This is a genomic window from Streptomyces sp. NPDC041200, assembly GCF_055591805.1.
This window is the reverse complement of sequence record NZ_JBVIZF010000002.1, coordinates 503,396-560,220: the sequence shown is the minus strand read 5'-3', so window position 1 is coordinate 560,220 and position 56,825 is coordinate 503,396. Positions and strand designations below refer to the sequence as shown.

Genomic DNA, 56,825 nt, shown 5'->3' with positions numbered 1-56,825 from the left:
GCTGTGTATGTCGATGGTGACAGAAGCGAGCTGTTCCCCGAGCATCGCACGCCTACCCGTCGCTAACGGTCCCTCGGACGAGTGATTAACGGGAGCATTCGTCCGTTCCCGAGTGAGCCGGTTCTACGACTCCGCCTTACGGTGCACCCGCGCGACCCACTCGGCGGGTTTGCTGATCTCCGATTTGGTCGGGAGCGTGTTCGGGGACGTCCAGACCCGGTTGAAGCCGTCCATGCCGACCTGCTCCACCACGGCCCGTACGAACCGCTCACCGTCACGGTACTGCCGCAGCTTGGCGTCGAGCCCCAGCAGCTTGCGCAGCGCCTGGTCGAGGCGGCCCGCGCCGCTCGCCCGCCGCTTCTGGAACTTCTCGCGGATCTCGGCCACGGAGGGCACGACGTCCGGCCCGACCCCGTCCATCACGTAGTCCGCGTGCCCCTCCAGCAGCGACATCACGGCGGTCAGCCGGGCCAGGATCTCGCGCTGGGCCGGGGTCTGGACCAGCTCGATGATGCTGGACGCGCCACCGCGCTCCGCGGCCTCCTCGCCGTCCGGCCGCCCGCCGCCCAGCGACTGGACGGCCTCCCGGATCCGCTCCAGCAAGGTGGCCGGATCCACGTCGGTCTCGCCCAGGAACGCCTGGATCTCGGACTCGATGTGGTCGCGCAGCCAGGGCACCGCCGTGAACTGCGTACGGTGCGTCTCCTCGTGCAGCGAGACCCACAGCCGGAAGTCGTGCGGGGCCACGTCCAGCTCGCGCTCCACGTGGACGATGTTGGGCGCCACCAGCAGCAGCCGCCCGCCGCCCGCGGCTCCGGCCGGCAGCTCGCGGGTGGCCGGGGCGAACGTCTCGTACTGGCCGAGCACCCGGGAGGCCAGGAACGACAGCAGCATCCCCAGCTCGACGCCGGTGACCTTGCCGCCGACCGCGCCCAGCACCGCCCCGCCGGGCAGTCCGCCGCGGCGGTCCTGCATCTTGCCCAGCAGCGGCGACAGGATCTGGCGGAAGCCCGCGACGTTGGCCCGGATCCATCCCGCGCGGTCCACGACGAGGACGGGGGTGTCGGCGGCCGGGCCGCCGGGAACGGCCATCCGGGTGAAGGCGCGGACGTGCTCCTCCGAGGATTTCGCGTGCCGACGCAGCTCCGCGACGACGGCGCGCGCCTCGTCCCGGCTGACCTCCGGTCCCGGGCGCACCAGCCGGGTCGCGGTCGCGACGGCCAGGTTCCAGTCGACCATCTCCACACCACCGATGCTCGTCATGGCTTCACGGTACGTGGCCCGCGCCGCATCCGGGAGGAGACGAGTGCCCCGCACACCCGGCCGCCCCCGGCCCGGCCGGGCGACGCGTCACCCACGTCGCCCCCGTCTCACCGGCATCCGCAGTTGGCGAGCGCCGAGGCCATCGTGTCCAGGGCGCGCTGGGCGCCGGTGGGGTCCGTGGTGCCGTTGGTCATGAAGGCGAAGACCAGAAGCCGCCCGTCGGCGTCGACGACGCTGCCCGCCAGGGTGTTGACCCCGGTCAGGGTGCCGGTCTTGGCGCGCACCACGCCGCGGCCGACGGCGTCCGCGCCGTAGCGGGTGCGCAGCGTGCCGCTGAATCCGGCCACCGGCAGCCCGGTGAGCAGCGGCCGCAGCTCGGGGTGGCCGATGTCCGCCGCCCGTACCAGGACCCGGGCGAGCAGCGCGGCGGAGACGCGGTCGTCGCGGTCGAGTCCGCTGCCGTCCGCGATCCGGGCGCCGGAGACCGGCAGCCGGAGCTTCTTCAGCCGGGCGGTGACGGCCTTCGCCGCGCCGCTGAAGCTCGCGGTCTGGCCGGAGGCGACGGCGGTCTGCCGGGCCAGCGCCTCGGCGATGTCGTTGTCGCTGTTGGTCAGCATCCGCTCGACGAGCGCGGACAGCGGCTGGGAGCGGACGGTGGCCAGCGGCCGGGGGCGCTTTCCGGCCGTCTGGCTCTCCGGGTCGCCGGTCACCTCGACGCCGCGGTCGCGCAGCATCGAGGCGAACGTTCCGGCCGCGTCGGCGGCGGGGTCCTCGGAGCGCGCGGCCGGGCCGTGGTCGCTGTCGTCGAGCCTGCCCTCGTCGGCCATCAGCGCGGTGACGGGCGAGATGTTCTCGTTGGGGCCGATGGGGTGCAGATCCGGCCCGGAGTACAGCGAGGTGTCGTACCCGAGCCGGACGGACGCCGTGCCGCGCTTCTTGAGGGCGCGGGCGGTGTCGTCGGCCAGGCGGCGCAGCGAGGCGGGGCTCTCGTCGCCCTTGGCCTCGCGGGCGGTGAGGGTCGGGTCGCCGCCGCCCACGAGCACGACGCGGCCGCTGTCGCCGCCGTCCTGGACCACGGTGGTCTTGATCCGGTAGTCGGGGCCGAGGGCGGAGAGCGCGGCGGCGCCGGTCGCCAGCTTGATGGTCGACGCGGGCACCACGGCGCCCTGCGCGCCGGTCCCGAACACCTGCTGTCCCGTCGTCACGTCCACGACGGACGCGGAGCGCTCACCGCCCAGCGCGGGGTCGTCCAGCAGCGGTTCGAGGGCGTCGGCGAGCCCGCCGCCGGTGGGCGGCGGCACCGCGTCCTCGCCGCTGTCCGGCGACGGCACGGCGCCGGGCGCCCCGAGGGCGGCCAGCACGGGCGCGGCGCTGGGGGCGGGGCTGCCGGGGTGACGCTCGCCACCCGTGTCCGGCCCCCGGGCCGCGCGGGCGCGTTCGGCCGTACGCTGACCGGTGTCCCAGGGCCCGGCGACGAGCACGGACCCGGCGGCGACGGCGAGTCCGACCGTGCCGGAGACGGCCACCAGCCGCCAGGTGCGGCGCTGTTGGGGCGGAGTGCGCCGCCAGCGGTCGCTGAGCCCGGCGCGGTGCCACAGGTCGCGGATCCGGCCGTGCCACGGCCGTTCACGGACCGGGCGGTTCCACCAGAGGTCCCGGAGCCGGACCCCGGCGGCGGCGACGTGGCGCCACTGGTCCCGCACGAGGGTCCGACCGCGCGCGAGCAACTCCCTGAACTGCCGTGATCTGGCTTCAGGCACGACGGACCAGCCCCTTTCGCCACCACACACCTGCGTGGGGGACACTTAATCACCAGACGTATGTGTTGATCATGGAGGAGCCACCCGTGGAGTTCGACGTCACCATCGAGATCCCGAAGGGTTCGCGGAACAAGTACGAGGTGGACCACGAGACGGGGCGCATCCGTCTCGACCGTCGGCTCTTCACTTCGACCAGCTACCCGGCGGACTACGGCTTTGTCGAGAACACCCTCGGCGAGGACGGCGACCCGCTGGACGCCCTGGTCATTCTCGACGAGCCGACATTCCCCGGCTGCCTGATCAAGTGCCGTGCGATCGGCATGTTCAGGATGACCGACGAGGCGGGCGGCGACGACAAGCTGCTGTGCGTGCCCGCGTCGGACCCGCGGGTCGAGCATCTGCGTGACATTCACCACGTGTCCGAGTTCGACCGCCTGGAGATCCAGCACTTCTTCGAGGTCTACAAGGACCTGGAGCCCGGCAAGTCGGTCGAGGGGGCCAACTGGGTGGGCCGCGCCGAGGCCGAGGCCGAGGTCGAGGCGTCCATCAAGCGCCTGGAGGCGTCGGGCGGCCACTGAGCCACCCCATCCGAACGGGCCGGTCACCTGACCGGCCCGTTCGGCGTTTACGCAGGTCGGAACCGGGTCAGAAGCCGCGGGTGCGCTTGGCCGCGCGACGGCCGGAGGGGTCGTCCCCGCCGCCCGGGACCTTGAGGAACAGCCGGGCCGCCTCGCCACCCAGGTTCACTCCGATGGCGATCGCGAGGGCCAGTGCCGCCGCCTGGGTGAGATGGGGGATGCCGCGGTCCAGATTCCCCTGGGCGAGCGCGAGCAGTCCGAAGTACGTCGCGCTACCGGGCAGCAGCGGTCCGATCGCCGCCGTGACGTACGGCAGCGCGGACGCGTAGCGGTAGCGGGAGAGCAGCTGCCCGAAGAGGCCGACCAGCCCGGCGGCCACGGTCGTGGCGGCGACGGGCGGTACGCCGGCGGTGTCGGTGAGCGCGCCGTAGACCACCCAGGCCACCCCGCCGTTGAGGGTGGCGAACAGCACGGTGTGACGTTCCTGCTGGAGCAGGATGCAGAACGTCAGCGCCAGCAGCATCGCCGCCAGTATCTGGACGATCGGCTCCGGCTGTCCCACCAGCGCCGCCTCCGGGTTCAGCTTGGCGTTCAGCTGGAGCCCGCCGTACAGCACGGTGAGCACGCCGCAGACGATGCCGACGATCAGGTAGCCGACCTCCAGCAGCCGGGCGGCGGCGGTGATGTAATACCCGGTCAACCCGTCCTGGACGCTCGCCACCAGGGCCCGCCCGGGGATCAGCGCGAACAGTCCACCGGTGATCACCGCGGACGACTGGATGCCCGCGCCCGCGAGGCTGAGCGCGATGCCCATCGCGGCGGGCGGCATCGCCGCGACCACGAACTGGTAGAACTCCGGCAGTCCGCGCCCGGACGCCAGCCAGGCCAGCCGGTCGCCGAGCATCGCGCCGATCGCCGCCGCGAAGAAGACCGGCCACGCGCCGCCGACCAGCATGCTCGCCGCTCCGGCCAGCCCGCCCGCGGCCACGGTGAGCGCCCAGCCGGGATACGGGTGACGGTTACGGCGGATCTCGGCGAGCCGCCGGTACGCCTCCTCCAGCGTGAAGTCGTCCTGCGAGGTGATGTCGTCGACGAGCCGGAACACGGCCGACAGCCGGGTGTAGTCGGTGCCCCGGCGGCGCACCGTGCGGCTGGCGGTGACAGGGTCGTCGACCAGCGAGGGCTGGTAGCTGACCGACAGCAGGGTGAAGGTCACCGTGGGCTCGCAGCGGTCGAGCCCGTACGCGTGCGCCACGCCGAGCATCGCCGCCTCGACGTCCTCCGCACCCTCGCCGCCCGCGAGCAGCAGCTCGGCGATACGGAGGACGAGGTCGAGCACGCGCGGGACGGCCGGGCCCGTGTCGTCCTCCTGCTCGGAGCGCTGCTCCGGGGCCGGGCGCTCGCTGATCGGCATCCGCAGCATCGTGCGCATCCGGTCCTGCCAGGGCGCGTCCTTGGTCAGCCGGACCATGGGTATGCCGTTCGGCGGCGTGAAGGCCGGGAAGCCGCCGGTGGTCTGGTTGGACGAGGTGGTGACCCCGGCGGGCGGCACGAAGGCCGAGCTTTCCGGCTCGGGAACGGCGCACTCGGTGGTCAGCCCCTCGGGGATGGCGAACTCCGAGGTCGGGTGCTCGCCATCCGGCGAGGGCGGCCTCGGTACGCCCTGGGGCGGCGTGAAGGCGCTGCGCGCCTCATCGGACTGCGGCTTGCGGTCCGCCGCCGTGTCCGCCTCCTGCGTGCCCGCGCCACGCTGCCCGTACTGTCGCTCCGACCCCACTGCCTCGCTCCTCGACCGCCTCCCCGTGCACTTCTGTCAGCAGCCACGATGCAACATCGGCGACCACCGAAGCCCATTGTGCGGGCAGGTGGCCGCCGAGTGGGAGTGGGGGCCGCGTGCGCGACGGGTGTGTAGGGCAGTGACCCCTGTGAAGTGGCGGTGAAGATCGGCGGGGGAACGGAACCCCGGGCGGGCCGACGCGCTCGGCGTGGCGCCCCGGTCAGCGCTCGGCGTGGCGCCCGGTCAGCGCTTGGCGTGGCGGCCGCGCGGCCCCTGCTGGTCGGCCGCGGGCCCGGCCGGTGCCTCGGCGGCCTCCTTCTTGGACTTGCCACGGGCCCGCAAATATTCGATCACAATCGGGATGACGGACAGCAGGACGATGCCGACCAGGATCAGCTCGACGTGCTTGTGGACGAAGTCGACCTTGCCGAGCGCCGCGCCCAGCAGGGTCACGCCCGTACCCCACAGCACACCGCCGACGATGTTGAAGATGATGAACGAGCGGTAGTTCATCCGGCTCACGCCCGCGATGATCGGCGTGAACGTGCGCACGATGGGCACGAAACGGGCCAGGATCAGCGACTTCGGGCCGTGCTTCTCGAAGAACTCATGCGCCTTCTCCACGTTCTCCTGCTTGAAGAGCTTGGAGTCCGGGCGGTTGAACAGCGCGGGCCCGACCTTCCGGCCGAAGAGATATCCGACCTGGTCACCGACGATCGCCGCGACGGCGACGGCCGTGCACACCAGCCACAGCTCCTGCTTGATCACATCGGTGGTGACCAGCAGACCGGTGGTGAACAGCAGCGAGTCGCCCGGCAGGAAGAAGCCGATGAGCAGGCCGGACTCCGCGAAGACGATGGCCAGCACGCCGAGCAGCCCGAAGGTTTCGATCAGATAGTCCGGGTCCAGCCACTGAGGGCCGAGCGCGAGGGTGGTCACGGGTCACAGGCTCCTGGGTCGAGGGGTGCAGGCTCGTGCTCGTGCGAGGCCCGGCCGCAGGGTCGGGGTACGGACTGCTGCGGGGTACATCGCTTCGCAGTGTGCCGCCCAAAGCTATCAACGCCCTGTGGGTGCCCGTGGTTCCCGCTGGCCGCCCGCCCCCTCGCCCATGAGGCCCGCTACCCGTGGCGCTCCGCGTTGGCCCGGATCGCGTCCCGGAGGTAGGCGGCGAGGCCCGGCTTGGCCTTGTCGATGTTCTCGGTGAAGCGGGGGTCCGTCACATAGTTCTCGGCGATGCAGGCGTGGAGCTGATGGGGACAGTCGTAGTGGTTCCGGATGATCCCCTGCCGGTGCTCCTCGGCGAGGTCCATCGCGGCCTCGGACTCGGGCGCCGCGCCCGACTCCATCAGCGCGACGAAGCGCTCGTTGAGCGCGTCGGCCTCGGCCTGGATCCGCTGCCAGTCCTCCTTGGTGTACGTGGCCGCCCTGCGCTGCGACTCCCGGTACGCCTCGGTGTTCCCCCAGCGCTCCTCGACCTCGTCCGCGTACTGGTCCGGATCGAAGTCCCCGAAGACCTCGAACTTCTCCTCCGGGGTCAGGTTGATGCCCATCTTCCGTGCCTCCATGGCGTGTTCGACGGCGGCGGCCATCTTCTGGAGCTGCTCGATCCGGTCGCTCAGCAGCGCGTGCTGACGCCGCAGGTGGGCCTGCGGATCCGCGTCCGGGTCGTCGAGGAGGACCGCCACCTCGTCGAGCGGGAAGCCGAGTTCCCGGTAGAACAGGATGCTCTGCAGCCGGTCGAGGTCGGCGTCGTCGTACCGCCGGTGCCCGGCCGTGCTGCGGGCGCTCGGGCGCAGCAGCCCGATCTCGTCGTAGTGGTGCAGCGTGCGCACCGTGACGCCCGCGAGACCCGCGACCCGTCCCACCGAGTAGCTCATGACCTGGTCCGCTCTCCCTGGTGTTGGTGTACGGGGTGTGCCGTACGCGCTCCACGGTGGCGCCTCACGTCGCGTGAGGTGCAAGTCCGTATGCCGAAATCGTCCGGGCGGAATCCGCGCTCCCTGGCATCCTGCCGAGTGTGCTGGGGATAACCGATCTTTCGACGTATCTGGCGGGCCTCGCCCTGATCATCCTGCTGCCGGGCCCGAACTCGCTCTATGTGGTGTCCGTCGCCGCGCGCCGCGGTCCGCGTACCGCCTACCGGGCGGCCGCCGGGGTGCTGTGCGGGGACGCGGTGCTGATGGCGCTGTCCGCGGGCGGCGTGGCGTCGCTGCTGCAGGCGAGCCCGGCGCTCTTCGCCGTGGTGAAGTTCGCCGGTGCGGGCTATCTGACCTGGCTCGCGGTGGGAATGCTGCGCGGGGCGCGGAAGCTGTGGCGCCAGGGGCCGGGCAGCGCGCGGGCCGCCGCCGAAGCCCCTGCCGAGAACGACGCGGGCCCGGCGGTCGAGCGGCCCTACCGCCGCGCCCTGGTCGTGAGCCTGCTGAACCCGAAGGCAATCCTGTTCTTCATCTCCTTCTTCGTGCAGTTCGTGGATCCGGAGTACGCCCATCCGGCGCTGTCCTTCGTGGCGCTGGGCGCGTGGGCGGAGCTGTTCAGCATCACGTATCTGTCGCTGCTGATCTTCGGTGGTACGTATCTCGCGGCCCTCTTCCGGCGGCGCAAGCGGCTGACGGCCGGGCTGTCGGCGGGCGCGGGGGCGGCGTTCCTGGGGTTCGCGGCGAAGCTGTCGGTCAGCAGCGCGGGCTGACGGCACGGGCTGCCGGCGCGGGCAGACGGCACGGACAGACGGCGCGGGAATCGGGCATTTGCGCCGTATGTCCGTAATTTAACGGGCATGGCACTTCACGGCGGCAGGCGCGACGCGGGCAAGCGGCCCGACATCTCGGTCAACCCCTTCTACGGCGTGGCCGATCCGGTCAGCGGCATGACGACGAACCCGCCGCGCCGCTGCCTCCCGGACGGGCCCATGGCGCCCTCCGCCGCGTACCAGCTGGTGCACGACGAGCTGATGCTCGACGGCAACGCCCGTCAGAATCTCGCCACCTTCGTCACCACCTGGATGGAGGCGCAGGCGGGGCGGCTGATGTCCGACTGCCGCGACAAGAACATGATCGACAAGGACGAGTACCCGCGCACCGCGGAGCTGGAGCGGCGCTGTGTGACCATCCTCGCCGACCTGTGGCACGCCCCCGACCCCGAGGCCGTGATGGGCTGCTCCACGACCGGGTCGAGCGAGGCGTGCATGCTCGCCGGGCTGGCCTTCAAGCGGCGCTGGGCCAAGCGGAACCCCGTCCGCTATCCGGCCACCGCCCGGCCGAACCTGGTCATGGGGATCAACACCCAGGTGTGCTGGGACAAGTTCTGCGCCTACTGGGAGGTGGAGCCGCGGCAGGTCCCCATGGAGGGCGACCGGTTCCACCTCGACCCGCGGGCCGCCGCCGAGCTGTGCGACGAGAACACCATCGGGGTCGTCACCGTGCTCGGCTCGACCTTCGACGGATCGTACGAGCCGGTCGCCGAGGTGTGCGCGGCCCTGGACGACCTCCAGGAGCGCACCGGGCTCGACGTGCCGGTCCATGTGGACGGCGCCTCGGGCGCGATGGTGGCGCCGTTCCTCGACCCGGACCTGCTGTGGGACTTCCGGCTGCCCCGGGTCTCCTCCATCAACACCTCGGGGCACAAGTACGGACTGGTCTACCCGGGCGTGGGCTGGGCGCTGTGGCGCACACCGGAGTGCCTGCCCGAGGAACTGGTCTTCCGGGTCAACTACCTGGGCGGCGAGATGCCGACCTTCGCGCTCAACTTCTCCCGGCCCGGCGCCCAGGTGGCCGCCCAGTACTACACCTTCCTGCGGCTCGGCCGGGACGGCTTCCGCGCCGTCCAGCAGACCACCCGCGAGGTGGCCTGCTCGCTCTCGGCACGCATCGCGGAGCTGGGCGACTTCAGGATGCTCACGCGCGGCGACCAGCTGCCCGTCTTCGCCTTCACGACGGCGGCGGAGATCACCAACTTCGACGTGTACGACGTGTCACGGCGGCTGCGCGAACACGGCTGGCTGGTGCCCGCGTACTCGTTCCCGGCGCACCGCGAGGACCTGTCGGTGCTACGGGTGGTGTGCCGCAACGGCTTCTCGGCGGACCTGTCCGACCTCTTCCTGGGCGATCTGCGGACGCTCCTGCCCGAACTGCGCAAGCAGCCGGGTCCGATGGGGCGGTCCGAGACCGTCGCCACGGCCTTCCATCACTAAGTCGGTTCAGCGCGCCCGCGCGGTGGCGCGGAGCAGCTCGACCCTGCGCCGCACCGCCTCCAGGGCGCCCGGTCTGCGGCCCGGGACCCGGCCCCGCAGATCGATCAGCATCGGCGCGAGGGCATGCGCCCGGGCCGGTTCCTGGACGAACTGCCACTGGTGGTGGGCCCGGTCCACGGCCCCCTCCACCTCGGGGTGCCCGGTCGGCTCGCCGTTGCCCAGCCGGGCGTCGGCCACCGACAGCCACAGCTCGCACGCGCGGGCCGGATCCCCGGCGAGCCGGGCGAGGTCGGCGCGGACCTCCAGCCAGTGGATCGCTTCGGAGGAGCGCGGACCGGCCGACCGGAGGGCCTCCTGCTCCCAGGCCGCGGCCATCGAGGCGGCCTCGCTGTGCCGCCCGGCGTGCGCGGCCTCGAATATCGCGCCGTGCGGATCGGGAGCGGGCTGGGGCGCCGGGGCGCTCCCGGGCGCGGTGGCCCTGGGCGGCGAGGCGGGCGGGGGCGGTGAGGCGGGGGGCGCGGCGTCGCCCGGTACGGCGGGTGCCTGGAACTGCTGGGGGTGCTGGGGCTTTTGGGGCTCGCGGGTCCCGTGCGCGCCCTGTGGTTCGTACCCGCCGGGCACGCCGGGCGCTCCCGACGCCTCGTACACGCCCGGCGCCTCGTACGCCCTCGCCACGTCGTACGCCCGCGACGCCTCGTACGCCGCGTAGCCCTCCACCGGTGCGCCCAGCAGCAGCCCCGGCCCGGCGCCCAGCCCGGCCTCGGCGGCGGCCTGCTGGTGCAGCAGGGCGAACTCCGGGCTGTCCGCGGCGCCGCGCAGCAGCCCGGCGAGGGCGCGGCTGTAGACCGGCGCCGCGATCCGCCGCTTGGGCGGGGCCGGGGCGATCGTCCCGTACAGCGTCAGCCCGGAGGCGAGCGTGTCAACCGGCAACCGCCCGTCGGACAGCCGCGGCCAGGCCGTCTCGTCGGCCACCAGATCGGCGAGCACCGTGGTGCTGCCCTGCGGCCGCCCGGCCAGTTCGGCGGCCAGCCAGTGCCACGGCAGCGCGCTGTAGCGGGCGGTCCTCGGCGTCGTACGGGCCAGCGCGAGGTGCGGCAGCCGCTGCTTGTGGTCGAGGGTGAGCTGACCCGCGAGATAGATGAGCACCGGGCCCGGATGGGCGGCCGCCGTCCGCAGATGCGTCAGCACGGTCTGCGGATCGGCGGGGTCCACGAGTTGGACGACGCTGGCGCCGCCGGGCGTGCCCAGCAGCGCGGCCGGAGGCACGGCCGCGAGCTGGGGCAGCGCGGCGGCCGCGTCCATCAGCCGCTGCTTGCCCATCGGCCCGGCGGCGAGGAGCAGGGCGTAACCGGGCCTGCTCGTCCGTGCCGCCCCCGTGCCCGCCGTGTCGTTCCCCATACGTGCACCGTATCCGCATCCGGCGACGGCGGGAGCGGGTGTGACATACGTGGCATCGGGGACGGCCCGGCGGCCGCTCAGCGGCTGAGCCCCCGGTAACGGCCCACCGCGAGCGGGAAGAAGACCAGCAGGAGCGCCAACGGCCAGCAGACGGCGAGGAGTCCGGCGTGGTCCGCGGCCCACGAGTCGCCGCCGCCCCCTGGGCTCGCGAACAGGTCACGGACCGCGGTGGCCGTCGCCGACATCGGGTTCCACTCCGCGATCGCGCCGAGCCAGCCGGGCATCGACTCGGGCGCGGCGAAGACGTTGGACAGGAAGCCCACCGGCCACACCAGGATCTGCACGGCCTGGACGAGTTCGGCGCGCCCGGCGAGCAGGCCCAGGTAGATGCCGATCCACAGCATCGCGAAGCGCAGCCACAGCAGCAGCCCGACCGCGTACAGCGCGTCGCCGGTGCCGCCCTGCCAGCGCCAGCCCATCGCGAGCCCGACGCCGATGAGGAGCAGCAGGCTGAGCGCGGACTGCAGCATGTCCAGCACGCTGCGCCCGACGAGCACCGCGGAGGAGGCCATCGGCAGGGAGCGGAAGCGGTCGATGACGCCCTTGTTGAGGTCCTGGGTGATCGCGAGCATGGTGGCTTCGAGACCGAACGCCATGGTGAGGGCCAGCATGCCCGGCACCAGGTAGTCCTTGTAGCCGCCACCGCCCGGGACGGTCATCCCGCCGCCGAGGAAGTACGCGAACATCAGCAGCATCATCACCGGGAAGACCAGGCCCACGACCACCTGGACGGGTTGCCGGGCCCAGTGGGCGAGGCCGCGGCGGGTCATGGTCCACGAGTCGACGAGGGTCATGGCGGTCATACGGGCGTCTCCTCTTCGGTCCTGGCGCGGTTCTCGTCGCCGGTCTGCTCGCCGGTGAGGTGCAGGAACACCTCGTCCAGGGTCGGGCGGCGCAGGGCGATGTCCTCCGCCTCGATCCCGGCCGCGTCCAGCGCCCGTACGGTCTCGGTGAGGGCCGCGACCCGGTCGGTGACCCGGGCGCCGATCCGCCGCCGGTCGGGGTCGGTCTCGACCGAGGCGGCGCGGGAGGCCATGCCGATCACCGAGGCGGCGGCGGCCAGTTGACCGGCGTCGCGCACCACGACGTCGATGCGGTCCCCGCCGATACGGGCCTTGAGCTGGTCGGTCGTGCCGTCCGCGACGGCCCGGCCGTGGTCGACCACGCAGACGCGGTCGGCGAGTTGGTCGGCCTCCTCCAGGTACTGGGTGGTGAGCAGGACCGTCGTACCGTCGCCGACGAGCGAGCGGACCGACTCCCACACCTCGGTGCGGCCGCGCGGGTCGAGCCCGGTGGTGGGCTCGTCCAGGAAGAGCACCCGCGGCCGCACGATGAGGCTCGCGGCCAGGTCCAGGCGGCGCCGCATGCCGCCGCTGTACCGGCTGACCGCCTTGGTGCCGGTGCCCGCCAGGCCGAAGCGCTCCAGCAGCTCGTCCGCGCGGGCCGCCGCGCGCCGCCCGCCGAGGTGGTGGAGGCGGCCGAACATCTCCAGGTTCTGCCACCCGCTCAGCTCCTCGTCGACCGCGGCGTGCTGGCCCAGCAGCCCGATGCGGTGGCGGACCTCGTCCGGCTGGCGCAGCACGTCGTACCCGGCGACCTCGGCGCGGCCGCCGTCGTGGCGCAGCAGGGTGGCCAGGATCCGTACGCAGGTGGTCTTGCCCGCGCCGTTCGGGCCGAGCACGGCGTGCACGGTGCCGGACGGCACGGTCAGGTCGAGTCCGGCCAGGGCCGGTTTTCCTCCATAGGTCTTGCGCAGTCCTTCGACGACGATCGCGGGATCGCGGTCGGCCACGGCCTTCCCCTCTCGATGTGCCAGGTTGCAGCATTAGTCAAATTTGACTACGAGCCTCCGGAAGGTACTCCCCGATCCGGGTCTAGTCAAACTTGATTACTGGTCGGATTCCTCGACGTACGGGTTCGGCGCCCCCTCCGGCAGGACGTCCACCGAGCGCTCCCCCTCGCCCGCCATGACGTACGCCCCGCCCTCGAGCCGCTCGATCAGCCCGCGGGTCCACTCGGCCCCGCTCTCGGCCGAGTGGACCCAGAACTTCATGATCTCGCCGATGTGGCCCCACTCGTCGGGGCTGTCCCTCGGCGGCGCCCAGTGCCGGGTGACCTCGGCCCGCCACTCCTCCAGCGCGGCCACCCGCTCCTTGAGCAGCGTGATCGCCTCGGCGCGCGGCAGGTCGACGATGAACCCGACCCCGGCCGTCAGCTCGTCGATCTTCTGGTCGTGGCGCAGCAGGGCGTCCCGCAGCAGCGTGAAGTACTCCTTCTCGCCCGCCGCGGTCAGCTCGTACTCGGTGCGCGGCGGGCCGCCGACGGTGCTGGGGGCCACGTCGTGGGCGCGCATCAGGCCTTGCTTCGCCATCTGCTTGAGCGCGTGGTAGATCGATCCGGGTTTGGCGTTGGACCATTCGTGCGCGCCCCAGAACTCCAGGTCGTTACGGACCTGATAGCCGTGTGCCCGCCCGTGCTGGCGGACCGCCCCCAGCACCAGCAGCCGGATCGCTGACATGTGCCCGTCTCCCCATCCTGCCCCCGCTTGACCTGCGCTGGGGTCCAGGTTAGGGGTGTCAGCCCTCCATGAGCGACCAATCGGGCTCGGGCATCGCACCGGTCTCGAAGACCAGATCGAACGCGCCCTTCCCGTCGATCGTCTCGCGGATGACGTCCGCGTGCCCCGCGTGCCGGGCGACCTCCTCGATCAGGTGGAGCATCAGCCAGCGCCAGGTGCGGGTGCCGCCCTCGTCCCAGGGGTAGCGGGGCGACTCGAACGTGTCGTCCATCGAGGACAGGGCGAGCACCGCCTCCTCGGTCTCGCGCGCCACCGCCTCGTACCGCTCCAGCAGCACCGGCACCGTCTCGTCGGCCGTGGGGACGAAGCTGGCCTCGAACTCCGCCAGCGCCTCCTGCGACGGCCGGTCGTCCACCTGGCCCAGACCCTTGCGGATCCAGCCCTGCTCGGTCTGGGCCACATGCTTGATCAGCCCGGCCAGGGACAGCGCGCTGGCGCTCGGCGCGCTGCGGGCCTGCTCCTCGGTCAGACCGTGCGCGGCGCGCCGGACGCCGCCGCGCTGCGCGTCCAGATAGGCCAGCAGCGCGGAGCGCTCGTCCTTGCAGGCTTCGGAGTTCACGACGGTGGGCATGGCTGCCGCCTTTCACCAGGAGGGCTCCCGGCCGGGCGCCCTTCGATGAACCCCACAGTAGGAAGGCATGCGGTCAGCTTCTGTCCGCAAGCGCGGAAATCCGCACGCCTTCCGGGCGGTGCGTCAGAACGGGAACTGGCTGCGGCCGTGCTGGATCGAGATCCACTTGGTGGTGGTGAAGTCGTCGACCATCGATTCCCCGTTGAGCCGCCCGAGCCCCGAGTGCTTCTCGCCGCCGAAGGGCACGATCGGCTCGTCGTGCACGGTGCTGTCGTTCACATGGATCATGCCGGTGTGGACGCGCTTGGCGAGGCGGACCCCGCGCTCGATGTCGCCGGTGTGCACGGCGCCGCTGAGGCCGTAGTCGGTGTCGTTGGCGATCCGGACGGCCTCCTCGTCACCGTCGAACGGGATCAGCACCACGACCGGGCCGAAGACCTCCTGCCGGAGGATCGCCGAGCCCTCGGGGACGTCGCTGAGCACGCTCGGCTCCACCAGGGTGCCCTCGGCGCGCCCCCGCACCAGCGCGGTCGCGCCGTCGGCGATCGTCTGGTCGACGAGCGCGGTGATGGCCTCGGCCTGGCCCTCGTTGATCAGCGGGCCGATGTGGGTGGCCGGATCGCCCGGGTCGCCCACCGTCAGCGTCTTCACCTTGGCGACGAACTTCTCGGTGAACGCCCGCTCCACCGACCGGTCCACCAGCACCCGGTTGGCCGCCATGCAGACCTGCCCCTGGTGGACGAAGCGGCTGAACACCGCGGCGTCCACCGCGTAGTCGAGGTCGGCGTCGTCCAGCACGATGAGGGCGCTGTTGCCGCCCAGCTCCAGGATGGACCGCTTGAAGTGCGAGGCCGCGACGGTGGCGACATGGCGGCCGACCTTGTCGGATCCGGTGAACGAGATGACCTTGGGGACCGGGTGCTCGACCAGGGCGTCGCCGATCTCCGCGATGTCGGTGACGACCACGTTGAGCAGCCCGGCCGGGAGTCCGGCCTCCTCGAAGATCTTCGCGACCAGACCGCCGCCGCATATCGGGGTGTTCTGGTGCGGTTTGAGGACCACGGAGTTGCCGAGCGCCAGCGCCGGGGCGACCGACTTCAGCGACAGCAGGAAGGGGAAGTTGAACGGGCTGATCACGCCGACGACACCGACCGGCACCCGGTAGAGGCGGTTCTCCTTGCCGTCGTCGGGCGACGGCAGGATGCGGCCCTCGGGGCGCAGCGCCAGCTGGACCGCCTCGCGCAGGAACTCCTTGGCGAGGTGCAGTTCGAAACCCGCCTTGACGTGGGTGCCGCCGCACTCCGCGATGATCGCCTCGGTCAGCTCCTTCTCGCGCTCATCGATGACGCGCAGCGCCCGCTCGAAGACCGCCCGCCGCGCGTACGGGTTGCGGGCCGCCCACTCCGGCTGGGCCCGCTCGGCGGTGCGGTAGGCGAGGTCGACCTCGTCGACGGTGGCCACGGTGATGGAGGCCAGCTTCTCCCCGTCGTACGGGTTGAAGTCGACGATGTCCCAGGAACCGCTGCCGGTGCGCCACTCACCGCCGATGTACTGAAAGGCCAACTCGGAGAAGTAGGACATGCCATCCCTATCTGGAGGACGCGGGACCGCATCCGGAGACCCGCGAACGCGTGGGGGGTATTCCTGACAGAACGTCATCCTACTGATCGGTCAGACCTCGCGCAGGAGCCCCCCGAGCAGGTCGCGGCTCTTCTCCGGGGACAGACCGTCCGCGCCGAGCCGCCCCAACACCCGCTCGTACTGCCCCACTTCATCGGGTTTGTCGAGGTAGAGGGCGCTGGTGAGCTGTTCCAGATAGACGACGTCCGGGAGGTCGGACTCCGGGAACCGGAGCAGGGTGAACGCGCCGCTCTCCCCCGCGTGCCCGCCGAAGGCGAACGGCATCACCTGGAGCGTCACGTTCGGCTGCTCGGAGACGGAGATGAGGTGCCGTATCTGGGCGCGCATCACCTCCGGTCCGCCGTACGGGCGGCGCAGCGCGGCCTCGTCCAGCACCACGTGGAACGCCGGGGCCCGCTCGGAGACCAGCAGCTTCTGCCGCTCCAGCCGCAGCGCGACCCGCCGGTCCACCTCGGAGTCGCACGCCTGCGGCTGGCCCCGGGTGACCACGGCGTGGGCGTAGCCCTCGGTCTGCAGCAGGCCGTGGATGAACTGGACCTCGTAGACGGCGATGTGCGAGGCGGCGCCCTCCAGCCCGACGTACGTCTGGAACCAGCCCGGCAGCACATCGCCGTAACTGTGCCACCAGCCGGTGAGGTTGGCCTCGCGGGCGAGTCCGAGCAGCGCCGCGCGCTCCGCCTCCTCGGTGACGCCGTAGAGGGTGAGCAGGTCCTCGATGTCGCGCGCCTTGAAGCCCACCCGGCCCAGTTCCATCCGGCTGATCTTGGATTCGGAAGCGCGGATCGAGTAGCCCGCCGCCTCGCGGGTGATACCCCGGGTCTCGCGCAGCCGCCTGAGCTGGGAGCCCAGGAGAATGCGGCGCACCACCGATCCACTCGACTCGCTTGCGGTCATCTGTCCGTGACCCTCCCTGTACGGAATGCACGCTTCCGGCAATGGGGCCCCCGCACCCGGCAGGCCGAAGTCTGCCACTTTCCGGGCTTCGGTCTGTGCCCATGTCGTTACCCGAGTGAGAGGACTACGCACATCCGCGTAGGCAGAAAGTGCGTCAAAGCCGAACACAGTATCCCAACCCTGCTGCGTGCACGTGCATCTGCCCTTGCATCTGCTGTCGGCATTCGAAACCATGGGGGTCGCGCACGTGCAAGCTCGTACGAGATCTGGCCAGGATTCGTCAGGGCCACGGATGCAGGAGTGCTCGCATGGGGAGCGAAGGTTCGGCCCTGCTGGAACCGCTGTGGAGAGGGCTTCCCGCGATCGATCCTTCCGCCGTCTCCGGCGCCGTCTCCTGCGCGCTCCCCGCGCGCTACGACGCGGTCAAGGGGGCACGGCAGTTCACCGGGACCACGCTGCGCCAGTGGGGTCTGCCCGATCTGCTCGACGAAGTGGCCCTCGTCGTCTCCGAACTGGTCACCAACGCGCTGCGGCACGCGGTCACCGGGGGACGGCCGGGCGCCTCGCCCGAGGGCGACGGATACGAACCTCCCCTGGTGCGGCTCCACTTGATGTACTCGGCCTCACGGCTGGTGTGCGCCGTACGCGACCCCAGCGAGGACGGACCGGTCGCCGGGGAGGCCGGTTCCTGCGCGGAGTCGGGGCGTGGGCTGTATCTGGTGGAGTCGTTCACCGACGGCTGGGGCTGGCACCCGCTGGCGGGAACGCTGCCCGGCAAGATCGTCTGGGCCCTGTTCCGTCTGCCGAGGCCCTAGCTCGTCGGGACGGCTCGTCGGAGCGGCTCAGTAGGCGTCGACTCGGTGAGCGTCGGCTCAGTGGGGCGTCGCCTCCGGTGGCGCCGTCGTGATGCCCAGCGAGTGCAGCTGGAAGAGGCGCGACACATCGTGGGCCGTGACGATCCCCTCCAGATGCCCGTCGTCCACCACCAGCACCGGCATCCCCGCGCCTCCCGGCCGGGCCCGCTCCAGCACCTCGCTCAGCAGCTCGTCCGACGTCGCGACCGTGCACCGCGACAGCGGCGTCGCCACCTCGCGCACCCGGCGCTCCTCCCGCATCCCGGCCGGTACCGCGGCCAGCGCGCGCAGCGCCACGACGCCGCTGGGCCTGCCCTCGAAGTCCAGCAGCGGCAGCGTCGAGTGGCGTGAGTGCGCCGCCACCTCGTCGATGAACCGCCCCACCGGCAGCCAGTCGGCGCCCGTCGCGACCGGGGACGACATCGCGTCACCCGCCCGCACGCCGCGCAGCGCCGTGTTCACACCGGCCCGCTGGCGCTCCGCGTTGGCGATCACCAGCATGAACAGCCCGACGAGCGCGAGCCACAGCCCGCCGCCCTCCCCGCGCACGAACGAGAACCAGCCGACCGCGATGAGCAGGATCCCGAAGATCTGGCCGCTGCGCCCGGCCGCCCGCTCGGCCCGGTCCCGGTCGCCCGTACGCCACCACAGCACCGCCTGCACCACCCGGCCGCCGTCCAGCGGGGCCGCGGGCAGCAGGTTGAACACCCCGAGCAGCAGATTGGCCCAGCCCAGCCAGATCAGCACCGCAGCGGGCACCCCCCACCCGGCCAGCACGTTGGCCCCGATCCCGGCGCCGACGGCGACGCCGCCGATGGCCAGGCTGGTGAGCGGGCCGCTGATGGCCACGAGCAGGGCGATCCGGGCGGTGCGCGGCCGCCCCATCTGGGTCATGCCGCCGAGCGCCCACAGCGTCACGTCCTCGACCGAGACGCCCTTGCCGCGCGCGGTGACCGCGTGCGCGGCCTCATGCAGCAGCAGGCTTCCCATCAGCAGGAGGGCGCCGATCACGCTCGCGACCGCGTACACGAGTCCGGTCCGGCCGGGCGTCCAGGCGGGCAGCGTCTCGCGGCCGAGCCCGTAGGCGAGCAGGACGATCAGGACGGGGGCGCTCCAGTGCATCCGCAGGGGCACCCCGAGGACATGTCCGACGCGGACCGAGCCGTTCATCGCTCACCCGCCGTCTCACATCAGTAGGACCCCCCACCGATCACTACCAGTGTCGCTCACACGCGCCCTCTTACGCACGGCCTGCCGGGTCGTGCGCCAGGTGATCGAATTCCCCGTCCTTGACGCCGCGCAGCATCGCCTCGACCTCGGCGGGGGTGTAGACGAGCGCCGGTCCGTCCGGGAAGCGGGAGTTCCGTACGGCCACGTGCCCGCCGGGCAGCTTGGCGAACTCGACACAGGATCCCTGGGAATTGCTGTGCCTGCTCTTCTGCCAGACGACCCCTTGAAGGTCCGCGGCCGCCATGCCGTTGTACGGGTGGTCGCGCACAGGGCTCTCCACTGTTAGTGCAACTGTCAACTGACTCGGATCATAGCCGCATTCCCGTGCATATGCATGGGCAAATGCACGTGCATGGTCTCCACCCGGATGATCATCGCGTCTTCTGCCCCGCGCGGAGCGCGTCAGTCGTCATAGGGCTGCTGCCAATAGCTGCTGCCAATAGCTGCTGCCAATAAAGGACGATGAGGACGCCCCGCGGGTTGGCCCGCGGGGCGTCCTCATCGTTCAGGCGGCGCCCTGGGTGGCGGCGGGCGGCGTCAGCGCCGCAGGGCCGCCGGGGTGCCGGAGGGCTCGGCCAGGGTCGTGGACGTGGAGACGGGGACGCCGAAGTTCGGGGTGCCGTCCGCGTTCCAGTTCACCTTCTGCGCCCGGGTGGTACGGGAGCCACCGCAGCCGTCCGTGGCCTTGGCGTTGGCGTGGTAGGCCATCCAGACCTCCTTGCCGTCGGGCGAGGGGAAGAAGAAGTTGTGGCCCGGCCCGTACACCCCGGCCCCGTCGTTGCGCTGGAAGACCGGGTTGGCGAACTTCTTCCACGCGCCCGCCGCCAGCGGATCGCTCCCGGTCAGCTCCATCAGCCCGAGCTTGTAGTCCGGGGTGTCGCAGTGCGAGGCGGAGAAGGTGAGGAAGGTCCGGCCGCCGTGCTGCAGGATGACCGGCCCCTCGTTGACGGCGCTGCCCGACTTCTCCCAGCCGTAGGAGGGCGTGGCGATCCGGACACCGGCACCGGTCGGGGTCCACGGGTTGCTCATACGGACCGCGTAGAGGTTCTGCGAACCGCCCTCCCAGAAGGAGTACAGCATGTAGAGGCGGCCGTCCGGCATGGTGAGATAGCTGCTGTCGATCATCCAGCGGTTGTCGCCGTACGGATCGACCTGGCCCTTGTACGTGTACGGGCCCAGCGGATTCGAACCCGCGCTCTCCAGCACATGGACGTGCTGGTGGTCGATGTTCGCCGAGACCCCCGCGCTGTACGTCAGATACCAGCGCAGCCCGTTCGGGCCGTTCAGCCGGTGCAGCTCGGGCGCCCAGAAGTTGCAGCAGCGGGACGCCACGGTCTCCCGGTACACGGTGGTGGGCGCCGCGCTCTTCAGCCCGCCGAGCGTGGGCGACCGGCGCATCTCCCAGTGCGAGGCCCAGGTGGTGCCCAGGTGGTAGTAGTACCCGGCGTAGCGGATGATCGTCGGGTCCGCGCCGTTCTGCGTCACGACCGGATTGGTGAAGCTCCCGGCCCTCACCTCCGGGGAAGCGGCCGGTCCGGCCCGATCGGCCTGCACGGCGGAGGCGCTGCCCGTCTGCAGCAGGGCGACGAGCGCGAGCAGCGCGGCCGTCAGCAGCGGCAGCGCTCTGGTGCGGATGCGGGTCATGGAAGGCTCCAGGGTTCGAGAGGCCCGGGCAGCCACGCGCTACGCCCGGTCGAAATATCGAACACGATCCGTCATTGCGAACGGAACGTAGAGCCGCCCGTTCACGGGGTCAACCCCTTTCACAGCGCTCGCCGTTGCCGCCCAAGCCGCTGCCGGGCCGTTGCCGGGCCGTTGTCAGACCCTCCTGCCAGACTCACGGTCATGAGGTGGGCAGCGGCAGAGACGGGCGACGGGGGTGTCCGTCTCTGCCCGCTGGACACCCAGGGGAAGGCCGCCGGGCCGGTCAGCGAGGTCCCGGCGGCGCGGGGCGGGATCGCCGAAGCCGTGCGGTCCCGCCCGGAGGCCGACCGGTGGGTGTGGCGGTCCACGGCCGAGGTCTATCCCCGGCTGCTGGCGGCCGGGGTCCGGGTCGAGCGGTGCTACGACGTGGAGGCGGCCGAGGCGCTGCTGCTCGGCCACGAGGGGCGTTCGGGCGCCCCGCGCTCACTCGCCGCGGCCTGGGCCCGGCTGCGCGGGCTGCCGGTGCCCGAGGACCCGCCGGTGCGGGCCGCCCAGACCCAGCCGTCGCTGTTCGAGCCCGGCCCACCACCGCTGCCGCCCGGCACCGACCCGCTCGACGCGCTGCTCGCGGTGTACCAGGCGCAGCTGGCCCGTACCGGGGAGGCCGGGCACCCGGACCGGATGCGGCTGCTGACCACCGCCGAATCGGCCGGGACCCTGGTCGCCGCCGAAATGCGGCGCGCCGGGGTGCCCTGGCGCGCCGACCGCCACCGGGAGCTGCTGGACGAGCTGCTGGGCGAGCGCTATCCGGGCGGTCTTGAGCCGCGGCGGATGGCCGAGCTGGCCGACGAGGTGTCCCGCGCCTTCGGGGAGGGGGTGCGGGTGCGGCCCGATCTGCCCGCCGACGTCATCCGGGCGTTCGGGCGCGCCGGGATCGCGCTCACCTCCACCCGGGCGTGGGAGCTGAAGGAGATCGACCATCCGGCGGTGGAGCCGCTGCTGCGGTACAAGAAGCTCTACCGGCTGCACACCGCCCACGGCTGGTCCTGGCTCCAGTCCTGGGTGCGGGACGGCCGCTTCCGCCCCGAATACCTGCCCGGTGGCACCGTCTCCGGCCGCTGGACCACCCACGGCGGCGGCGCCCTCCAGATCCCCAAGGTGGTGCGGCGCGCGGTCGTCGCCGACCCGGGCTGGCGGCTCGTCGTCGCCGACGCCGACCAGATGGAGCCCCGGGTGCTCGCCGCGATCTCCCGCGACCCGGGGCTGATGGAGGTCGCGGGCACCGGCCGGGATCTGTACGCGGAGCTGTCCGACCGCGCCTTCGCGGGCCGCCGCGACCAGGCCAAGCTCGCGCTGCTCGGCGCCGTCTACGGGCAGACCTCGGGCGACGGGCTCAAGCACCTCGCCGCGCTCCGGCGCCGCTTCCCAGCGGCCGTGGCCTACGTGGACGACGCGGCCCGCGCGGGCGAAGAGGGGCGGCTGGTGCGCACCTGGCTGGGCCGCACCTGCCCACCGGCCGGTGGCGCCGCCGCCGACCCGGCCGACGAGGCGGGCCTGCCGCGCGACCTGGACGAGGAGCCGCGCTACGGCAGCACCCCGAGCGCCCGCGCCCGCGGCCGCTTCACCCGGAACTTCGTCGTCCAGGGCAGCGCGGCCGACTGGGCGGTGCTGATGCTCGCTGCGCTGCGCCGCGCCCTGGCCGCCGCCGGGCTCCGCGCCGAGCTGGTCTTCTTCCAGCACGACGAGGTGATCGTGCACTGCCCGGAGCCGGAGGTGGCGGCGGTGCGGCAGGCGATCGCGGAAGCGGGCGAAGCGGCGGGCACGATCGCCTTCGGCCACACCCCGGTCCGCTTCCCCCTCACGGTGGCGGCGGTGGAGTGCTACGCGGACGCCAAGGACTAGGGCGTGGGTGAGCGGGGCTCGCCCGACCGGCGCACCTCCGGAGGCAGCGACCGCTTCCGGCCGCACACGATGGTGTATGAGCATCAGCCTTGAGCGGCTGCGTCGCTGCTCCATCGCCGTGGACCTCGGAGCGTCCAGGACCCGCGTCTACCTCAAGCGCACCGGCCTGATCGTCGACGAGCCCACCGTCGCCGCCGTCAACACCCGCACCGGCGCGGTGATCGCGGTCGGGGCGTTCGCCGAGCGCATGACGGGCCGTACGCCCGCCCACATCCGGGTGGTGCGCCCGGTGGCCGGCGGCACCGTCGTCGACATCGCCATGGCGCAGCGCATGCTGCGGCTGCTCCTCGGCACCAAGCTGCGCCGCGCCTGGCGCCGCAAGCCGAGGCCGAGCGCCGCCGTCTGCGTGCCGCACGACGCCGATCCGCTCGCCCAGCGCGCCGCCCTGGAGACGCTCTCCGGGCTCGGCGCCAAGCGGGTCGAGCTGGTGGACACGCTGATCGCCGCCGCCGTGGGCTGCGGGCTGCCCGTGGAGCGGCCCGAGGCGACGATGATCGTGGTGTGCGGCGCGGCCACCACGCAGGTCGCGGTGTTGTCGCTGGGCGCGATCGTGGCCGCCGAGCGGGTCCCGGTGGGCGGCGAGACGGTCGATCACGCCGTCGTCCAGCATCTGCGCAACGCGCACGCGCTGACGCTGCCGAGCCAGGCCGTCCGCCCGCTGCACCTGGTCCTGCGCGATACGGCGCTGGCCTCGCTCGGCACCGAGGTGCACGGCCGCGACGTGGCCACCGGGCTCGCCCGGTCCGTCACGGTCGACGTCGAGGGCGTACGCAACGCCATCCGCACCCCGCTGACCGGCATCCTCGACGCGATCAGCGCCGTGCTGCGCCAATGCCCGCCCGATCTGGTGGCCGACCTCGCCGACCGCGGCATCATGCTGGCGGGCGGCAGCGCGGTGCTGCCCGGTCTGGACACCCTGCTGCGGGAGGCGACCGGCGTCCCGGTGAACATCGCGGACAACCCAAGCGTGTGCGCGGTGGAAGGGCTCGGCGCGATGCTGGAGGGCAGGGTCCAGCCGCATGTGCTCAGCTCGGCCATCACCTGAGACCCCTTCACCCTCAGGCCTTCACCCGCCTCCCTCCGGGCAACTCCAGGAACTGATCGGAACTTTCTTCCCGGCGCGTTGAGTGGCCGCCCCCTCCCGTCCGTACGAAGGGAGGAAGAGGCCGACATGGCCACCCCCACCCCCCCGGGGCACAGACCGGGAGTCGTCAGTTGATGTTGTCCAACTCAGGTCCTGTCCTGGAGGTTCTGGTGCACGACGACGCCGCCGTGGCCGATGAGCGTCCGTCCAGATCGCAGCGCGGTACACCGGACGAGCAACTCATGCGTGCGCTCTACCAGGAGCACGCCGGACCGTTGCTCGCGTTCGTACTGCGTCTGGTCGCGGGCGATCGCCATCGCGCGGAGGACGTCGTGCAGGAGACCCTGGTCCGCGCTTGGCGGAACGCGGACCAGCTGTCCCGGGCCACCGGTTCCATCCGGCCCTGGCTGGTCACGGTCGCGCGGCGCATCGTCATCGACGGGCACCGCAGCAGGCAGGCCAGGCCCCAGGAGGTCGACCCGTCTCCACTGGAACTCATGCCGGCGGAGGACGAGATCGACCGGGCACTACGGCTGATGACACTTTCCGACGCGATGCACGACCTCAGCGACGCCCACCGCGAGGTGCTCGTCGAGACCTACTTCAAGGGCCGTACGGTCAATGAAGCGGCGGAAACGCTCGGCATACCCAGCGGGACGGTTCGGTCCCGGGTCTTCTACGCGCTGCGCTCCATGAAGCTCGCGCTTGAGGAGAGAGGAGTGACGGCATGACAGCGCAGGCGCACCACGCGGGACACGACGCCGTCGGCGCGTATGTGCTCGGCGTGCTTGACGAGGCGGAGGCCACCTACTTCGAGGAGCATCTGGCCGGTTGTGACCAGTGCGGCCGCCAGCTCGACGAACTGACCGGGCTGGAACCCCTGCTCGCGGATCTCGCGGCCGACATCCCCGGCATCCACGGGGCACCCGGCCGGACCGCGATCACGGGCCACACCCCGCACGCGTTCACCGCCACCCCCACCGCCATCGACACCCTGACGGCCAAGCCCGGCCCCGCCCTGCTGAACCGCATGGTGGGCGAGGTCGCCGTGGCCCGCAGCAAGCGCAAGCGGCGCGGCCTCTACCTGGTCGCGGCGGCGGCAGCGCTGATCATCGGCGGACCGCTCGGCACGATGGCCGTCACCTCGGACTCGGGCTCCGGCTCCGAGCCGCCGGTCGCGTCCGCGGCGAGCGAGAGCCAGCTCTTCGCGGGCATGACGGACAAGGTCGAGGCCACCGACCCGGACACCAAGGTGACCGCGGCGATCGCCATGGAGGAAAAGATGTGGGGCCTGGACGGGATGCTCAGGCTGGACAACGTCAAGGGTCCGCTGAGCTGCAGCCTGATCGCGGTCTCCCACAACGGCGATAAGCAGACCATGACGACCTGGTCCGTGCCCGAGCGGGGATACGGGATCAAGAACAGCCCGGACGAGGCCGCCAGAGCCCCGCTGTGGGCGCACGGCGGAGCGGGCATGAAGCGTTCGGACATCGACCACTTCGAGGTCCGTACGTCCGAGGGCAAGCTGCTGGTCTCCGTCGACGCGTAACCGGTACCACCGTGGCCGCTGTGCCACTCGGATCGCCGACCATCCCGTGCGGCGCTGTGAGCGAGATGTTACACAGGGTGTGATATGTCGCGTCCCCGGGGGGTCCGGATCCGAGGAGGCACACGTGGCTGACCCGGACGCCCATCAGCAACGCATGTTCACCCAGTACGTGCTGCCCGAAATCGAAGTGCTGCTGCGCGTGGCGATGTCTCTGACCGCTCAGCGCGCCGACGCCGAAGATCTCGTGCAGGACACGTTACTACGGGCGTACCGGGCAGTCGGCCGTTTTGACGGGAGACATCCACGAGCCTGGCTGCTGACGATCATGCGGCACGCGGAGGTGAGCCGCCGCCGCCAGCGGCGGCCCCGTCTGCTGGACGACCCGGACACCGAGCTGGAACGGCTCTCCCCGGACCGCGGCGCCACCCCGGAGGAACTGGTGGTGGACACCGCGTTCGACGAGGCCGTGGACGCCGCGTTCACCGCACTGCCGCTCCGCGACCAGCAGGTCGTACGGCTGGTGCACGTGGACGGGCTGTCGTACGCGGAGGCGGCGCATGTGCTGGACGTCCCCAAGGGGACGGTGATGAGCAGACTGCACCGGGCCCGCAACCGCATCCGGAACCAGCTGTTGGCCGCGGGGCGCGCGGGACGGGAACCAGAGCGAGGTGAGGCATGAGCCGATGGACAGGGTGGCGCGAGACCGAACGGCGCCGGACGAGGGAGTGCCCGGTGGGCGCGCCGATGCTCCAGGCGTACCTCGACGGCGAACTGGACGCGGCGGGCGCGGGCCGGGTGCGGGCCCATGTGGCGGAATGCCATCGCTGCGCCCGTGAGCTGTCCCTCTACCAGCGCGTCACCAGCGCGCTGGCCTCCCGGGAGGTGACCGACGAAGCGGCGCTGGCGCGGCTGAAGGAGTTCGCGGCCTCGATCGCGTCGATCGCGGAGCGGGAGAGCAGCCGGGAGCCGGGGCCGGGCCAGGATCCGCTGCCGGGTTCGGGGCCGGGCTCGGCGCCGGGGTCGCGTCCGGTACCGAAGGCCGGAGGCTGACGGACGGCCGCCGCACCGCCGTACGCAGCAGCACGGCCGCGGTGAACAGGGTCCCGGAGACGAGGGCGACATCGGCCAGGTTGAACACCGGGCCGCGCCCCGCCACCGTGATCCAGTCGACCACGGCGCCGCGCAGCGGGCCCGGCGGCCGCACCACCCGGTCGGCGCCGTTGCCGACCGAGCCCCCGGCGATCAGCGCCATGCCGAACGCCAGGCCGCGGCTGTGGGCCCGCGTCCCCGCGCGGACGGCGGCCGCGGTGGCGACCGCGCCGGCGAGGGTGATCATGGTGATCAGCGCCGGGCGGCCGTGACCCAGCCCGAAGGCCACCCCGGCGTTGTGCACCAGCAACGCCTGGAGCGGCCCCAGCCGGGCCTGCGGTCCGGAGGTACCGCTCCAGGCGGCCAGCGCGAGCGCCTTGCTCACCTGGTCGGCCGCGATCACCAGGAGCGCGGCCAGCGGAAAGAGCAGGCGACCGGGGTGCTGGTGCGGATTCATGGGCGGCCTCCCTGGATGCCGGGGCCGGTCCGCGGGCGCGGGCGGGGCTTAGGTGAGGAAACCCGGCGGGGGCACGTCCCGCTTCCCTCCATACGGGACTTTCCAGACTTTCCAGACAGACCTGCTTCCCAGACAGCGCGCGGGGGCGTGCGCACGGGCGCGGACACGACGGAGGGCCCGCAGGCGGCTGCCTGCGGGCCCTCGCTGTCACATCACCATGCTCGGCCTGGGGCCGGAAGGGGTCACTCCGACGCCTTCCCCTTCGGCTCCAGCAGAGGCATCTGGTACTCGGACAGCATCTTCATCTTGTTCTTGTCGATCGTCTTCCAGTCCTTGTTCAGCACACCGCCGGTGTCACCCGAGTCCGGGTTCCAGGTCCAGTAGGTGTAGCTGATGCCGTTCTTCTTGAGGTAGTCCATCAGGGAGTTCTGCCAGATGGCTTCCTTGCTGTTACCAGCGGTCTTGCGGCCACCGAACTCACCCAGCAGCAGCGGTCCGATGTTCTGCTGCTTGATGTAGGCCCAGTGCTTCTTCCAGATGGCGGGCATGTTCTTCGGGAAGTCCTTCGCCTGGAACCAGTTCTGGTTAAAGACGCCCGGACCGTAGTCATGGGCCGAGTAGACGACCTTGTTGGCCTCGTCCAGCTTCACCGGGTACTTCTTCACACCCTGGAGGTCGCCGCCCCACCAGAACTGCTCGTTCTTGTGGCGGTCGGTGCCCTCGACGAAGATCAGCCAGTTCTTGTTGACCTTGTGGATCGCGTTACCGGCCTTGGTGGCCGCCATACGCCAGTCGGTCTTCTTGTTGCCGTCACCCCACGTGGCCTGGCCACGCGGCTCATTGTGCAGGTCGGCGCCGACCACCCGGTCGTTGTTCTTGTAGCGCTTGGCCAGCTTGACCCAGTCGCTCAGCCACTTCTTCTCGGTGAGGCTCTGGGAGTACCACAGCTCACTCTGGCCGTACTGGTCCGGGCGGTGCTGGTCCAGGATCACCATGATGCCGCGGTCGGTGGCACCCTTGACGACCTTGTCCATGATCTGCTGGCCGGTGAGGCCCTTCAGGTCGGGGTTCTTCTTGTAGTCGATCCCGTTGGGCTTGCTCTTGGCGTCGAACATCTCGTTCGCGTAGGGGAGACGCATGGTGTTGAAGCCCTGCTTGGCCATCTGGTCCAGCATGGAGTCCAGGCCACGGGTCCACAGGCCGTGCGGCGCGAAGGTGCCGGTCTCGAAGCCGAACCAGTTCACACCGGTCATGACGACCTTACGGCCGTTGGAGTCGACGATGTCGCCCTTCTTGGTCGACAGCGGGAACTTCACATCCGAGCCCGCGGGCTTGCCGGGGGCGGCCGAGGACGAGGAGCCCGCGTCGTCGGAGTTCATGGCGAACGCCGTGACAGTACCGCCCACGGCAGCGACAGCGACGACGGCCGTGGCGATACCCATACGCAGACGGCGGGAGCGCGGAGCGCGCTTCGTCTCGGTGGTCTCGGGGTTGGTCGGGACGTTGTTCTGGTCCATGGGGGAATTCATTCGGTGATACTCCTGAGGAATTCGCGTATTTCGGTCTTGAGGATGCTGGGGGTGTTCGTCGGAGATTCCAGGCATTCCATTTGGGGGTCGGATACGGCGGTCAGCCGGACAATCCGCGCCTGTGGAAGGAGGTCGCCGATCAGGCGGTCCAACCCCTGCGCTTTCCAGCTGGGCTCGTCCACATCGATCAGCACCACATCCGGTTGCGCTGCTCGGGCCAGGGAAATTGCCTCCCGGACCGATCCGGCAATTCCGGACAACTCCAGTCCCGGCTCCTCGATCACGAGATCAGCGAGAGCACTCAACACCTGGGCGTGGTGCTCCACGACGAGAACTCTTTGCATCGATGGAGCTCCTTCGGGCTTTCTTGTCCTGTCACTCATCGACATTAGAAAAGCCCGGGGCTCGAAACACCGTACGCATGACCGAAATCTAGCTACCTCAATTGAAGGAATTCAGGACACGCCAAACGGCCGAATTCCGGATACCTCAGTTGAGGTAGCGGAATTCGGCCGTTTTATATGGGGTATGTCCGATTTGCGGGGGTGGTTCGGGGCATGCGAAGGGCCTCCGGAGGCCCACGAGGGGCGCTACGGAGGCCCGGGAAGGCCCTGCGGAGGGCCGCTCAGCCGGTCAGCCGGTACGCGTAACCGGGCACGAAGACGCCCGCACCGGCCGCGCAGCCGTCCGCCTGCCCCGGCTGCTTGATCCACAGGAAGGCGTCGACCCCGGGGATGCCGGTGGCCGCGGTGGGAGTCCGGCCCAGCCTGCGGCCGGGCGGATCGCAGAACTGGTGCCTGCGGGTCGGCCCCGCCCCGTTGCGGCTGGTGTCGACGACCACCCCCAGCCGGGGGCGGCGCAGCTCGGCCAGGACGGACAGGCCGTAGCGCACCTCGTCGCGGGTGGCGTTGAAGTTGGAGACGTTGACCGCGATGCCGTCCCCGTACCGGTCGATACCGGCGTGCCGCAGCCGCGCCGCCATGGTGCGGGCCGGCTGCCAGCCGGAGTTCCCGGCGTCGTAGTAGACCCGGGTGCGCGGGGCCCGCTCCCGGAGGGTCCGGGCCGCGTACGCCAGGGCGGCGAACCGCTCAGCGCGCTGCCGCTTCCGCAGACAGCCCAGGTGGGCGAGGCCGTCCGGTTCGAGGACGACCAGGGCGGGCCGGTCGCCGATGCCCCGGGTGAAGGCGTCGATCCAGCGCCGGTAGGCGACGCCCGCGTCCCCGCTGCCGCCGGAGCTGTACTGCGCGCAGTCCCGCTGCGGGATGGCGTACGCGACCAGGACGGGCAGCCGCCGCCGGGCCGTGGCCGCGCCGACCAGGCCCCGCGCCCGCTCCTCGACCAGCGACTCATTGGTCTCGGTGAACCACGCGGCCTGCGGCTGGTCGGCGATGCGCTCCCGGATGGCCGCCGCCCGCCGGTCGCGCGGATGGCCGCGCACCCAGGACGCGGCCGGGTTGTGCGGGTCGGTGTAGAAGCGCGTCGTCGCGGAATAGAACGGCTTGGTCACGGAGGGTGGCGGCCTGAGGGCATGGGTGGCCGCGGGCTTCAGCAGCGGACCCACCGTGGTGATGGCCATCACGACCTCGGCCACCAGCACCATGACCAGCACATGGGCCATGCCGCGGCTCAGCCATGCGGTCCGGCGCGACCGCACCGGCGGGCGGACCCGGTCGGCACGGTCGCGCGGTCCGGTGAACATCGCCGGCTCCGCCGTCAGCCGTTGTGGGAGTTGCCGGGCGGCGGGCGGCGGCGGCTGATGAGCACCACGGCCAGTACCGCGAGCACGACCAGCACACCGGCCACGATCCCTATCGTGACCAGGGCGGATGTGTCCCCGGCGGCCTGGGAGGCGGCGGCCGCCTTGGTGCGGTGCGGGGAGGGGGCCGCGGTGGGCTCGGCGGAGGGCGGTGGCGCGGCCCGGTCGGCGAGCGCCTTGGCGGGGGCGATCACCCCGTAGCCGTAGCGCGGATCGTGGCCCGCCGCCCCCTTGCGGTCGGCCGTGTCGATCAGCTTCCGGACGATCTGGCGGGAGTTCCAGCGAGGGTGCTCGGAGCGCAGCAGCGCCGCTCCGGCGGCGACCCAGGGCGCGGCGTAGCCGGTGCCGTCGCCGGTCCAGTAGTCGTTGTTCCCGGCCGTGGTGAGGATCGCGACGCCGGGCGCGGCGAGGGTGATGGTCCCGCCGTGGTGGGACGAGGTCCACACGGCGCCCTTCTTGTCGGTGGCCACGACGGCCACCACCCCGGTGAGGGCGGCCGGGTAGGTGGGCCGGTTGCCGTCCTTGCCGTTGTCCCCGGCGCCCGCCACGACCACGGCGTCCTGGGCGGCGGCGTACTTCACCGCGGACTTCAGGGCGGGGTTCGGGCGCTTGAAGGACACGGCGACGTGGATGATGTGCGCGCCGTGGCTCGCCGCGTGGCGGATGGCCCGGGCGGTGGCCGCGGCCTGGGGCTTTCCGTCGCGGTAGACCCCGAGCGGCATGACCCGGGCCCGGGGCGCGAGCCCGTACACCCCGTCGCCGCGGTAATTGCGGCCGGTGCCGACGATGATTCCGGCGGCGTGGGTGGACTGCTCGTCGTGGTTTCCGTCGTCGCGGGTGACGGGGCTGCCGCCGCCCGCGAAATCCTTTCCGGCGGCGACCCGGCCGCGCAGATCCGGATGGGAGGCGTCTACTCCGGTGCCGATGACCGCGACGGTCACTCCGGCACCCTTGCTGATTTTCCACGCACGTTTCGCGTCGAGCGCGGTGAGCGCCCATTCGGAATCGTGCAACCCACCGCTGCCGGAATCACTTGCCGCAGCCGGCGTGGCCAGTGCGAGGGTCATCGCTGCGATGACCGCTCCGGCCCGGCCGGCGAATGGATGGCGTGACATCACGTGACCTGACATTACGTCACCTACTCTCGTCGCACGGGACGCAAGGCCGTCGGGCCCCTTTCATCTTGGGCAGCCCCCGGAAGTACTGGCACCCACGGGCGAGGGAGCCACCGTTCCCCTCTTCGGGGGAAGCGGTGTGGCGCCCGAAACCCGGCGCTCCCCGAAATGGGGGAGGAAAGGCATCCGCCGAAGGTGCACTCACCGCTCCCCCGAGCGCGGGTACTACCTCCTTTGCGGGTGACGCACTCTGGGACTCGACGGCGATAAGAGCCTCCTGTCAAGGGAGTCGCGATGCAGCGTTTCCGAACGTTCAGTGAGCGCGCGGGAGAGCCGGGCGATCAAGCGGACGTCACCACCCACCGGCGGAACGGGACCCCGGTCCGGACCCGCTCGCCGCGGAAACGGATGGCGGGTATGCCCGGTCTGGCGCTGCGCTTCGCCGTGGTCGGCGGGGGCGGTGCGGTGGTGAACTCGGCGGCGCTTTTCGCGCTCTACCACTGGGGCGGACTGCCGCTTCTGGTGGCGTCCGCCATCGCGGTGGAACTCGCCGTGGTCCACAACTATCTGCTCAACGACCGGTGGACCTTCGCCGTGCACACCCCGTCGGCCAGACGTTTCGTCAAGTTCAACGTCACCGTACTGGGCGGGCTCGCGGTCAACGTCGTTATCGTCTGGTCGCTGGTCCGCGCCGGAATGCATCTCCTGCTGGCGAATTGCCTCGGCATCTCCGCCGCGTTCGCGGTCAACTTCGCCTCCAGCACGGGATGGGTATGGGGGAGGCGGAGCCGATGATTATCCCGATCATCTACCTGGTGCTGGTCCTGGTGTCGATCCTGCTCACCGTGCAGTCGACCCACGTCCTCTATCTCATGCTCTACACCTGGGACCGGGCGGACGCCGAACGGAAGGCGAGGGCGCCGGACACCTTCATCGCGCCGCGGCTCTCGTTCAGCGTGCTGCTGCCCGCCCGGCATGAGGAAGACGTCATCCAGTCCACCATCGACCGAGTGGTGCGCGCCGACTATCCGGCCGAATTGCTGGAGGTCTTCGTGATCTGCTCGCAGGACGACGACGGCACCATCAAGAAGGCCGAGGAGAAGATCGACCAGCTGGCCCGGGAAGGGCTGCACAACGTGCGGGTCGTGGTCTTCGACGACGGGCCGGTCAACAAGCCGCACGGGCTCAACACCGCCCTGCCGCAGACCGCCAACCAGGTCGTGACCATCTTCGACGCCGAGGACGACATCCACCCGAAGATATTCCGGCTCATCAACACCGTGATGGTGCGGGAGCGGGTCCGGGTGGTGCAGGCGGGCGTGCAGCTCATGAACTACCAGTCCAACTGGTATTCCACGCTGAACGTCCTGGAGTACTTCTTCTGGTTCAAGAGCCGGCTGCACTACCACGCCCACCACGGCTCCATCCCGCTCGGCGGCAACACCGTCTTCTTCTCCCGCGAGCTGCTGCTGCGGCTCGGCGGCTGGGACGACCGCAACCTCACCGAGGACGCCGACATGGGCCTGCGGATCTCGGCCATGGGCGAGCGGGTACGCGTGGTCTACGACGACCGGTACGTGACCAAGGAGGAGACCCCGCCCACCCTCGGCCACTTCATCCGGCAGCGCACCCGCTGGAGCCAGGGCTTCATGCAGACTCTGAAGAAGGGCACCTGGAAGAAGATGCCGACGCGCAAACAGCGCTGGCTGGCCTTCTACGTGCTGGTCTTCCCGCGCGGTCAGGCGCTGCTCGGCCTCTATCTGCCGATCTCGCTCGGCATGATCCTGATCCTCAAGGTGCCGGTGCTGATCGCGCTCTGCTCGTATCTGCCCGTACTGCTGCTTTTCGCGCACTTCCTGGTGCAGATGGTCGGCCTGTACGAGTTCACCGACGCCCATGGGCTGGAGGCCTCGCCGAAGGCCGTCCTCCGGATGGCGATCGCCTGGTTCCCGTTCCAGATGGTCCTGGCGTACGCGGCGCTGCGGGCCATGCGGCGGCAGCTGGCCGGCCGCCACGACTGGGAGAAGACACAGCACGTGGGCGCCCACCGGGGCCAGACCGAGGAGGCGGAGTCGCGTGTCGCATGACCCCGTGCCCAACCGGGCACCCTCGAACCCGGTCACCGTCGGCCAGAACGCCGACCAGAAGGCCGATCCGAACGCCGACCAGACCACCGGCCAGGGCAAGGGCGCCCCGCAGCGGCCGCCCGCCAGGCGCCGTCGCCGGTTCTCGGTGGAGCGCGGCTGGTTCCCGCCGCTGGGGAACGCCGGGAAGATCGCCCTGGCGGTCTCCCTCCTGACCGGCGCGCTCACCCACGGCTACCACCTGTTCCGCTACCCCCTCTACCTCACCGACGAGGGCATCTACATGCAGCGGGCCTGGTCACTGGTGCGCGAGACGAGCCTGTCGCCCTACACCTACGACTACGACCACGCCCCGGCGGGCTGGATCACGCTGGCCGGGTGGGTCTTCCCGCTGCCGCAGCAGTTCGAGACGTTCGGCAACGCGATCAACACCGGGCGCTTCCTGATGCTGCTGGTGCATGTCGCGAGCGTCTATCTGCTGTTCGAGATCACCCGGCGGCTGTCGGGGAGCGTGCTGGCCGCCACCATCGCCGCGTTCTTCTTCAACGTCTCGCCGATCGCGGTCTACTACCAGCGCCAGGTGCTGCTGGACAACCTGATGATGTTCTGGCTGCTGCTGAGCCTGTTCGCCCTGCTGCGCCGGGAGACCACCATCAGATCGGTGTTCGGCGGCGGGGTGGCCCTGGGGCTCGCGCTGATCACCAAGGAAAACGCGATCTTCTTCGTGCCGAGCTTCGTCTATCTGCTCTACCGGCGGATCAAGGGGTCGGCGAGCCACCGGTTCCTGCGGACGCTCTGGCCGTTCGCCGCGGCGGCCCCGATCGGCGCCTACGTGACGTACGCGCTGCTCAAGAACGAGCTGCTGCCGAGCAGTTTCGACTTCGACCTGAACAATCCGCCCGCCGACCACGTCTCGCTGCTCTACACCCTGTGGTGGCAGCTCAACCGCAGCCAGGGCAACCTGCTCAGCCACGACGGGCTGCTGTACACGAGCTGGCTGATGCGCGACTCGTTCATGCTGATCGCCGGATTCGCGGCGATGCTGCTGTGCCTGTGGTGGGGGCTGCGGGACCGGCAGCGGAACCTGGGCTACCTGATCACCGGAACCCTGGCCTTCGGCTACACCTTCTATCTGCTGCGCGGCAGCGTGGTGCTGGACTTCTACGTCACCCCGCTGATCCCCATGTTCGCGATGAGCATCGGGATGGCCGTGGACCGGCTGCTGAAGGCCTCGTTCAAAAACCGCTTCATGCGCGGAGCCCATTCCCTCGTCCGGGTCGGTGTGCCCTCGCTGGTCGCGGTCGTCCTGCTGATGTCACCGTCCTCCGGATATCTGGTGCACACCAACACCGAGGGCGTCGTGCAAATCGCGGACCAGTATCAGTCGCGGATAAATCTCACCAAAATGCAGCATGATCAGATCGCCTGGATCCGCAAACACGTACCACCCAATTCGCGCATCATCATGGACGACGATCTATGGGGAGATCTGCACGATGTGCGCCCATTCTATCCGTACGCGCATTCACACTGGAACGCCGCGTCCGACCCCGATGTGCGCGACAAGCTCTTCAAAAAGAGATGGCAGAACATCGACTACATCATCATGTCGAACAAGATGCGAAAGTCGATGGCCACCAACAACTCCGATGGCCGCGAGAACTGGATTCTCAAGGCTCTGCAGAATTCCGACCGAGTCTGGTCGAGAATCCAGGGCAACATCAAGCTCGAAATCTACCGGGTGCAATAGCCGCGGGAAGAGGAGGTGAAGGCCATGCCTGAATACGACGACTGGGATGATGTTCCGGAGGACAGGGATGTTCCCGAGTACGAGGAGAAATCCCCGGCCGGGGGCGACCCGGGCAACAAGAACAAGAAGAAGCTCACCTGGAAGACCGTCCTGCTTGCTCTCGTGGTCTTCGCGATCGTCGGATCGCTCGTGCAGGTGATCGCGCGCGGTGGCTTCGGTGGCGCCCTCGACACCACCGGCAACGGAGGCGGCGGCGCACCGAAGAAGGGGCATCCGCAGGAGCGGCAGGAGGTACGGCCGCCCAAGCAGCCCAAGACCATCAAGCTGGGCAACCAGCGCATCCCGCAGGCGTCCGGCCCGATCATCGTGCTCAACCCGGGCCTGGTGACCCCCGGCGGCAAGGCGACGGTCGAGGGCGGCGGCTTCGGCAAGAAGTCCACCGTGGACCTGCTGCTCAAGGCGCGGGCGTCGGACACCAAGGGCCGGACGATCGGCAGCGTCCGCACCGACCGCTACGGCTCGATCTACGCCCGGTTCACCGTGCCCGAGTCGAACAGCGGGCGGCCCGCCACCCTGGTCGCCCAGCAGCGCGGCAGCACCAACACGGCCGAGGCCAAGGTGATCACCGGCGGTGCGGTCGGCACCGCGCGGATCAACAAGATGGTCGGCCGGCCCGGCGATGTCGTCATGGTCAGCGCCCATGGCTTCCGGCCCGGCGAGTCGATCGACGTGTTCTGGGGACGGACCACCGGCACCCCCGTCACGACGCTGCACACCGACAGCGGCGGCAGCGTGGGCCGCGCGGACATCAAGGTCGGGGTGGCCCCGACCGGCAACAGCACGCTGGTCCTGGTGGGCAAGCGCAGCAAGACCACGGCCACCGCGCCCTTCCAGATGCTGGCCATGTACCCGTCGATGAAGTCCAAGCCGTACGCGCTCAAGGCCGGTCAGCGGATCACGCTGTCCGCCAACAAGTTCGCGCCCGGCGAGCGGGTGCTGGTCTACATCAACCGCAACAGCGGGCTGCCCGCCTTCACCGCCCAGGCGAACGACATGGGGCAGATCCGCGACGTCGCGTTCAACGTGCCGTTCGGGCTCAAGGGCCGCCAGACGCTGATGGCGGTCGGCGACCAGAGCCGGGCCGTGGTGCGCTCCGGGTTCACGGTGCTGCCGTACTCCCCGTCCGCCGAGCCCAGCGCCTTCGGCGGCCGGGCGGGCACCACGCTGAGCTTCTACGTCGCGGGCTTCGCCCCGGGCGAGACGGTGGTCGCGTACGCCGGGTCCGGCTCCACCGGGCAGCGGAAGATCGGGACCTTCCAGGTGGACGAGCGCGGCAAGGCCTCGGCGGTGGGCTCGTACCGGATCACCGCGGCCGACGAGAGCGGCGTCGCCTTCCAGCTCATCGGCCAGAAGAGCGGCGGCATCGCCAAGGCGAGCATCAACATGTCCTCGGGCCACGGACAGAACGATTAGGGACACCGGTGACGCCGGTGACGTGGGCGAAGACGCCCGAGCGGGAACGTGGGCCGGTCCGTCCGGCCGTCGCAGAGGCCGGGGCCCACGTTCGCGATAGTCCGGAGATGTACCATGCGTCCTGGAGTGTCCTATGAGTATTATTTTCGGCCCGAACTCGCGAAGAGTCCTCCAGTTCCTGACCCATATCGAGGACCTCTCCCCCGAAGAAATCGACCGGGTGGCCGATCTGTGGAAGCAGACCTCCAGCCAGACCCGGGCCGAGGGATGGGCGGAGGTCCACCGCACCACGACCGACGAGGAGCGGTACCGCATCCTCGTGGCCGCCGCCGTCGCGCGCCGGGCCGCCCTGGACGCGGCCCGGAACCACCGGCGTCACGACTGGGCCTTCTGGGCCGCGGTGTGGGACGCCGCGGCGGCGGTCGCCGTGTGCGATCGCATCGGAAGCCACTACAACGTGCTGGTCGCGCCGCTCGCCGCGGTCATGCCGTCGCTGTCGCACTGCCGGCGCGATGAACTCAGCACGCGCGAACTCCAGGGTGCCGTCCTCAAGGGAGGTGGGTAGCGATGGGTGACGACCGGATCGACGTTGTGGTGGCCGATGACGACCCGGCAGTCCGGGAAGCCCTCGCGGACCTCATCGACTCCCACCCCGACCTGGAACTCGTGGGGCTCGCCATCGACCACGAGCAGGCCGTGCACGAGGCGGTCCTCCACCACCCCCGCGTCGTGATCATGGACGTGCACATGCCCAAGGGCGACGCCCCGGGCAGCGTCCGCGCCATCCGTGACCAGGCCCCCGAGGCCCGCGTGGTCGCGCTGTCCGCCCACGGCGACCGCGAGACCGTGCTCAACATGCTCGCCGTCGGCGCCACCGGCTACCTGGTCAAGGGCACCCCCGCCGAGGAGATACTCGAGGCGATCAACCGGGCCGCCCGCGATCAGTTCTCCATGTCCGCCGATCTGCTCACCGACTGCGCCGAGCCGCTGCGCCGCGCCGACCGCGCCTCCTGGCACTTCGAGGACCTGGTGGGCGGGCGGCTGGAGGAGTCGTACGTGGACCTCCTCGGCCACGCCCCCTGCGGCGTGCTGGTCCTCGGCTCCCGCGGCCGGATCGAGTTCGCGAACGCACACGTACGGCACATGTTCGGCTACAGCTCGGCCGAGCTGCGCGACAAGCGGCTGCGGGACCTCGTCCCCGAGCGCTACCGCACCGCGTCCGAACAGCTCGTCGGCCGGGTGTTCAGCGCGCCCTCCGCGATGGCGGGCCGCCGCCGGGACGGCACCGAGTTCCCCGCCCAGTTCAGCGGCGGCCATCTGCAGGGCAAGCGGGCCCGCGGCGTCGTCTTCGTCGCCGACCTGAGCCAGCTGCGGGCCGCCGAGAGCCGGTTCCGCCAGCTCATCGAGTCCTCCCCGGACGCGATGATGATCGTCGACGCCGCCGGGCGCATCCAGGCCGCCAACAACCGCACCGAAGGCCTCTTCGGCTACGACCGCGACCATCTCATCGGCCGCGCCGTCGAGGCACTGCTGCCCGACCAGCCGCTGACCATCTCGCTGCGCGAATGGGACGAGGCCGAGGAGCCGCTCGGCCACAGCATGGAGCTGGTCGGCCGCCGCAGCGACGCCAAGCAGTTCCCGGCCGACGTCAGCGTCAGCCCGCTGCGCACCGAGGAGGGACTGCTGTCCGTCCTGACCGTCCGGGACATCACCGAGGTGCAGCGCGCCCAGTTCGTCCTGGAACGCAGCCTGGAGCTGCTGGAGGTCACCGACCGGGACCGGCAGGCCCTGCTCAGCCATCTCGTCCACGCCCAGGAGGCCGAGCGCGGGCGGATCGCCGCGGACATCCACGACGACACCATCCAGGTGATCACCGCGGCCAGCCTCCGGCTCCAGCAGCTGCGGCGGCGGCTGCGGGACCCGGAGGAGCAGCGGGTGATGGACAAGCTGGACGAGACCCTGAAGCTCTCGCTGAGCCGCCTGCGCCAGCTGATCTTCGACCTCCGGCCGTCCAGCCTGGAGCACGGCTGCCTGGCCGCCGCGCTGCGCGGACTGCTGGAGCAGATCCGTACCGAGACCGGGCTCACCTACCGGCTGGAGGACCGGCTCGCGGCCAAACCGCCCGCCGAGACCATGGCGCTGATCTACCGGACCGCGCAGGAAGCCCTGATGAACGTGCGCAAGCACGCCCGCGCGAAGACGGTGCACGTGCAGCTGCTCGGGCTCGACGAGGGCTGTCTCGTACGGATCGTCGACGACGGCAGGGGCTACAACCCCCTGGAGGTCGAGTCCCGCCCGGGCCACCTCGGGCTGTCCCTGATCCAGGAACGGGCCCAGATCGCGGGCGGCTGGTGCCGTATCGAGAGCGCGCCGGGCTCGGGCACCACCGTCGAGTTCTGGGTGCCGCTGGGCGAACCACCGGTCCCGGCCCTCGGCGCGCCGTCCATCGACGCACCGTCGCTCGGCTCCCCGGCCCTCGGCTCCCCGTCCCCGGAAGGGGAACCGGAGCCGTGACCGCCCCGGCGGAGCTGACCAAGGTCCTGATCGTCGAGGACCACCGGGTGGTCGCCGAGGGGCTGTGGGCGCTGCTGGCCGAGTACGGCGACCTGACCGTGGTCGGGTGGGCCGACTCGGTCGCCGAGACCGTGCCCATGGCCAAGGAGCTGTCCCCCGATGTGGCCCTGGTCGACTTCCGGCTGCCCGACGGCACCGGGGCCGACGCGGCCGCGGGCATCCGGGCCCACGATCCGTCCTGCGCGATCGTGATCCTCAGCGCCGACGCCAGCGACTCGGCGCTGCTGGCCGCGGTGGAGGCGGGCGCCTGCGGCTATCTGCTGAAGTCGGCGAGCGGCGACGAGATCGCCTCCGCCATCCGCTCCGCCGCCGAGGGCGAGACCCTGATCCCGGGCAGCACCCTGGTGGAGGTGCTGTCCCGGCACCGCGAGTCCGCGCGCTCGACCGCCGAGCAGACCGGGCGGCTGGAGAGCCTGACCCGGCGCGAGCAGGAGATCCTCACCCTGATGAGCCAGGGCCTGGACAACCGGGCGGTCGCGGAGCGGGTGAGCATCAGCTACGCGACCGTCCGCACCCATGTGCGCAAGATCCTGGAAAAGCTCGAAGTGCGGTCTCAGCTGGAGGCGGTGGCCAAGGCCACCGAGTGGGGCTTCCGGCCGGTAGAACCGGAGTGAGGCTTCTTCCTCCGTGCGCCCTTCCCCCGCGCGGCCCCTCCGCCAACCGGGGGCGGACGAATGGGGGAAGAAATCCCCCGACTGATGGAATTCCGGACACCGCTCACCGGGTTTCCCTCCCGTGCGCACCCCCTGCGCGCAGCTGGACGCTCCGTTCCGTTGTTCCCGTCGTTCTCCTTCTCGTGGGCAGGTGAGTCAACGTGGCGCTTCGCGTTCTGATCGCAGACGATCACGCGGTGGTCCGGCAGGGCCTGCGCATGATCCTGGGACTCGACAACGAGATCAAGGTGGTCGGCGAGACGACCAACGGCCGCGAGGCCGTACGGCTGGCCCGGGAGCTGTGCCCCGACGTCGTCCTCATGGACCTGCTGATGCCCGTGATGGACGGGGTGTCGGCCACGGCGGAGATCCGCCAGGACATCCCCGAGGTCGAGGTGGTGGCGCTGACCAGCTCCCTCGACGACGCGATGGTGATGGGCGCGGTACGGGCCGGGGCGATCGGCTTCCTGCTGAAGAACGCCGAGGCCGACGACCTGAGGAACGCGGTGAAGTCCGCGGCCGCCGGACAGATCCATGTCTCCCCCGCCGCCATCTCCCGGCTGATGGGCCAGGTCCGCGAGCCGAGCGGACCCGAACAGCTCACCGAGCGGGAGACCGAGGTGCTGACCATGCTGGCCCGCGGCAAGGCCAACAAGGAGATCGCCCGCGACCTGCGGATCGGCCAGCAGACCGTGAAGACGTACGTGAGCCACATCCTGACCAAACTCGGCGTCCACAGCCGGACCCAGGCGGCCGTGTACGCGGTGCAGTCGGGCCTGGTACCGGCCGGTGAGCTGACCCCGGCCGAGGCACTGGAGTCCACGACGAGGGAGCAGTGGTGGTCGGCGTGATCGCTTTTGAGATACACGGGCACGGATCCGGTGAGGGACGCGGACCCCGTATCGGCCCGTTCCGGTGGCGGCGGCGCCGCGCGGCGCTCGCCGAGGTCATCGAGCGGGCCCTGGCGGGCGACCCCGGCGACGAGGTGCTGCGGCTGATCGCCCACCGACTGAGGGAGCTGCTGGGCGCCGACCTGGCGCGGGTGATGGTGCTGGAGCCGGGCGACGTCCTCGCCGTACGCGCCCTCGACGGCACCCCGGACGCCATCCCCCGCGAGCTGCTGACCCCGGGCGGGTCCGCGCCCGCCCGCAAGGCGATCCGCGCCGGGCGGCCCACCGTCTCCGGCGGCGAGCGCCGGTCCCTCGTGCACCGCGTCCCCCACGACGCGGCCCTGGCCTCCGTACTGGACGCGCCGCTGCTGGTGCGCGGCCAGGCCGCGGGCGTGATCGAGGTGGCGACGCGGCGCGGCGGACGGCGGCTCACCCGGGCCGACGTGCGGACCGTCCGGATGTTCGCGGCGCCCGCCGGGCTCGCCGTGGCCCGGCTCCGCGGCCGCGAACAGCTGCGCCGGGTGGCCGCCACCACGGCCGGGGCCGCAGGGCCGGGTTCCGTACGGCGCACCCTGGACTCCCTGGCCGCGGGCGCGGTGGCCCGTACCACCGCCGCGAGCTGCACCGTCTACCTCCTGGAGCCCGGTCCGGGCGCCATCCTGCGGATGGCGGGCGGCGGCCACGGGCACACCCCGCCGTCCCGTAAACCCGCGCTGGAGGCGATCGCGGGCGCCACGCCCGTGATCCACGAGGGCGCGGCCGGGACCGGGGGCGCCCCGGCGCGGGGCGCCGTGGCCGCCTGGCCGCTGCTGCGCGAGACCACCGTGATCGGCGCGATGTGCTGCCACTTCCCGGCGGGCCGCCGCCCCGGCGAGACCGACATGACCGTCCTGGAGGTGATCGCGGGCCACGCGGCGTGCGCGGTGGAGCACGACCGGCAGCGCGCGGCCGCCCGGGAGACGGCCGTACGGGAGGAACGGCAGCGGGTCTCCCGGGAGCTGCACGACTCGGTCTCGCAGGCCCTGTACGGCATCGCCCTGGGCGCCCGTACCGCCCGTGAGCTGCTGGAACGCGATCTGGCCGAGCCGACCGGGGTGGCCGAGCTGGCCCAGCTCGCCGAGCCGATCGAGTACATCAGGCGGCTCGCGGACGTCGCGATCGCCGAGACCCGGACCCTGCTGTGCCAGCTGCGGCCCGAGTCGCTGGAGGCCGAGGGCCTGGTCGCCGCGCTCACCCAGCACGTGGAGACGCTGCGGGACCGGTACGGCATCACGGCCGAGGCGACGCTCGGGTCCGAGCCGGAGACCACGCCGGAGGCCAAGCACGCCCTGTACCGGATCGCGCAGGAGTCGCTGCACAACATCGCCAAGCACTCCCGGGCCCGGAACGTCACCCTCCACCTGCTCAGCGGCCCCGGTACGGTCACCCTGACCGTGGCCGACGACGGCGTGGGCTTCGACTCCCAGGGCACGTTCCCCGGCCATCTGGGCCTGCTCTCGATGCGCGAACGGGCCCGGGAGGTGGGCGGCACCCTGCTCGTGGACAGCTGCCCCGGACAGGGCAGCCGGATCCGGGCCACGGTCCCGGCCGAACCGTGAGCCGATCCGTGAGCCGATCCGTGAGCCGATCCGCACGCGAGCGACATATGAGACATTACTGACCTCCTACGAGAGGACCCCCGAGTGACCGTCGTCGAGAACCCCACGCGGGAACCGGACCTGCGGGCCGCGCTGGCGGCGGTCGAGGACGCCCTCGTGGAGGCGACGCGCAGCGACATGCCGTTCATCACCGAGGCCGCACGGCATCTGGCGCGCCCGGGCGGCCGCCGGTTACGGCCGCTGCTGGTGCTGCTGGCCGCCCGGTTCGGCGACCCGGACGCACCGGGTGTGGTGCCCGCGGCGGTCCTCGTCGAGCTGACCCATCTGGCGACGCACTACCACGACGACGTACGGCACGAGGCGAACGCCTCGGTCGCCGTACTCATCGGCGACTTCCTCTTCGCCCGTGCCTCGCGTCTCCTGGCCGGGCTGGGGCCGAGGGCCGTACGGCTCCAGGCCGACGCGTTCACCTGCCTGGTCACCGGCCAGATCCTGGAGACGACCGGCCCCGGCGACGGCCACGACCCCGTCGCCCACCACCTGCGCACCCTGGCCGCCCGCAGCGGCGCCCTCACCGCCGTCTCCGGCCGCCTCGGCGCGCTGACCGCCGGCGCCCCCGAGGAGATCGCGGACGCGCTCGCGGTGTACGGCGAGCGCCTGGGCGTGGCCCGCCACCTGGCCGCCGAACTGCGCTCCCCGGTCCACGGCGCCCCCACCCTCCCGGTCCTCCTCTCCGGCGACCCGACGGCCCCGGCCGTGGCGGAGGCCCGCCACGAGGTACACCGCCAATGCGCCGCAGCCCGCAAGGCCCTCGCTCCCCTCCCCAACGGCCCAGCCCGTACGGCCCTGACGGAACTGTGCGAAGCGGTGATCCGGGACGACCACTGACGGGGGTTTGTCCTCGCCCCACCCAGCCACCCCGCCCAGCCACCCCGCCCCGCCCCTTCCCGAACCGGGGGCTCCGCCCCTGACCTCGCGAGGGTCGCGCCCGAAGGCCCGCGACGCCCGGGCAGGCCAGCGGACCAACCGCGACGGCGACGCGGGGCAAGACCGCCCACGCCCAGGGCGGTTGACGCTCCCGACCACCGCGCCGGACAGCCGACGCTCACCATCGCGACGCACGGGACCGGCCACACCCGGGGCAGTGGGCGCTCCCGCCCCGCCACGGGGCAGCCGGCGCGCACGCCGACCGACGGCCAACGGCCGATGCCCGGGGCCCTCGACACCCGGACAGCCGACATCCCGGGACCGCCGAGCGCTGACGGCCGACCTCCGGGACAGCCCACGGCCAGGACGGCCGGTACTCCGCGCAGGCCGAGGCTCAGGGCGACTGATCACCGCGCGACAGCGCCTCCCCGAGGCGCCGCAACCGGGCCAACGCCCCGGGGTCCAGCGCCTCCCGCCGACGTACCATCGCCCGCGTCATGACCCGCCGCACCCCCGCACCCCAAGCCCGGCACTCCCCCGCCGCACAACGGCACGCGTCCACGCCACAGCACCGGCCCTCGCCCGCACGGTCACACGGCGGACCCCCGTCCGCACCCGCTCCGCCGCCCGGGCCCAGGCCCGTGCCACCGCACCGGCACCGGCACTCCCCCACGCCCGCGCCAGCCCCACCGCACCGGCAGGCCACCGCGCCCCCGCTCCGTCGTCCCCTGTGCGTCCTCACGCCACGGGAACCCCCACCCACCGCCGCCCGATTCCACCCCCGGGCGGCCGGGGCACCCCGCGACCCGGCATGCCTACGGGGGCCACCAGTTGTGGCTGGCCGTCAGCATCACCTGCAGCTGCACGCTCGCCGAGTAGTAGCGGCCCGGGTCCGGCAGTGACCCCGCCATCCACGCCCACAGCGCGTCCAGCCACTCCTGACCGCCGCCACCCACCATCGCCGCCACCGCGAACGGCGCGACGAACGCGCCCGTCGCGCCCTCTCCGTACGCCGCGCCGTCCAGCCGGTATCCGCACCGGATGCGGCTCGGGTCGCCGTGCGTCGCCGCGCGCATCCAGCACCCCATCCGCGTGGCCGCCGCCCGGGCCCGCGCGTCGCCGCTCACCGCCGCGTCCGTACCGAGCCGCCAGGGATCGCGGCAGGCGTTCCAGTGCAGGTCACCGTCGTGCTCGCTCTCCAGTACCCGCCCCGGCGCGGGCTTCGGATCGCTCGCCGTGTCCACCACGAAGTCCGGCAGCAGCCCCGTATCCGGCGCGTACCGCCGCTGCAGGTCCCCGGCCAGCGACAGATGCGTGTCCAGCACCTCGCGCCACCGGGGATCCCCCATGGCCGCGTGGAACGCCCTGAAGTGGCCGGGCATCCAGTCCGAGGTGCGGGAGACCTCGTCGAAGTGGCCCGAGGACCAGTCGCCCAGCTTGATCGGCCCGCCCGCCGCGGGCAGCCCCGCCTCCCGGATGGCGTCGATGCGCCGTATCGCCAGCGCCCGATAGCCGTCGCCTTCGCCGTCACCGTCGCCGTCGCCGTCACCCCACTGCCGGTCCGCGAGCAGCAGCCCGTACGCGATGTCCAGGTCACCGTCGGTCGCGGAATTGGCCCCTCCGACGTCCCGGCCCGCCCCGTCCTGCTGGGCGGCGTGCAGACCGGGATGACCGGCGGACGGATGGGCGAGGACGTACCGGAGGATCCCGTCGAAAACGTCCCGGGCCTCGGGGTCCGCGCCCGCCATCAGCGCGCTGATCACCATCCCGTACCCCTGCGCCTCGGCGACGTACGGATACGCGGCATCGGGGGCGTACACCGCGTACATGCCATCGTCACGCGGCCGTACAAAATACCGCTTCCACAGCCGGTAGTGCTCCAGGACCAGCCCATCGGCCCCCGCCGCGTCGCCCGACGGCCGCAGCGTGCCGGGGGCGTACGGGAACGCATGGCCGCCGAACGGAACGGCAGCCCGCCCCGCGCTCATCGCAGCGGCCTGCGCCGCGCCCGCCGCGCCCCGTGCACGGCCAGGAAGATCAGGTCGGCCACGAACACCGCCACCCCGATGACCAGCAGATACCCCAGCCCGTGCACCACCGTGCCGATGAGCCCGAGCACTATCGCCACGATCACGAAGAAGAGGAAGAGAGCCACCGCGCGACACCTCCCCGGCGCGTCGAGGCGATCGTCAGCGGCGAGCGAGCCGCCGCTGGCCGCCCGCGCCCGCCTGGTACGCCTTGCCGTAGTACTGGAAGATCGCGCCCTCCTCCTCGGCGGGCAGCACATCGTCCACACCGAGCGACGGAGCCTTCTTCACCAACGCCCGCGCGTACGCGACCTTGACGTAGCCCGGCCCCACGATCGCGTCGTCCACGGGGACGAACACCAGCCGGTGCCGAGTGGGCATCCCGGTACGGACCGTCGCCATCTGCGGCTCATCGGTGGCCGTGGACACATACACCGACTCCAGCGCACCGATCTTGCGGCCCTCGTCGTCCACGACATCGCGATCGCGCCACTCACGGATATCAGCCGACTGGATCATGACCATCACCCTCCGCCCTGGCCGCCAGCCTCTACCCCTCCAGGCTGCGCCTCGCGACGGCGTTCGACAACTGACCGAAATGATCAGGCGTGTACCCATAGGGGAGGGGTACTCGGGCGGCGGAGGTTGATAATCATGGTCCCCCTTCTCGTGGTACTGCTTCTCGCGCTCCTTCTCTTCGGTGCCGGGTTCGCCCTGAAGGCACTGTGGTGGATCGCCGTGATCGTTCTCGCGGTCTGGCTACTCGGCTTCATCGTCCGTCCCACGACGGGCGGCCGCCGTGGACGCTGGTATCGCTGGTAGCCAATAGCGCACCACACGGAAAGTAGGGCCCGACCGGATTCCCGGTCGGGCCCCACTCAGATACCGCTCATATGCCGCTAGGGCGAGCAGCCAGGACAAGCAGCGCCCCAGCCCTACCCCAGCCCTAGTCGGCCAACATCCCACGCCGCAGCCGCGTCAGCGACTTCGTGAGCAGCCGCGACACATGCATCTGCGAGACACCCAGCTCCGCGCCGATCTCGGACTGCGTCATCTCCTCGCCGAACCGCATCTGGAGGATGCGCCGGTCCCGTTCACCGAGCTGCTCCACCAACGGCTTGAGAGCGTGCAGGTTCTCCACGACCTCCATGGCCGGGTCGACCTCACCGATCCGGTCCGCGTACGTGGTGACGCGGGTCGTACCGGTCTCGGGATCGGCGGGCGCGTCCAGCGACGAGGTGCTGTAACCATTGCTGGCCACCAGCCCGTCGAGGACCTCCTCCTCGCTCAGCTCCAGATGCTCGGCCAACTCGGTCGTCGTCGGCGACCGGTCGAACCGCTGGAACAGCTCCTCGTTCGCCTTGGCCAGGTCGATCCGCAACTCCTGCAGCCGACGCGGCACATGCACCGCCCAGCTCGTGTCACGGAAGAACCGCTTGATCTCACCGACGATGTACGGAACGGCGAAGGTCGTGAACTCCACCTCGCGGCTCAGGTCGAACCGGTCGATCGCCTTGATCAGGCCGATCGTCCCGACCTGAACGACGTCTTCCATCTCCACCGAGCGATTCCGGAACCGCCGGGCGGCGTACCGCACCAGCGAGAGATTCAGCTCGATCAGGGTGTTGCGCACGTACTGATAGTCGTGCGTGCCCTCTTCCAACTCGGTCAGCCGGTCAAGGAAGACCTTGGTCAGCGCTCGAGCGTCCTGTGGCGTCACCTTGGTCGGGTCCGCTACGGCCGGCAGCCCTGCCACCTCGCACGTCCGCTCAGCCTCCCCTGCCGCCAGCTCCGACGAATCCACGGTAGCCGTGCCGTTCACTTCGCCCTCCCTGCCCTTCGGCTTGTTGCAGCTGAACGAGGACCCGCCTACCCGCCATTCACACCCCCATGCCCATTTTCCTGGAGCGATATAGAGACGCCGCAGACGACCTGCGCACTTCAACCCCCAACTGACGTAGAGGCCCGCCCCATTGGGCTACCCGCCCGAAGAGCACCACCCCACGGCGAACCACCGGCCTTCCCCAACTCGTCTACGACGGTGATCGGCTAAGGAAGGTGAGAGCCAGATGGGCCCCCTGTTCAGCGTGTTGATGATTGTCGCGACCTTCGTGGTGATCGTCGCATTCTTCGCCAAAGCGGCTAAATCCGAATCAAACGACACCCCCCTCAGCGGCAACCGACGCGGCCGCGGCTCCGGCAGCTGGTGGACCGGAGGAGGCGGAGGCTCGTCCTGCGGCGGCGGCTCCTCCTGCGGCGGAAGCTCGTCCTGCGGCGGAGGTGGCGGAGGAGGCGGCGGTGGCTGCGGCGGAGGCGGTGGCGGCGGAGGAGGCGGCTGAGCCGAACTCCGTCGCCCCGGAACCTCGTACGGAGCACCCCCCGAGACTGTGTAGACTTGGCGAAGCTGCTGCTGCCGATCAGGCACCAGCATGCCGCCTTAGCTCAGTCGGCCAGAGCGACGCACTCGTAATGCGTAGGTCAAGGGTTCGATTCCCTTAGGCGGCTCACCTGAAGCCCAGGTCACACACACCGTGTGACCTGGGCTTTTTGCGTGGGTTCCGCCGGGCGGTCAGGTGCAGCGGCGGTGGGTGGGGGTGGGGGTGCGGCCGGTGAGGAGGTAGGTGTTGATCGCGGTGTCGACGCAGTGGCTGCCCCGCGCGTAGGCGGTGTGGCCGTCGCCGTCGTAGGTGAGGAGGGTGGCGGAGGTGAGCTGGGAGGCGAGGGCGCGGGCCCAGCGGTACGGGGTGGCGGGGTCGCGGGTGGTGCCGACGACGACGATGGGGGCGGCGCCCTTGGCCCGCAGGGAGTGGGGGCGGCCGGTCGCGGGGACGGGCCAGTAGCCGCAGTTCAGGGCGGACCAGGCCAGGGACCTGCCGAAGACGGGGGACGCCTTCTCGAAGGCGGGGAGGGACGTGCGGACGTCGGCGGGGGTGCGGAAGGCCGGTGGCAGGTCGAGGCAGTTGACGGCGGGGTTGGCGTACATGAGGTTGGCGTACGAGCCGTCGGTGTCGCGCTCGTAGTAGAGGTCGGCGAGGTTCAGCAGGCCCTCGCCGTCGCCGCGCCGGGCCGCGCGGAGGGCGGTGCGCAGTTGGGGCCAGGCGCCCTCGTCGTACATCGCCGTGATCACGCCGATGGTGGCGAGGGATTCGGTCAGGGCGCGGGAGCCACCGGTGGGGACCGGGCGGGAGTCGATGCGGCGGAAGAGGGCGCTGAGCTGCTTGCGGGCGTCGGCCACGGTGCCGGTGCCGAGGGGGCAGCCGGAGCGCCGGAGACAGTCCCGGGCGAAGGCGGTGAACGCGGTTTCGAAACCGGCGGTCTGGTCGCGGTTCATGCGCCGGGAGGTCAGCGTGGGGTCGAGGGCGCCGTCGAGGACGAGGCGGCCGACGCGGGCCGGATAGAGGTCGGCGTAGGTCGCGCCGAGGAAGGTGCCGTAGGAGGCGCCGACGTAGGCGAGCCTGCGGTCGCCGAGGGCGGCGCGCAGCAGGTCCATGTCGCGCGCCGCCTCGACGGTCGAGACATGGCGGAGGAGGCGGCCGGAGCGGGCCGCGCAGCCGCGGGCGAACTTCTTGTACGCGGCGACGAGGCGGCGGGTTTCGGCGGCGTCGTCGGGGGTCTGGTCGGTCCGGGTGAAGGCGTCCATCTGCCGGTTGTTCAGGCAGGTGACGGGTTCGCTCCCGGCCACGCCGCGCGGGTCCATGGCGACCAGGTCGTACCGCGCGCGGACCGCCGCCGGGTAGCCGATCGCCGCGAAGCTCTGCAGGTAGCCGATCGCGGAGCCGCCGGGGCCGCCGGGGTTCACCTGGAGCGAGCCGATGCGACGGGCGGAGCGGGTGGCCTTCTTCCGGGAGACTTCCAGCTTCACGTCCTGGCCGGTGCCGGGCCGGGCGTAGTCGAGCGGGGCCTTGAGCGTGGCGCAGTCGAAGCCCGCGCCGCCGGGGCACTTGTGCCAGCTCAGGGTCTGTTCGTAGTAGGGCTTGAGGGCCGTGGGGACGGCTTTCGGCATGGACGCGGCGGCCTCCGGTGCCGAGGCTCCGGCGGAGCAGCCGGAGAACAGCAGGGCGGCGCCTGCGACGGCGACGCCGATGGTGGTGAGCGTGCTGCTACGGCTGGTGGCCATCGGCGGATCCCTCGGGTCGCGGGCACCGCCGAGGAGTCGGCGGCGATACGGAGGGTATCCGTCCGACTACGTTCCATGCCCCCGCGTCCTCACTCGTACGAGTGAGGGCACACGGGTGAGGACGCATGGATGAGGACGCGGGAATGAGGACGCGGGGATGAGGACGCGGGGATGAGGACGCGGGGGACGCACGGGTGAGGGCACGCGCGCCACGGCCCCGCCGGGCTCAGCCCGCCCGCAGCGCCATGGTCATCGCCTCCACCGCCAGCAGCGGCGCCACGTTACGGTCCAGCGCCTCGCGGCAGGCCGAGACCGCCTCGATCCTGCGCAGCGTCCGCTCCGGCTTCGAACCCGAGGCCACCCGCTCCAGGGCGTCCCGTACGTCGGTGTTGGCGAGCGCGACCTGGGAGCCGAGCTGGAGGGCCAGCACGTCGCGGTAGAAGCCCGTCAGCTCGGTGAGCGCCAGGTCGAGGCTGTCGCGCTGGGTGCGCGTCGCGCGGCGCTTCTGGCGGTCCTGCAGGTCCTTCATGGCCCCGGCCGTGCCGCGCGGCAGCCGCCCGCCCGTACCGGCGGCGGCGCCGAGCGCGGCGCGCAGCTCCTCCGTCTCCTTGGCGTCGACCTCCTCCGCGACCTGCTTGGCGTCCTCGGCCGCCGCGTCGACCAGCTCCTGCGCCCCCTTGAGACAGCCGCCCACGTCGTCGACGCGCAGCGGGAGCTTCAGCACCGCCTTGCGGCGCGTCCGGGCCCGCTCGTCGGTGGCCAGGCGGCGGGCGCGGCCGATGTGCCCCTGGGTGGCGCGGGCAGCGGAGGCGGCCAGCTCGGGGTCGATGCCGTCACGGCGGACGAGGATGTCCGCGACGGCGTCCACCGGGGGCGTACGGAGGGTGAGGAGACGGCAGCGGGAGCGGATGGTGGGCAGCACGTCCTCCAGGGAGGGCGCGCACAGCAGCCATACAGTGCGCGGCGCGGGCTCCTCGACGGCCTTCAGCAGCACGTTGCCCGCGCCCTCGGTGAGCCGGTCGGCGTCCTCCATGACGATCACCTGCCACCGGCCCCCCGCGGGGGAGAGCTGGGCGCGGCGGACCAGCTCGCGGGTCTCCTTGACGCCGATGGTGAGCATGTCCGTACGCACCACCTCCACATCGGCGTGCGTGCCGACCAGGGCCGTGTGGCAGCCGTCGCAGAAGCCACAGCCGGGGGCGGCGCCGAGCGCCCGGTCGGGGCTCACGCACTGCAGCGCGGCGGCGAAGGCGCGGGCGGCGGTGGCCCGGCCGGAGCCGGGCGGTCCGGTGAACAGCCAGGCGTGCGTCATCTTCGAGGACGCCATGGGCTCGGAGGCGGGCTCGGCCGACGCACCGGCCGTGACCAGCGCGTCCGCGTCGCTCGCGGCAGCGGTCAGCTGGGCCGCTACTCGGTCCTGCCCGACCAGGTCGTCCCATACCGCCATGGCTGCCTCCGCCGTTCGTGCCCAACGCGTCCCATTGTGGGACACCCCACCGACAACGCCGCCAGGCGGTCAGCGGCGACGCCGACCGCCGCCGCCCTCGTCGTCGCGGTCGCCGAGGAGTTCGTCGGCGAGCGTCGGGAGGTCGTCCAGCGGGGTCTCCTCCGCCCAGTCGGGACGCGGGCGCCGACGCCGCGGCTGGTCCTGGCCCTGCTGCTGGTGCTGGCCCTGGTGCGGGTCGTACTGCGGCAGCTCGCGCGTACGGTCGATCTCCTGGCCCTGGTCCTGGCCCTGCTCCTGCTGCTCCTGCCGCTCCTTACGGAACATCCACGGCGGAACCCGGTCGGCCGGATCGGCGGGCCGCTCCTCCCGTACGGGCGGCAGGACAGCCGTCTCGTCGGTCGCGGAGGACTCCGGAGCGGACGGCTCCGGCGCCTGCGGCTGGGGAAGGACCGTGGTCTCCTCGGCGTCCGGGTCCTGCCGGGGAGGCACGGGCGGGAGTACGGCCGTCTCGTCAGTACCGGGCCCGCCCGGACCGTCAGCGTCACGCTCACGGGGATCACGGGCCGTCCGCGGGTCGAAGCGCGGCGTCCGCACCGTCTCCGCCGCGTCAGCCGTCTCCGGCGCACCCGCCGACTCCCGCGTCTCCCGCGTCTCCGCCGTCTCCGGCGCCTCGGCCGACTCCGGCGCCGCAGGCAGCTCCGTCTCCACCGTCGGAGCGTCCGCCGCCATCCGCGCCTGCTCCGCCCGCAGCAGCGCCTCCTCCGTCCTGCGCTGCTCCTCCTGGCGGCGCGCCGCCGCCTCGGCCCGCTCCAGGGCCTGCGCCTCCGCCTTGCGGCGCAGCCGCTCCTGCTCGGCGGCGCGGGCACGGTCCTCGGCCTCGATGCGCTTGCGGTCCTCCTCGGCCCGGCGGCGCGCGTCCTCGGCCCGCTTACGGGCCTCCTCCGCCTGCCGCTCGGCCTCGCGCTGCCGCGCCTCCTCCAGCTCGCGGCGCTTGCGCTCCTCCTCCTCGGCGCGCGCCTTGGCCAGCGCCTCCTGGCGCTCGCGCTCCAGCCGCTCCTCCTCCGCCTTGCGGGCGGCCTCCTCCTCGGCCTTGCGGCGCGCCTCTTCCTCCGCCGCCTTCCGGGCCTCCTCCTGGGCCTTCAGCTCCGCCTCCGACAGCGGCAGCATCTGGTCCAGGCGGCGGCGTACGACCGTGGTGACCGCCTCCGGCACCTGTCCGGCGTCCACCACCAGGTAGCGGGCCGGGTCGGCGGCGGCGAGGGCGAGGAAGCCGGAGCGGACCCGCTGGTGGAACTCGGCGGGCTCGGACTCCAGCCGGTCCGGGGCCTCGGTGAAGCGCTCGCGCGCGGTCTCCGGGGAGACGTCCAGCAGCACCGTCAGATGCGGCACCAGGCCGTTGGTCGCCCAGCGGGAGATGCGGGCGATCTCGGTCGCGGCGAGGTCGCGGCCCGCGCCCTGGTAGGCGACGGACGAGTCGATGTAGCGGTCGGAGATGACGACCGCGCCGCGCTCCAGGGCGGGACGGACCACCGAGTCGACGTGTTCGGCGCGGTCCGCCGCGTACAGCAGCGCCTCCGCGCGGTGCGAGATCCCCGCCGACGAGACGTCGAGCAGGATCGAGCGCAGCCGCTTGCCGATGGCGGTCGCGCCCGGCTCGCGGGTGACCACCACCTCGTGGCCCTTGGCCCTGACCCATTCGGCCAGCGCCTCGACCTGCGTGGACTTGCCCGCGCCGTCACCGCCCTCGACGGCGATGAAGAAGCCGGTCTCGGCCGGAGCCTCGTCCGCGCCCCCGCCGCGCAGCAGCGCCTCGCGCAGATCGCGGCGCAGCGGGACGCCCTGCCGGTCGTCGGTGCGGCCGAGGACCAGCGCGGCGATGGGCAGCAGCAGCGCGCCGACGAGCATGAGCGTGAAGGCCGCGCCGCCGTGGGCGAACACGAAGTCGCCGCTGCCGAGCCGGTGCGGCCCGATCACGGCGGCGAGCAGCGGGGCGACGACCGCGCCGAGCCCGACGGCGATGCGCACGATGGCGTGCAGGTGCTCGGTCATCCGGTGACGGCGCGACTCCTCCAGTTCCTGGTCCAGGAGGGAGTGGCCGGTGTTCGCCGCGACACCGGCCGACAGACCGGCGAGCAGCGCGATCATCAGGACGGTCGTCGCGTCGTGCACCAGGCCCGCCGCGAGCAGCGCGAGGCCGGTCAGCGCGACCGAGAGGGCGAGCAGGCGGCGGCGCGAGAGCCCCGGGAGAACCTTGGGCGCCGAGCGGATGCCGATCGCGGGGCCGCCGCTGAGAACGAGGACGAGCAGCGAGAAGCCGACCGGGCCGCCGCCGAGATCGACGGCCTGCAGCGCGGCGACGCCGACGGCCGCGGCGATCGCGGCCGCCACTCCGGCGCAGGCGAGGATCAGCAGCGGTGCGGCGCCGGTGCGGCCCTTGTCGGCACCGGTGCCGGAGGCGGCGCGCGGACGGCGCAGTCCTTCGAGCGGGGAGCGCGTACGGGGCGTCTGCGCGCCGGGCAGCTCCACGAAGTAGAGGACCGAGATGGACGCGGCGAACAGCCCGGCGCCGACGTACGAGCCGAGCGCCGCCTGATGGGCGTGGAACCAGCTGACGCCCGTCCCCAGCAGCCTGCCGATGAGCATGACAACGAGAAGTCCGGCGGCGGCCAGCGGCACGCTGAGGAAGTTCGTCCGCAGCGAGAGCCGCCGCAGCGCGTCCATGTGGTCCGGCAGCGGCCGTACGGCGGCGCCCTCGACGGGCGGCGCGGGGAGCAGCGCGGGGGCCGCGTCGTCCTTGGCGATGGTCCAGAAGCGCTCGGCGACGCCCACGACAAAGGTCGTGATGAGCAGCCAGGCGACGGCGTCGTCGGGCGTCCAGTCGATCCACAGCGGTGCGATGAGCAGCAGGACGAGCCGCAGCCCATCCGCGCCGATCATGGTCCAGCGGCGGTCCAGCGGGCCGGACGGACCGATGAGCGCGGAGAGCGGGCCGAGGAGGACCGCGCCGAACAGCAGGGTCGCCAGGAGCCGCATGCCCAGTACGGCCGCGACCGCCAGCGCCGCGCCGCGATAGCCCCCGCCGAAGGAGCCGGCGGCTACCGCGGCCTGCAGCGACAGCAGCACGAGCACCAGCACGGCCAGCGCGTCGGCGGCGCCGCCGACGAGTTGGGCGCTCCAGAGCCGTCGTAGCGGTGGATAGCGCAGGAGGGCTCGGACGGCACGCTCGCGGGAGTCCGCGGCAAGGGCGCCGGAAGTGGGGGGCACGTCCGTAGGCTGCTCTCGCGTCATCCCGCCAGCCTATCCGGATCACGTGAATCCACGTCCCCCCGGCCGAACAAACGGGCGGGGGCACGCGGATGACGTGGTGGCGACCTCGGTCGTTACTCGGCCTTGGCCGCCGTCTTCTCGGCCGCGGCGGTCTTGGTGGCCGCCGTCTTGGACGCCGTGGTCTTCGCGGCCGTCTTCTTGGCCGGGGCCTTCTTCGCCGCGGTCGTCGTCTTCTTCGCCGCGGTCTTCTTGGCGGCCGTCTTGGTGGCCGTCTTCTTCGCGGTGGTGGTCTTCTTCGCCGCCGTCTTCTTGGCCGGGGCCTTCTTCGCCGCCGCCTTCTTGGCGGTCTTCTTGGCCGGGCCCTTGGCACGCTTCTCCGCCAGCAGCTCATAGCCGCGCTCGGCGGTGATCGTCTCGACGTCGTCGTCCCGGCGCAGCGTCGCGTTCGTCTCGCCGTCCGTGACGTACGGGCCGAAGCGGCCGTCCTTGACCACGACCGGCTTCTCGCTGACCGGGTCGGTGCCCAGCTCCTTCAGCGGTGGCTTGGCCGCGGCCCGGCCGCGCTGCTTGGGCTGCGCGTAGATCGCCAGCGCCTCGTCCACCGTGATGGTGAAGAGCTGCTCCTCGCTCTCCAGCGAGCGCGAGTCGGTGCCCTTCTTCAGATACGGGCCGTAGCGGCCGTTCTGCGCGGTGATCTCGGTGCCCTCGGGGTCGGTACCGACCACGCGCGGCAGCGACATCAGCTTGAGCGCGTCCGCGAGGGTCACCGTGTCCAGGGACATCGACTTGAAGAGCGAGGCGGTGCGCGGCTTGACCGCGTTCTTGCCGGTCTTCGGGGTGTCGTCGGGCAGCACCTCGGTGACGTACGGACCGTAGCGGCCGTCCTTGGCGACGATCGGGCGCCCGGTCTCCGGGTCGGTGCCCAGCTCGAAGTCGCCGCTCGGCTTGGCGAGCAGCTCCTCCGCGAACGCCACGGTCAGCTCGTCCGGCGGCAGGTCGTCGGGGACGTCGGCGCGGTGGCCGGTCTCGCCCTCGGTCTGGGACGGGCGCTCGACGTACGGGCCGTAGCGGCCGACGCGCAGCATGATCCCGTCGCCCACCGGGAAGGACGAGATCTCCCGGGCGTCGATCGCGCCCAGGTCGGTGACCAGCTCTTTCAGGCCGCCGAGGTGGTCGCCGTCGCCGTTCCCGGCCTCGGCCGCGACGCTCTCGCCCGCGTCACCGCCGTCGACGCCCTCCGCGCTCTCACCGAAGTAGAACCGCTTGAGCCACGGCACGGCCTGGGCCTCGCCGCGGGCGATGCGGTCGAGGTCGTCCTCCATCTTCGCCGTGAAGTCGTAGTCGACCAGTCGTCCGAAGTGCTTCTCCAGCAGGTTGACCACGGCGAAGCTCAGGAAGGACGGCACCAGCGCGGTGCCCTTCTTGAACACGTAGCCGCGGTCGAGGATGGTGCCGAGGATCGTGGCGTACGTGGACGGACGGCCGATCTCGCGCTCTTCCAGCTCCTTGACCAGCGACGCCTCGGTGTAGCGGGCCGGGGCCTTGGTGGCGTGGCCGTCGGCGGTGATCTCCTCCGCGGTGAGCCGGTCGCCCTCGGTGACCTGCGGCAGACGGCGCTCGCGGTCGTCCAGCTCGGCGTTGGGGTCGTCGGCGCCCTCCACGTAGGCCTTCATGAAGCCGTGGAAGGTGATCGTCTTACCGGAGGCGGAGAATTCCGCGTCCCGGCCGTCGCTCGCCCGGCCGCCGATCTTGACGGTGACGGAGTTGCCGACCGCGTCCTTCATCTGGGAGGCGACGGTCCGCTTCCAGATCAGCTCGTAGAGCCGGAACTGGTCACCGGTGAGACCGGTCTCCGCCGGGGTGCGGAAACGATCACCCGACGGGCGGATGGCCTCGTGCGCCTCCTGCGCGTTCTTCACCTTGCCCGCGTACGACCGCGGCTTGTCCGGCAGGTAGTCGGCGCCGTACAGCTGCGTGACCTGCGCCCGGGCCGCCGCCACCGCCGTGTCCGAGAGGATGGTGGAGTCGGTGCGCATATAGGTGATGTAGCCGTTCTCATACAGCTTCTGCGCGACCTGCATGGTGGCCTTGGCGCCGAAGCCGAGCTTGCGGCTGGCCTCCTGCTGCAGCGTCGTCGTACGGAACGGGGCGTACGGCGAGCGGCGGTACGGCTTGGACTCGACGGACCGCACCGAGAAGGCGGTGTCCGCGAGGGCGGCGGCCAGGGCGCGGGCGTCCGCCTCGTCCAGGTGCAGGACGCTCGACCCGTCCTTGAGGACACCGAGCGAGGTGAAGTCGCGGCCCTGGGCGACCCGGCGGCCGTCCACGGCGGACAGCCGGGCGCCGAAGGTGCCCGGATCGCTGACGTCACCGGCCCGGCCGGTGGCGAAGGTGCCGGTCAGGTCCCAGTACTCGGCGGAGCGGAAGGCGATGCGCTCGCGCTCGCGCTCGACGACGAGCCGGGTGGCCACCGACTGGACGCGGCCCGCGGACAGCCCCCGCATGACCTTCTTCCACAGGACCGGCGACACCTCGTAGCCGTAGAGGCGGTCCAGGATGCGGCGGGTCTCCTGGGCGTCGACCAGGCGCTTGTTCAGCTCGCGCGGATTGGCGACGGCCTCGCGGATCGCGTCCTTGGTGATCTCGTGGAAGACCATCCGGCGGACCGGCACCTTGGGCTTGAGGACCTCCTGGAGGTGCCAGGCGATGGCCTCGCCCTCCCGGTCCTCATCGGTGGCGAGGAAGAGTTCGTCGGACTCGGCGAGCAGCTCCTTGAGCTTCTTGACCTGGCTCTTCTTGTCCGCGTTCACCACATAGATGGGCTGGAAGTCCCGCTCGACGTCCACACCGAGCCGACGGACCTCGCCGGTGTACTTGTCGGGGACCTCGGCCGCACCGTTCGGCAGGTCCCGGATGTGCCCGACGCTCGCCTCGACCACGTAGCCCGGGCCCAGGTAGCCCTTGATCGTCTTCGCCTTGGCAGGCGACTCGACGATGACGAGTCGGCGGCCGCCCTGTGCGGTCTCGCTGGTGGTCGGGGACA

The 56,825-nt window shown here is 71.6% G+C and carries 48 protein-coding genes, 1 tRNA gene and 1 pseudogene (1 of these 50 cut by a window edge); 22 read left to right on the top strand and 28 right to left on the bottom strand.

Going from position 1 to position 56,825, the window contains the following annotated elements; genetic code table 11:
* Positions 1-123: 123 nt before the first annotated feature.
* Together ACZ6CL_RS07740 and dacB are read right to left on the bottom strand one after the other, a co-directional pair.
* Positions 124-1,263 carry a zinc-dependent metalloprotease gene (locus ACZ6CL_RS07740; protein WP_468932471.1) on the bottom strand — a complete coding sequence of 380 codons (1,140 nt, stop codon included), beginning with the start codon at positions 1,261-1,263 and terminating at the stop codon, positions 124-126.
* Between the two features lie 107 nt (positions 1,264-1,370).
* Entirely contained in the window at positions 1,371-2,861 is a 1,491-nt protein-coding gene (dacB, locus tag ACZ6CL_RS07735) for a D-alanyl-D-alanine carboxypeptidase/D-alanyl-D-alanine endopeptidase (RefSeq protein ID WP_468933314.1), read from the bottom strand.
* A gap of 248 nt (positions 2,862-3,109) precedes the next feature.
* Here dacB and ACZ6CL_RS07730 point away from each other — a divergent pair, with 248 nt between their 5' ends.
* A complete protein-coding gene (locus tag ACZ6CL_RS07730) occupies positions 3,110-3,601 on the top strand; it encodes an inorganic diphosphatase (RefSeq protein ID WP_009716864.1) in 492 nt (163 codons plus the stop codon).
* A 67-nt stretch (positions 3,602-3,668) separates the two neighbouring features.
* On the opposite strand, the gene ACZ6CL_RS07725 is transcribed toward ACZ6CL_RS07730, so the two are convergent.
* The 3 genes from ACZ6CL_RS07725 to ACZ6CL_RS07715 all read right to left on the bottom strand — a co-directional run bounded on the left by ACZ6CL_RS07725 (position 3,669) and on the right by ACZ6CL_RS07715 (position 7,255).
* Complete coding sequence (locus tag ACZ6CL_RS07725; RefSeq protein WP_468932468.1) at positions 3,669-5,378, bottom strand: threonine/serine exporter family protein; 1,710 nt, start codon at positions 5,376-5,378, stop codon at positions 3,669-3,671.
* A 243-nt stretch (positions 5,379-5,621) separates the two neighbouring features.
* Positions 5,622-6,317, bottom strand: coding sequence for a DedA family protein (locus tag ACZ6CL_RS07720; RefSeq protein WP_468932465.1), 696 nt, complete (start codon positions 6,315-6,317; stop codon positions 5,622-5,624).
* A gap of 179 nt (positions 6,318-6,496) precedes the next feature.
* Complete coding sequence (locus tag ACZ6CL_RS07715) at positions 6,497-7,255, bottom strand: MerR family transcriptional regulator (RefSeq protein ID WP_468932462.1); 759 nt, start codon at positions 7,253-7,255, stop codon at positions 6,497-6,499.
* Between the two features lie 140 nt (positions 7,256-7,395).
* Between ACZ6CL_RS07715 and leuE the strand changes: the two genes are divergently transcribed.
* Positions 7,396-8,064: a leucine efflux protein LeuE gene (gene leuE / locus ACZ6CL_RS07710; RefSeq protein WP_468932459.1), complete on the top strand. Its 669-nt coding sequence runs from the start codon at positions 7,396-7,398 to the stop codon at positions 8,062-8,064.
* A gap of 87 nt (positions 8,065-8,151) precedes the next feature.
* Positions 8,152-9,564 (top strand): glutamate decarboxylase, encoded by a 1,413-nt coding sequence (locus ACZ6CL_RS07705; protein ID WP_468932456.1) that lies wholly within the window; start codon positions 8,152-8,154, stop codon positions 9,562-9,564.
* Between the two features lie 6 nt (positions 9,565-9,570).
* Here ACZ6CL_RS07705 and ACZ6CL_RS07700 read toward each other — a convergent pair whose 3' ends face one another.
* The 7 genes from ACZ6CL_RS07700 to ACZ6CL_RS07670 all read right to left on the bottom strand — a co-directional run bounded on the left by ACZ6CL_RS07700 (position 9,571) and on the right by ACZ6CL_RS07670 (position 16,706).
* Positions 9,571-10,962 carry a hypothetical protein gene (locus ACZ6CL_RS07700; protein ID WP_468932454.1) on the bottom strand — a complete coding sequence of 464 codons (1,392 nt, stop codon included), beginning with the start codon at positions 10,960-10,962 and terminating at the stop codon, positions 9,571-9,573.
* 77 nt (positions 10,963-11,039) lie between these two features.
* A complete protein-coding gene (locus ACZ6CL_RS07695; RefSeq protein ID WP_468932451.1) occupies positions 11,040-11,825 on the bottom strand; it encodes an ABC transporter permease in 786 nt (261 codons plus the stop codon).
* Positions 11,822-12,814, bottom strand: coding sequence for an ATP-binding cassette domain-containing protein (locus tag ACZ6CL_RS07690; protein ID WP_468932448.1), 993 nt, complete (start codon positions 12,812-12,814; stop codon positions 11,822-11,824). The genes ACZ6CL_RS07695 and ACZ6CL_RS07690 overlap by 4 nt, the downstream gene beginning before the upstream one ends.
* Before the next feature lie 96 nt (positions 12,815-12,910).
* Complete coding sequence (locus ACZ6CL_RS07685) at positions 12,911-13,540, bottom strand: PadR family transcriptional regulator (protein ID WP_468932445.1); 630 nt, start codon at positions 13,538-13,540, stop codon at positions 12,911-12,913.
* 58 nt (positions 13,541-13,598) lie between these two features.
* Positions 13,599-14,171, bottom strand: a complete 573-nt coding sequence (locus tag ACZ6CL_RS07680; protein WP_468932442.1) for a DinB family protein — start codon at positions 14,169-14,171, stop codon at positions 13,599-13,601.
* 123 nt (positions 14,172-14,294) lie between these two features.
* Positions 14,295-15,752, bottom strand: coding sequence for an aldehyde dehydrogenase family protein (locus tag ACZ6CL_RS07675; RefSeq protein WP_468932439.1), 1,458 nt, complete (start codon positions 15,750-15,752; stop codon positions 14,295-14,297).
* 90 nt (positions 15,753-15,842) lie between these two features.
* Entirely contained in the window at positions 15,843-16,706 is an 864-nt protein-coding gene (locus ACZ6CL_RS07670) for a helix-turn-helix domain-containing protein (RefSeq protein WP_468932437.1), read from the bottom strand.
* Positions 16,707-17,014: 308 nt separating this feature from the next.
* Here ACZ6CL_RS07670 and ACZ6CL_RS07665 point away from each other — a divergent pair, with 308 nt between their 5' ends.
* On the top strand, positions 17,015-17,521 hold the full coding sequence (locus tag ACZ6CL_RS07665) for an ATP-binding protein (protein WP_468932434.1): 507 nt from the start codon (positions 17,015-17,017) through the stop codon (positions 17,519-17,521).
* 57 nt (positions 17,522-17,578) lie between these two features.
* Here ACZ6CL_RS07665 and ACZ6CL_RS07660 read toward each other — a convergent pair whose 3' ends face one another.
* From ACZ6CL_RS07660 to ACZ6CL_RS07650, 3 genes are all read right to left on the bottom strand, one after another.
* On the bottom strand, positions 17,579-18,730 hold the full coding sequence (locus tag ACZ6CL_RS07660; RefSeq protein ID WP_468932432.1) for a site-2 protease family protein: 1,152 nt from the start codon (positions 18,728-18,730) through the stop codon (positions 17,579-17,581).
* Positions 18,731-18,800: 70 nt separating this feature from the next.
* A complete protein-coding gene (locus tag ACZ6CL_RS07655) occupies positions 18,801-19,034 on the bottom strand; it encodes a DUF397 domain-containing protein (RefSeq protein WP_468933310.1) in 234 nt (77 codons plus the stop codon).
* Between the two features lie 293 nt (positions 19,035-19,327).
* On the bottom strand, positions 19,328-20,434 hold the full coding sequence (locus ACZ6CL_RS07650; protein WP_468932429.1) for a glycoside hydrolase family 43 protein: 1,107 nt from the start codon (positions 20,432-20,434) through the stop codon (positions 19,328-19,330).
* A 201-nt stretch (positions 20,435-20,635) separates the two neighbouring features.
* Between ACZ6CL_RS07650 and ACZ6CL_RS07645 the strand changes: the two genes are divergently transcribed.
* From ACZ6CL_RS07645 to ACZ6CL_RS07620, 6 genes and pseudogenes are all read left to right on the top strand, one after another.
* Complete coding sequence (locus ACZ6CL_RS07645; RefSeq protein WP_468932426.1) at positions 20,636-22,336, top strand: bifunctional 3'-5' exonuclease/DNA polymerase; 1,701 nt, start codon at positions 20,636-20,638, stop codon at positions 22,334-22,336.
* A 76-nt stretch (positions 22,337-22,412) separates the two neighbouring features.
* Entirely contained in the window at positions 22,413-23,441 is a 1,029-nt protein-coding gene (locus ACZ6CL_RS07640; RefSeq protein ID WP_468932423.1) for a rod shape-determining protein, read from the top strand.
* 173 nt (positions 23,442-23,614) lie between these two features.
* The gene (locus tag ACZ6CL_RS07635; RefSeq protein ID WP_050799946.1) at positions 23,615-24,211 is read left to right on the top strand and encodes a sigma-70 family RNA polymerase sigma factor; all 597 of its coding nucleotides are present in this window, start codon (positions 23,615-23,617) and stop codon (positions 24,209-24,211) included.
* Complete coding sequence (locus ACZ6CL_RS07630; protein WP_468932420.1) at positions 24,208-25,029, top strand: zf-HC2 domain-containing protein; 822 nt, start codon at positions 24,208-24,210, stop codon at positions 25,027-25,029. The genes ACZ6CL_RS07635 and ACZ6CL_RS07630 overlap by 4 nt, the downstream gene beginning before the upstream one ends.
* Before the next feature lie 124 nt (positions 25,030-25,153).
* Positions 25,154-25,708, top strand: a complete 555-nt coding sequence (locus ACZ6CL_RS07625; protein ID WP_468932417.1) for an RNA polymerase sigma factor — start codon at positions 25,154-25,156, stop codon at positions 25,706-25,708.
* Positions 25,705-25,848, top strand: a pseudogene (locus ACZ6CL_RS07620) (zf-HC2 domain-containing protein); the annotation flags it as partial. The gene ACZ6CL_RS07625 and the pseudogene ACZ6CL_RS07620, both read left to right, overlap by 4 nt.
* A gap of 37 nt (positions 25,849-25,885) precedes the next feature.
* Here the strand turns inward: ACZ6CL_RS07620 and ACZ6CL_RS07615 are convergent.
* From ACZ6CL_RS07615 to ACZ6CL_RS07595, 5 genes are all read right to left on the bottom strand, one after another.
* A complete protein-coding gene (locus ACZ6CL_RS07615; RefSeq protein WP_468932414.1) occupies positions 25,886-26,575 on the bottom strand; it encodes a signal peptidase II in 690 nt (229 codons plus the stop codon).
* Between the two features lie 242 nt (positions 26,576-26,817).
* The gene (locus ACZ6CL_RS07610) at positions 26,818-28,104 is read right to left on the bottom strand and encodes a glycoside hydrolase family 5 protein (RefSeq protein WP_468932412.1); all 1,287 of its coding nucleotides are present in this window, start codon (positions 28,102-28,104) and stop codon (positions 26,818-26,820) included.
* The gene (locus ACZ6CL_RS07605; RefSeq protein ID WP_468932410.1) at positions 28,101-28,430 is read right to left on the bottom strand and encodes a response regulator; all 330 of its coding nucleotides are present in this window, start codon (positions 28,428-28,430) and stop codon (positions 28,101-28,103) included. The genes ACZ6CL_RS07610 and ACZ6CL_RS07605 overlap by 4 nt, the downstream gene beginning before the upstream one ends.
* A gap of 299 nt (positions 28,431-28,729) precedes the next feature.
* Positions 28,730-29,803 (bottom strand): glycoside hydrolase family 6 protein, encoded by a 1,074-nt coding sequence (locus ACZ6CL_RS07600; RefSeq protein ID WP_468932407.1) that lies wholly within the window; start codon positions 29,801-29,803, stop codon positions 28,730-28,732.
* A 14-nt stretch (positions 29,804-29,817) separates the two neighbouring features.
* Entirely contained in the window at positions 29,818-30,801 is a 984-nt protein-coding gene (locus ACZ6CL_RS07595) for a S8 family serine peptidase (RefSeq protein WP_468932404.1), read from the bottom strand.
* Positions 30,802-31,392: 591 nt separating this feature from the next.
* On the opposite strand from ACZ6CL_RS07595, the gene ACZ6CL_RS07590 reads away from it, so the two are divergent.
* From ACZ6CL_RS07590 to ACZ6CL_RS07545, 10 genes are all read left to right on the top strand, one after another.
* Positions 31,393-31,770: a GtrA family protein gene (locus ACZ6CL_RS07590; protein WP_468932401.1), complete on the top strand. Its 378-nt coding sequence runs from the start codon at positions 31,393-31,395 to the stop codon at positions 31,768-31,770.
* Entirely contained in the window at positions 31,767-33,062 is a 1,296-nt protein-coding gene (locus ACZ6CL_RS07585) for a glycosyltransferase (protein ID WP_468932399.1), read from the top strand. Before ACZ6CL_RS07590 ends, ACZ6CL_RS07585 begins: the two co-directional genes overlap by 4 nt.
* Positions 33,052-34,809 carry a glycosyltransferase family 39 protein gene (locus ACZ6CL_RS07580; RefSeq protein ID WP_468932396.1) on the top strand — a complete coding sequence of 586 codons (1,758 nt, stop codon included), beginning with the start codon at positions 33,052-33,054 and terminating at the stop codon, positions 34,807-34,809. The genes ACZ6CL_RS07585 and ACZ6CL_RS07580 overlap by 11 nt, the downstream gene beginning before the upstream one ends.
* 24 nt (positions 34,810-34,833) lie before the next feature.
* Positions 34,834-36,282, top strand: a complete 1,449-nt coding sequence (locus ACZ6CL_RS07575; protein WP_468932393.1) for a hypothetical protein — start codon at positions 34,834-34,836, stop codon at positions 36,280-36,282.
* A gap of 133 nt (positions 36,283-36,415) precedes the next feature.
* The gene (locus tag ACZ6CL_RS07570; RefSeq protein WP_123103622.1) at positions 36,416-36,847 is read left to right on the top strand and encodes a hypothetical protein; all 432 of its coding nucleotides are present in this window, start codon (positions 36,416-36,418) and stop codon (positions 36,845-36,847) included.
* A 2-nt stretch (positions 36,848-36,849) separates the two neighbouring features.
* The gene (locus tag ACZ6CL_RS07565) at positions 36,850-38,796 is read left to right on the top strand and encodes a PAS domain S-box protein (protein WP_468932390.1); all 1,947 of its coding nucleotides are present in this window, start codon (positions 36,850-36,852) and stop codon (positions 38,794-38,796) included.
* A complete protein-coding gene (locus tag ACZ6CL_RS07560) occupies positions 38,793-39,470 on the top strand; it encodes a response regulator (RefSeq protein WP_468932387.1) in 678 nt (225 codons plus the stop codon). The genes ACZ6CL_RS07565 and ACZ6CL_RS07560 overlap by 4 nt, the downstream gene beginning before the upstream one ends.
* A gap of 200 nt (positions 39,471-39,670) precedes the next feature.
* Entirely contained in the window at positions 39,671-40,360 is a 690-nt protein-coding gene (locus ACZ6CL_RS07555) for a response regulator (protein WP_468932384.1), read from the top strand.
* The gene (locus ACZ6CL_RS07550; RefSeq protein ID WP_468932381.1) at positions 40,357-41,997 is read left to right on the top strand and encodes a GAF domain-containing sensor histidine kinase; all 1,641 of its coding nucleotides are present in this window, start codon (positions 40,357-40,359) and stop codon (positions 41,995-41,997) included. The genes ACZ6CL_RS07555 and ACZ6CL_RS07550 overlap by 4 nt, the downstream gene beginning before the upstream one ends.
* Positions 41,998-42,081: 84 nt before the next feature.
* Positions 42,082-42,885, top strand: coding sequence for a polyprenyl synthetase family protein (locus tag ACZ6CL_RS07545; protein WP_468932378.1), 804 nt, complete (start codon positions 42,082-42,084; stop codon positions 42,883-42,885).
* 854 nt (positions 42,886-43,739) lie between these two features.
* On the opposite strand, the gene ACZ6CL_RS07540 is transcribed toward ACZ6CL_RS07545, so the two are convergent.
* From ACZ6CL_RS07540 to ACZ6CL_RS07530, 3 genes are read right to left on the bottom strand one after another with little or no spacing between them, the layout of a single operon-like run.
* Complete coding sequence (locus tag ACZ6CL_RS07540; RefSeq protein ID WP_468932375.1) at positions 43,740-44,912, bottom strand: glycosyl hydrolase family 8; 1,173 nt, start codon at positions 44,910-44,912, stop codon at positions 43,740-43,742.
* Entirely contained in the window at positions 44,909-45,079 is a 171-nt protein-coding gene (locus tag ACZ6CL_RS07535) for a hypothetical protein (RefSeq protein ID WP_468932372.1), read from the bottom strand. The genes ACZ6CL_RS07540 and ACZ6CL_RS07535 overlap by 4 nt, the downstream gene beginning before the upstream one ends.
* A 34-nt stretch (positions 45,080-45,113) precedes the next feature.
* The gene (locus ACZ6CL_RS07530; protein ID WP_468932369.1) at positions 45,114-45,470 is read right to left on the bottom strand and encodes a PRC-barrel domain-containing protein; all 357 of its coding nucleotides are present in this window, start codon (positions 45,468-45,470) and stop codon (positions 45,114-45,116) included.
* A 135-nt stretch (positions 45,471-45,605) separates the two neighbouring features.
* On the opposite strand from ACZ6CL_RS07530, the gene ACZ6CL_RS07525 reads away from it, so the two are divergent.
* Entirely contained in the window at positions 45,606-45,773 is a 168-nt protein-coding gene (locus ACZ6CL_RS07525) for a hypothetical protein (protein ID WP_009716824.1), read from the top strand.
* A 124-nt stretch (positions 45,774-45,897) separates the two neighbouring features.
* Here ACZ6CL_RS07525 and ACZ6CL_RS07520 read toward each other — a convergent pair whose 3' ends face one another.
* Entirely contained in the window at positions 45,898-46,773 is an 876-nt protein-coding gene (locus ACZ6CL_RS07520) for an RNA polymerase sigma factor SigF (RefSeq protein WP_468932365.1), read from the bottom strand.
* Between the two features lie 609 nt (positions 46,774-47,382).
* On the opposite strand from ACZ6CL_RS07520, the gene ACZ6CL_RS07515 reads away from it, so the two are divergent.
* A tRNA-Thr gene (locus tag ACZ6CL_RS07515) sits at positions 47,383-47,456 on the top strand.
* 64 nt (positions 47,457-47,520) lie between these two features.
* Here ACZ6CL_RS07515 and ACZ6CL_RS07510 read toward each other — a convergent pair.
* The 4 genes from ACZ6CL_RS07510 to topA all read right to left on the bottom strand — a co-directional run.
* Positions 47,521-49,068, bottom strand: a complete 1,548-nt coding sequence (locus ACZ6CL_RS07510; protein WP_468932362.1) for an alpha/beta hydrolase — start codon at positions 49,066-49,068, stop codon at positions 47,521-47,523.
* 226 nt (positions 49,069-49,294) lie between these two features.
* The gene (locus ACZ6CL_RS07505; protein ID WP_468932360.1) at positions 49,295-50,515 is read right to left on the bottom strand and encodes a DNA polymerase III subunit delta'; all 1,221 of its coding nucleotides are present in this window, start codon (positions 50,513-50,515) and stop codon (positions 49,295-49,297) included.
* 69 nt (positions 50,516-50,584) lie between these two features.
* On the bottom strand, positions 50,585-53,803 hold the full coding sequence (gene tmk, locus ACZ6CL_RS07500; protein ID WP_468932357.1) for a dTMP kinase: 3,219 nt from the start codon (positions 53,801-53,803) through the stop codon (positions 50,585-50,587).
* 92 nt (positions 53,804-53,895) lie between these two features.
* On the bottom strand, positions 53,896-56,825 hold the 3' portion of the coding sequence (topA, locus tag ACZ6CL_RS07495) for a type I DNA topoisomerase (RefSeq protein WP_468932354.1). 1 nt of this gene lie beyond the right edge of the window; only the last 2,930 of its 2,931 coding nucleotides appear in the window; the start codon is cut by the window's right edge — 2 of its three bases fall inside, at positions 56,824-56,825; its stop codon occupies positions 53,896-53,898.

What these genes read in the sequence shown, in the direction of transcription:
- ACZ6CL_RS07610 (WP_468932412.1), bottom strand. Translation starts at nt 28,104, where the DNA reads ATGAATTCCCCCATGGACCAGAACAACGTCCCGACCAACCCCGAGACC.
- ACZ6CL_RS07670 (WP_468932437.1), bottom strand. Translation starts at nt 16,706, where the DNA reads ATGACCGCAAGCGAGTCGAGTGGATCGGTGGTGCGCCGCATTCTCCTG.
- ACZ6CL_RS07740 (WP_468932471.1), bottom strand. Translation starts at nt 1,263, where the DNA reads ATGACGAGCATCGGTGGTGTGGAGATGGTCGACTGGAACCTGGCCGTC.
- ACZ6CL_RS07660 (WP_468932432.1), bottom strand. Translation starts at nt 18,730, where the DNA reads ATGAACGGCTCGGTCCGCGTCGGACATGTCCTCGGGGTGCCCCTGCGG.
- ACZ6CL_RS07695 (WP_468932451.1), bottom strand. Translation starts at nt 11,825, where the DNA reads ATGACCGCCATGACCCTCGTCGACTCGTGGACCATGACCCGCCGCGGC.
- ACZ6CL_RS07655 (WP_468933310.1), bottom strand. Translation starts at nt 19,034, where the DNA reads ATGGCGGCCGCGGACCTTCAAGGGGTCGTCTGGCAGAAGAGCAGGCAC.
- ACZ6CL_RS07640 (WP_468932423.1), top strand. Translation starts at nt 22,413, where the DNA reads ATGAGCATCAGCCTTGAGCGGCTGCGTCGCTGCTCCATCGCCGTGGAC.
- ACZ6CL_RS07685 (WP_468932445.1), bottom strand. Translation starts at nt 13,540, where the DNA reads ATGTCAGCGATCCGGCTGCTGGTGCTGGGGGCGGTCCGCCAGCACGGG.
- ACZ6CL_RS07650 (WP_468932429.1), bottom strand. Translation starts at nt 20,434, where the DNA reads ATGACCCGCATCCGCACCAGAGCGCTGCCGCTGCTGACGGCCGCGCTG.
- ACZ6CL_RS07570 (WP_123103622.1), top strand. Translation starts at nt 36,416, where the DNA reads ATGAGTATTATTTTCGGCCCGAACTCGCGAAGAGTCCTCCAGTTCCTG.
- ACZ6CL_RS07675 (WP_468932439.1), bottom strand. Translation starts at nt 15,752, where the DNA reads ATGTCCTACTTCTCCGAGTTGGCCTTTCAGTACATCGGCGGTGAGTGG.
- ACZ6CL_RS07630 (WP_468932420.1), top strand. Translation starts at nt 24,208, where the DNA reads ATGACAGCGCAGGCGCACCACGCGGGACACGACGCCGTCGGCGCGTAT.
- ACZ6CL_RS07590 (WP_468932401.1), top strand. Translation starts at nt 31,393, where the DNA reads ATGCCCGGTCTGGCGCTGCGCTTCGCCGTGGTCGGCGGGGGCGGTGCG.
- ACZ6CL_RS07665 (WP_468932434.1), top strand. Translation starts at nt 17,015, where the DNA reads ATGGGGAGCGAAGGTTCGGCCCTGCTGGAACCGCTGTGGAGAGGGCTT.
- ACZ6CL_RS07565 (WP_468932390.1), top strand. Translation starts at nt 36,850, where the DNA reads ATGGGTGACGACCGGATCGACGTTGTGGTGGCCGATGACGACCCGGCA.
- ACZ6CL_RS07715 (WP_468932462.1), bottom strand. Translation starts at nt 7,255, where the DNA reads ATGAGCTACTCGGTGGGACGGGTCGCGGGTCTCGCGGGCGTCACGGTG.
- ACZ6CL_RS07530 (WP_468932369.1), bottom strand. Translation starts at nt 45,470, where the DNA reads ATGATCCAGTCGGCTGATATCCGTGAGTGGCGCGATCGCGATGTCGTG.
- ACZ6CL_RS07525 (WP_009716824.1), top strand. Translation starts at nt 45,606, where the DNA reads ATGGTCCCCCTTCTCGTGGTACTGCTTCTCGCGCTCCTTCTCTTCGGT.
- ACZ6CL_RS07635 (WP_050799946.1), top strand. Translation starts at nt 23,615, where the DNA reads ATGTTGTCCAACTCAGGTCCTGTCCTGGAGGTTCTGGTGCACGACGAC.
- ACZ6CL_RS07505 (WP_468932360.1), bottom strand. Translation starts at nt 50,515, where the DNA reads ATGGCGGTATGGGACGACCTGGTCGGGCAGGACCGAGTAGCGGCCCAG.
- ACZ6CL_RS07700 (WP_468932454.1), bottom strand. Translation starts at nt 10,962, where the DNA reads ATGGGGAACGACACGGCGGGCACGGGGGCGGCACGGACGAGCAGGCCC.
- ACZ6CL_RS07510 (WP_468932362.1), bottom strand. Translation starts at nt 49,068, where the DNA reads ATGGCCACCAGCCGTAGCAGCACGCTCACCACCATCGGCGTCGCCGTC.
- tmk (WP_468932357.1), bottom strand. Translation starts at nt 53,803, where the DNA reads ATGACGCGAGAGCAGCCTACGGACGTGCCCCCCACTTCCGGCGCCCTT.
- ACZ6CL_RS07645 (WP_468932426.1), top strand. Translation starts at nt 20,636, where the DNA reads ATGAGGTGGGCAGCGGCAGAGACGGGCGACGGGGGTGTCCGTCTCTGC.
- ACZ6CL_RS07540 (WP_468932375.1), bottom strand. Translation starts at nt 44,912, where the DNA reads ATGAGCGCGGGGCGGGCTGCCGTTCCGTTCGGCGGCCATGCGTTCCCG.
- ACZ6CL_RS07705 (WP_468932456.1), top strand. Translation starts at nt 8,152, where the DNA reads ATGGCACTTCACGGCGGCAGGCGCGACGCGGGCAAGCGGCCCGACATC.
- ACZ6CL_RS07575 (WP_468932393.1), top strand. Translation starts at nt 34,834, where the DNA reads ATGCCTGAATACGACGACTGGGATGATGTTCCGGAGGACAGGGATGTT.
- ACZ6CL_RS07585 (WP_468932399.1), top strand. Translation starts at nt 31,767, where the DNA reads ATGATTATCCCGATCATCTACCTGGTGCTGGTCCTGGTGTCGATCCTG.
- ACZ6CL_RS07615 (WP_468932414.1), bottom strand. Translation starts at nt 26,575, where the DNA reads ATGAATCCGCACCAGCACCCCGGTCGCCTGCTCTTTCCGCTGGCCGCG.
- ACZ6CL_RS07680 (WP_468932442.1), bottom strand. Translation starts at nt 14,171, where the DNA reads ATGCCCACCGTCGTGAACTCCGAAGCCTGCAAGGACGAGCGCTCCGCG.
- ACZ6CL_RS07600 (WP_468932407.1), bottom strand. Translation starts at nt 29,803, where the DNA reads ATGTTCACCGGACCGCGCGACCGTGCCGACCGGGTCCGCCCGCCGGTG.